This is a genomic window from Actinoplanes sp. NPDC049599, assembly GCF_044465625.1.
Lineage (GTDB): Bacteria > Actinomycetota > Actinomycetes > Mycobacteriales > Micromonosporaceae > Actinoplanes.
Genome location: NZ_JBITLX010000005.1, coordinates 113,179 through 168,875, shown reverse-complemented (window position 1 = coordinate 168,875; position 55,697 = coordinate 113,179). Strand labels below are relative to the sequence as shown.

The following is a 55,697-nucleotide window of genomic DNA, read 5'->3' as shown; positions in this document are numbered from 1 at the left end:
CGGCCTGACGCGCAAGCCCGGGAGGCGACGCCTCCCGGGCTTGTCGCTGCCCGGAGCCGGCGGGTCAGCGCCGGTCGGGACCGAGCCGGCGCAGCACGCCGGCGACCCGGTCCCGCTCCCCGCGGGACCGGCCGAGGTCCAGCGCCGCGGGCCGGCCGCAGCGCCGGTACCGCGGGATCGCCTGACCCGGGATCATCCGAAGGTGACGTCGGCGCACCAGTAGTAGACCTGGTCGGCGTGGCCGGCCTCCCAGACCGTGTAGACGACGTGCCGGCCGGTCAGCCCCGGCGCGCTCACCGGGATCTTCACCGACACCCCGCCCAGCACCGGGTCGGTGGTGGTCTCGCCGGCCCCGGGCGCGATCGGCCCGGTGTCCTTGAGCAGCGTCAGGTCGCTCCAGGCCAGGCGCTGGGTCAGCGGGTTCCAGCCCTGCCGGCTCACGTACACCCGGTAGTACTTGGCGCCGTGCCGGGCCTGGTCATGAGCCACCACGGTGAACGCGGCGGGGTTGGGAATCCGGGTCGCGACCCAGTTGCCCGGGGTGTCCAGCGCCGAGTAGCGGGTGCCGCCGGTGTTGCCGGCGCTGCACAGCGTCCCGTTCGGGACGGCCGCCTGGTGGTTGCCCTGGACGTTCTCCCGGTAGAGACCGTTCCAGTTCCACATCGCGGTGGTGTCGGCCTGCCAGGCCTGCCAGCACATCGGGTCGACGGTGGCCATCGTGGGGTTCTGGAAGTCGCTGCCCCACCGCTTCCAGCAGCCGTAGTTGCGGGACGCCGGGTCGATCGTCGAACCGTGGGCGGACGCGGCGCCGGTGAGCGCGGTCGTGAGCAGCAGCACGGCGGTCACCGCGACGGTGAGCACGCGCGCCGGGGTCTTGCGGATCGGGGATGACATGGTGCCTCCAGCACTCGATTTCCGGATCGAGATGCCCGGGCGCAGCCCGCGGGGAACGGGGCGGCGCCGAGGGACCGGGCGCCGCACGAAAGACGCGCGCAAGCATGAACGGACGGTTGTCCGGGATTTCGCCCTCTCCCGGACCGGCCACTGGCTCCGCTGGTGGTCCCGCACCGACCCTGGCAGATTTCATTGATGTCTGTCAATGGCCTGGAGTTCCTGTCGTACCGGTGGTCTAGCTTTCAGGCTCCACTGTCGAGCGAAGGAGCTTGCGTGCGCGCGTTCGTGCTGCCGGATGAGGACACCTGGGCTGTGCCCGAGCACTGGCGCGGGGAGGTGCACCCGCGCCGGGGCGGCTGTCCCGGCCCCGCACCGGTCGTGCCGCCCGGTGCCGCCGACCGGCTGCGCACCTGGCTGAGCTCGGATCAGGCCGCGAAGAACCTGCGCCGGGCGACCGCCGAGCGCAGCGTGATCTTCGATCCGGCGCTGCGGGCGGCGGGCGACCGCTACCTGGCCGCGTGGCGGGAGTCCGGCGATCCCGCGGGCGGCGCGAGCGAGCTCGGGGCCGCGGTGGGCACCCTCCTCACCCGCCAGCACCTGCACGACGCGGCGGCGGCCTCCGTCGAGGCGTGGCTGTCCCGGTTCGGCCTCGAGTTCGCGGTGCGGGTCGTCGGCGAGCTGATCGGCGTCGTCGCGGCCGGCTCGCTCTGGTCGGTCGACCCGGCCGCCACCGGCGAGACCTACGAGAGCCTCTGGCGGGGCGACGACCTCAAGACCCTCTGGCGCGTGTCCCGGGCCCTGCGGGCGCACCTGGCGGTGGCCACCGACGCCGACTACGCCCGCGCCGGCGAGTTGCTCGGCGGCTACCGCACCTCGCCGGTCGGCCGGATGATCACGTCGTACCTGGCGCCGACGCGGGTGGCCTGGGTCGACGAGGACTGCGCCGCGGCCGCGGCCTGGTGCGCCGCCGGCCCGGACGACGTCGGTCGGGAGCTCCGGCGGAGCCTGAGCGGCATCCTGCTGCTGGCGGCGAGCTCGGTCCGCCACCTCGAGCTGCTTCGCGGCGTCATCCGGGCTACCCTGCTGGGCTACCGCACGCCGGCGAACGTGGCCACTGTGCTCGACGGGGTCGGGCCGGCCGCCGTGCCGGTCCTGATCGAGCCGTTCTATCGCGAGCTGTTGTGGCTGGACGACACGGAGGCCACCTTCACTTACTCCAGGCGGGTGGGGCCGGAGGGTCTGCGGCTGCTCGCGGCGACGCCGACCGACGAGGCCTTCCGGCTGCTCTGCCGGGACACCGTCGGCGCGCCCCGGATCCGCCTGGCCGCTCTGCTGAAATCCGGGATCCTCACCCGCTATCCGGTACGCGCGCTGCGCATCCTCGCCGAGCTGGCAGCGGCGGAACCAGCGTCGTTCAAGGCCGAGTACGGCCAGGCCCTCCTGACCAACCCGCACGAGCTCGCGGTGTACCGGGACCTGCTGGGCACCCAGGTGCTGGCCGATCCGCGCCTGGTCCCGGCCGCGGCCGCGGTGCTGCCGGCCCCGGTGCTGGCCCGCGCGCGGGAGATCGTGGCCGGCGGCGGCGCGGGGATCGGCGCGGGCCTGGCCGGCCTGCTGGACGAGCACTTCAGCGCGCCGTACCGCCGGGTGCTGGAGAGCGCCGAGGACGAGAAACGGGCGATCGCGGCGCTGGCCGCGGTGCCCACCGACGAGGCGTTCGGCCACCTGGTCGACCGCGTCGAGCGCAAGTACGTCCGGCCCGCCGTGCTGACCGCCGCCAAGCGTGACCCGCGGCGTGCCCTGCGGGTCCTGATCGCCAGGACGGCCGAGGCGGAGGGCACGGAGGTCCTGACGGAGCTGCTGCGCAATCACGTGCTGGCTTACCCGGAGGCGGTCGCCGCGGTGCTGCCGGCCCTGGACGCGCCGGAGCGGGCCCGGGTGCAGGCCATCCTCGGCAGCGTGGCAGCGCCGGCGGCAGCCGTCGCACCTGAGGTGACGCCGCCGGTGCTCGCCGGGCCGCCGCGCAGCCCGAGCGGCCGGCCGATGCGGGTGCCCGACCTGCCGGAGTGGCTGGTCCTGCCGACCCTGCCGGTGATCGGCGCGCGAGCGGGCGGCCCGGCACTGCCCCCGGAGGCGGTGCGGCAGTTGTGCGCGCTGCTGGCGGTCTCGAAGATCGGAGCACCCCACCCGGGCCTCGCCGAGGTGCGGGCCCACTGCGAGCCGCCCGGCCTGGCGGTGTTCGCCTGGGCGGTCTTCGAGCAGTGGCAGGCCGCGCAGTACCCGCCGGCGAGCAACCTCGCGATGGTGGCGCTGGCCCTGCTGGGTGACGACACCACCGTGCCTGCGCTGACCGCGCTCTTCCCGTCCTGGGCCAAGGGCAGCAGCGGGCGGGTGCGCACCGGGATGGACGTGCTGGCCGCGATCGGCTCCGACGTCGCCCTGACGCACCTGCACCGGTTGTCGCGCAAGGCCGGGAGCAAGGGCTTCCGCGCCCAGGCCCAGGAGCGCCTTGATCGGGTGGGCGCGGCCCGCGGGCTGAGCCCCGACCAGCTGGCCGATCAGATCGTGCCGGACCTCGGCCTGGACGCCGACGGCCGCACTACCGTCGACTATGGGCCCCGGCGGTTCACCGTCGGCTTCGACGAGCAGTTCGCCCCGGTCATCACCGACGGGCACGGCACCCGGCTGGCCCGGCTGCCCCGGCCGGCCGCCGCGGACGACCAGGCGCTGGCCCCGGCCGCCCACCGGCGTTTCACGGAGCTGAAGAAGGACGTACAGGCCGTCGCCGGGGAACGGATCCGGGCGCTGGAGGAGGCGATGGTCGAGGGCCGCCGCTGGAGCGGAGACGAATTCCAGCGCCTGCTCGTCCGGCATCCGCTGGTGGGGCAGCTGGTCCGGCGGCTGCTGTGGGCGACCTTCGACGACCGCGGCGAGGTCGCGACCCTGTTCCGGGTGGCCGAGGACCGCACGTTCGCCGACCTCGACGACAAGACTCTGACCCTCGACGGCACCGCGACGGTCGGGGTCGCGCACCCGTGGCACTTCGCGGCCGACCGCAGCACCTGGGCGACGGTCTTCGCCGACTACGAGATCATCCAGCCGTTCCGGCAGCTGAGCCGCGAACTGCTCACCCCGACCGGCACCGACCCGGCGCCCCTGGTGGGCGCGGCGGCCGACAGCAAACGGCTGTTCGCCCTGACGGCCCGCGGCTGGCGCTTCAACCAGAGCCACGACGCGATCCTGCGCGCCTGGCCCGGCGACCGCACGGTGGAGGTCGAGTTCACGCCCGGCTACCACTGGCAGGACCCGGACCAACACGCCAAACACCTGACCCGCATCCAGGTATGGACGACCAGCCTGTCCCCGGACGGCTCAGCCGGATCCACCGGCTCGGCTGGTTCCACCGGTCCCCGCCCGGCGGGCCCGGCCACCTTCGCCGACCTCCACCCGATCGCCGCCTCGGAAACCCTCCGCGACCTGCACTTCCTCATGGGCTGAGGCCGCCGGGCCGCCGCCGGGCCGCCGGCCACGACCAACGCATCGGTGCGGCGGGCCGGCGCCGCCCCGGTCGCCGGTTCGGTGGTCGACGTCGTACCCCTGCTCCTTGATGGCCGGCGCCGGCGGCCGCGGTCACCGCGGCGGGTCGCTCAGGGCAACCGGCGGCGGCCGGCGAAGCCAAGGTCCGCGCGGTGGTACCAGGTCAGCTCCGCCTCGCCCTCGAGCCAGCACAGCAGCACCGGCACCCCGTCGAGGTCGGCGGGCCAGTCCACCAGCAGCGGCGCGATGCCCTTGAGCTCGGCGCCGGTCTCCTGCACCTCGGTCATCATCTCGTTCAGCCGGGCCTCCGCGGCCTTCCACTCCGGCAGCCCGCCCAGCGTGGTCGGCTCGCCGCCGTCGGACAGCGCGGCGGACAGCTCGACCACGTCCGCCCGCACCACGACGAACTCGTCGAGCAGCGACCGCAGCCCGGTCAGCTCCCGGCGTGCCCGCTCGATCGTGAACAACCCCATGCCGGCAAGTCTGCCACCAGCGGGCCTTTCCGCTCGCATCCCCGTCGCCCTGTGTGAGGGTGGGGGCGTGGTGGACCGTTCCCCCTATCGACGAGCGGGCTCCGGCGTGCCAAAGTGAGCGCCCATGGAGATCGTGAGAGATTCACACGTTTCCCGATCCGGCCGGCGATGACCGCTACGGAACCGACCGGCGGCGCCCGGGCCCGGTGGATCGGCGCGGGCTACGCGGCCCAGGGCCTCGGCTACGCCGCGGTGGTCACCGCGCTGCCGATGTTCAAGGAGCGCCAGGGCCTCGACGACGCCCTGGTCTCGGTGATCCTGCTGCTCGTGGTGGTGGCCGCGGCCGGCGGCTCGCTGCTCGCGGATCTGGCCGCCGCCCGCTGGGGCTCCCGCTTCGCGCTCGCCGGCGGCCTCGCCGCGGTCGGCCTCGGCCTCGGCCTGACCACGTTCCACACCCCGACGGCCGTGTTCGTCGCGGTCCTCATCGGGTACGGCGTGGGCCTCGGCACCGTCGACGCGTCGCTCAGCATGCAGGGTGTGCTGGTCCAGGCCCGGCTGGGCCGCAGCGTGATGAACCGGCTCTTCGCGGCCTACACCGCCGCCGCCATCGCCGCCGCGCTGCTGATGTCCGCGTTCGTCGCGGGCGGCGCCGGGGCCAGCGTGGCGGTCGGAGCCGCCGGGGCGTTCGCCCTGGTCATCGCGGCGGCCGGCTGGCGCGGGTACGAGCCGGCCCGCACCGTGATGCCGGACCTGACCGGCCACCACCACCCCCGGGTCGGCACCCGCCGGGTGGTGCTGGTCTGCGGCACGCTGATCTTCACCGCGTTCCTCGCCGACTCGGCGGTCAGCACCTGGAGCACGGTCTATCTGCACGACTCCCTGTCCGCCGCCGACTCGGTCGCGCCGCTGGGCTACGCCGCGTACCAGTTCGCGGTGCTCGTCTCCCGGCTGACCGGCGACCACGTGGTGCCCCGGGTCGGCCGGCCGGCGGCCGCGACCGCGTCCCTGCTGGTCTGCGCGGTGGGCTGCGGGCTGGCCGCCGCGGTGCCGTCGATCGCGGCGGCCGTGGTGGGCTTCGCCCTCACCGGCCTCGGCGTGGGTGTGCTGGTGCCGCTCGCGTTCAGCGCCGCCGGGCACGCCGCGCCCGGCAACAGCGACGAGGTGATCGCCCGGGTCAACCTGTTCAACTACGGCGGCGCGCTGCTGGGCGCGGTGCTGCTCGGGTTGCTCTCCGAGCCGGTCGGGCTGCGGCTGGCGTTCCTGCTCCCGGTGGTGGGGCTGCTGCTCACCCTGCCGGTGGTGCGGCAGCTGCGGCGGCTCACCGCCCCGGCGCCGGCGCCCGTCTGAGCAGGTCCCACCCGGACGCGCTGTTCAGCCGGGCGCTCGGGCCACGGTCTCAGCCGGGCGCTCGCGGCCACCGCCTCCTCCGTTCTCACCCCGACGCGCTGTTCAGCCGGGCGCTCGCGGCCACGGTCTCCTCTGTCTCCGCCCGCCGCCGCTCCTCGTAGGCGGCGAACGCCGCCGCGGGATCGGCGTGCGCCCGCAGCGCCTCCGCCAGCGCGACCGCGTCCTCGAGGGCCATCGACGCGCCCTGGGCGGCCGCCGGCGACGCGGCGTGCGCGGCGTCGCCGACCAGCACCATCCGGTCGTTGTGCCAGTGCGGCGTCGTCGGGATGTCGTAGGACTCCCCGCCCACCACCGCGGCGGCGTCGGTCGCCTCGATGATCAGCGCGGCGGGCGTGGCGTCGTCGCGGACCGCGTCGAGGGCGAACTCACGCCACTGGGCGGCGGTCGTCGCTCCGGCGCCCCGCTCGCCGCCGATGCGGGCGAACCACCAGGTCCGGCCGTCGCCGGGGGCGGTGTAGCCGAAGAACGCCCGGCCCCCGGACACCATGTGGTACGTGTCGGGGGCGCCGCCGGCCGGGTCGCCGTCGGCGTAGCCGTACACGACGTGCCGGCCGGTGTAGCGCGGGGTCGGCGCCTGCGGGTCGATCAGGCGGCGGGTCGGCGAGTGGATGCCGTCGGCGCCGACCAGGACGTCCCCGGCGGCCCGGCTGCCGTCGGCGAACCGGACCTCCACTCCCCGGCCGGCCGCGGCGTCGACCAGCCGGCTGCCGTGCCGCACCGGGATGCCCCGGGCGACCGCGAGGTCCTGCAGGACCCGGTAGAGCGTGGCCCGGCGCAGCGTCCGCGCGGGCCCGGGGATCGGCCGGTTGCCCAGGTGCCGGCCCGCGGCGTCGGACAGGGCCACCGCCGCGGCCGGGTACGAGGCGTCCACAACGGACTCCGCGGCGCCGATCGCGGCCAGGGCCGCCATGCCGTTCGCCATCACGGTCAGGAAGGCCCCGGCGTCGTCGCCGCCGGACGGATGTGCCTCGTACACCTGCGCCGGGATGCCCAGCTGGTGCAGGGCGAGCGCGGTGGCGGTGCCGGCGACGCCGCCGCCGGCGATGAGTACCTTGGTCATGGCAGTTCGGTATCCTTCGACGACGTCATCGGCGACGCGGGAGCAGGGTCGAGGTTGAGCGAGCGCAGACTGCGGAAACGGTGCCGGGCGTTGCTGCGCGAGCTGGACGTGCGCCCGCCGCTCGACGTCCGGGAGCTGTGCGCCCGGCTGGCCCGGCAGCGCGGCCGGCCGATCCGCCTGGTGGCCCATCCGATCAAGGTGCCGGGCCCGTTCGGGCTCTGGTTCATGACGGATTCCATGGATGTCATCTTCTACCAGCGGGAGACCACGCGCCCGCACCAGGATCACATCATCCTGCACGAGATCGGCCACCTGATCGCCGATCATCCCAGCGACGAGGGCGACGAGCTGGCCTGGGACGCGCTCGCGCCGGGCGAGCCGCCCGGCGGCCCGACCCGGGCGCTGCGCCGCACCTGTTACGACTCGCGCTACGAGCGCGAGGCCGAGCTGATCGCCACGTTCATCCTGGAGTGGGCCAGCGTGCTCAACCCGCTGCACCCGTCCGCCCGCCGGTCCGGCGCCGCCCACGTCGACCGGCTCGACGCGGCGCTGTCGCACCACCAGGGCTGGTTGTAGCGATGGCCCCGGTGCTGCTGGCCGTGCTCGTGGTGGCACTGTGGATCGGCGTGCTCGACAAGGTCGTCCAGGTCTGGCGGGCCCCGGAGGATCTGCCGCTGCGGGCGCTGGCCGCCTGCGTGGTCAGCGCGACGGTCACCTTCACGGTCAACCTGCCGCCGCTGCGCCCGCTGCTCGACCTGGCCGGGGCCGGCGCCCGCAGCCTCGTGATCAACGTCGGCACCATGGCAGCTGCCTACTTCCTGCTGGTGTTCTTCACCTACTCGATGCGCGGCCCGTCCGCCCGCCGCACGGTCCGCCGGCAGGCCGTCCCGCTCGCCGCCGCCGTCCTGGTCGCGCTGACGGCCTGGGCCCTCGCCCCGGCCGCGGTCCGCGCCGACCCGGCCGACACCGCCAACGGCGCCCATCCGCACGCCACCGTGTTCGTGGTGGCCGTGCTCGGCTACATGGCGTACGCCCACGCGCAGTCGTTGCGCTGGTCGATCGCGTACGTCCGGGCCGCCAGCACCGCCCGGCTGCGCCGCGGCCTGATCATCGTCAGCGTGGCGGTCTGTGCGTTCCTGATCGCCGACGCCACCAAGTCGCTGCTGGCGGTGCTCCAGGCGGTGGCCGAGCCGGCCGCGGGGCTGGTCCGGGTGGCGAACCTGGGCTACCTGACCGGGGTCGGCGTCGGCACGCTCGCGTTCGTGGTCGGGATCAGCTACGCCGCGGTGACCGGCATGGTCGTCGCGCTGCCGGTCTGGCGCGCGCACCGCCGGCACTACCGCCGGCTCGAGCCACTCTGGACGGCGATGCACCAGGCGTTCCCGCAGCTCGCGCTGGGCCGGGTGCCGGCCACCTCGTGGCGTGCGCGGCTCGGCGCCGGCAGCACCCACTACCGCTTCTACCGGCGGGTGGTGGAGATCCGGGACGGCCTCGTGCTGCTGGGGCCGTACTACGACGCCGCGGCCGCTCCCGCCGGACCGGAATCGGCGGAGGCGCACTGGGCCCGGGTGATCCGGGAGGCGCTGCGTGCGAAGGCGGCCGACAGCCCGGTCGTGGAGGCCGATCCGGTGCTGGTGCCCGGCGGTGACGACCTGGAGAGCGACGCCCGCCTGCTCACCGGGATCTCGCGCGAGCTGGCCCGGCGATGAGGACGCGGGCCCGGTCTCGGCCACCCCGTGATCGGCCGGAACGGGCCCGCGCTGTCCGCCGGCATCGGGCAACCGGGACTTTGCGACACTATATTTAACGACTGACACCGGTCAAGGCGCAAAGGACGCGGTGCTGTTAACCACACATGACAGGCGTAGGAGCCTCGACGAATGCCCGACAGTCCCCCCGCCACGGTCGCGACCCGGCTGAACGAGTTGTTCGCCACCGTGACCTGGACCGACGACCGGGGCCGCGCCCGGGAGTATTCGACCCCGCAGGTGGCTCGGGCGATCAGCGACGACCCGGGGCACGACACCACGGTGTCCCGGGTCTATCTGGCCACCCTGCGCTCGGGCGCCAACGCCAACCCCACCGTGGCCGTGCTGAAGGCGATCGCGAAGTTCTTCGACGAGCGCCGGCCCGCCGGCACCCCGCCGGTCACCGCCGCGTTCCTGCTGGGCGAGGGCGAGCGCGCGGGCGACGACCCGGAGGCCCGGGAGCTGCGGGACAAGCTCGCCGACCGGCAGGTCCGCATGATCGCCATGCGGGCCGGTGACATGACCCCGGCGGTACGCCGGCAGGTGCTCGAGATGCTCGACATCCTGGACCGGACGACCGGCGCGGGCACCCCGGCCGGCCCGGAGACCGAGGACGGGCCGCCCGCCGGTTAGACAGCGCCGGTCGTTGTCGTTTACATTCCTGGGGAGTGCCGTTGCGAGTTCTTCCCCCGTGGAATTCGCAACGGCACCGCCTTTTCCCCCGGCGCTCCTCAGTAGCCGATGCGGAAGGTCGCGTCCTGCTTGGCGGTGGCCGCCGACGCGCTGGTGATCGGGTCGATCCGCAGCACGGAGTTGGCGTGCCGCAGGTAGCGGTCCGGGAAGTTGTGCGACCGGAACGACGTCCAGCCCGCGTCGGCGAAGCCGGCCACCCGGTGGAAGGTGGCGTCGGCCGCGAAGACGCCGGTGCCGTCGTTGGCGTTGAGCACCATCGCGTAGTTCGAGTGCCGCAGGTAACGGTCCGGATAGTTCACCGAGCGGAACGAGACCCCGGCCGCGTCCGCCAGCCCGGGCACCAGCGTCCAGAGCTGATCCTGGTACGGGTCGAACGGGTACGTGTCGATCCGCCCGACGTTGCCCGCGTGCCGCACGTACCGGTCGGGGTAGTTGTAGGACTTGATCCGGTTCCAGGCGGGCGTGCCCCAGGCGCCGGTGAGGCCGGACAGCTCGGCGGCGGTGATCGCCGTGATGCCGAGGTGCTTGGAGTTCAGCGGCTGGGTGTACGCCCGGTCGCTGAGCAGGCTCCACGAGCCGCCCGCGACGTCGCCGGTCTGCCAGCAGAAGAACCGGCCGTTCGGGCTCCAGGTGTCGCCCCACATGTACCAGACGTTCGCGCTGTTCGACTTCACGATCTGCGGCGCCTCGACACCCCGGCCGGGGCCGATCGAGCCGGTGTAGACGCTGAAGCTGCCCGGGTTGAACGTGGCCGACCGGGCGCCCAGCAGCGTGCTGTTGGTGTTGTTCTTGTAGTACATGTAGTTGACCCCGCCGACCGTGACGAAGTTGCCGTCGATGGCGTCGTAGCCGGGGTCGAAGAAGACCTGCGGCGCGCTCGCGGTGACGAAGTCCGTGGTGTAGCTGACCATCAGCACGTTGTGGCCGTTGACCACCGCCGAGAAGACCACCGCGTACTGGCCCCGGGCGGGGTCCCAGACCGCCTCGGGCGCCCACGCGTGGGTGGCCAGCGAGTGCACCTTGAGCAGCCGGTAGTTGCGGAACGTGCGCAGGTCGGCGGAGTCCCAGACGTGCAGGTACTGGCTCTGGTACGACCAGTTGGTGCCGTTCAGGTCGGTGGCCAGCACGGTGAACGTACCGTCCTGCTTGCGCAGGATGAACGGGTCGCGCAGGCCGCCGCTGCCGGCGGTGGGCGTGGCCACCGGCCGGTTCTGGTTCAGCGGGGTCCAGGTCAGCCCGTCGGCGCTGACCGCCAGGTGCAGGTTGTAGCTGGCCGCCGCCATCGTCGGCGACTCGGTGAAGTAGGCCATCGCGTAGCCGGAGTAGGTGGCGGCGTGCGCGGCGCCGGGCCGGAGCAGGGCGCCCGCGGCGGTGGCGCCGAGGGCGGCGCCCGTCGCGGACAGCAGGGTACGACGTTTCACGGGGGGCCTCGTTCTCGTCGGGTGAGCGCGATTGTGAACGGTAACAGTGACGTTGCTGAATGATTGCGAGCGCGTTGCCGGGTTGTCAAGACGCGCCCGGGCGGCTTGCCGCCGTGTGGTACCCGTATGGGGACATCCGGCAGGCTGACCGGCCGGTACAACGGGGGAAAAGATCCGATGGAATCCAGGAACGCCGGCGTGCCCGGCGAGCTGACGCCGCTGTTGCTCGGCGAGTCACAGTGGACCGACGCGATGGTCGAACGGTCCGGCATCGAGGTGCGGGACGTGCCGTTCGTCAGCGTCGGCGGCGGCATCGGCTCGTTCGTCACTGTCGACTATCTGCGCATCGCCGGGGTGCCGACCGACCGGATCGCCGTGCTGTCCAACATCGATCACCCGTGGCAGACGTACCAGTACCTGACCCGGGTCTCGCAGATCCCGGTGCCCGAGCGGATCCGGTCCGACTCCTCGTCGCGGCCGGACAACATCTGGGGCTTCCCGTCGTACGCGCTGGCCGAGGCGTGGCGGGACCGCACGGTGCGGCCGCTGGTGCACGTGCTCGGCGAGCCGATCTTCGCCGACTACTGGACCCCGCGCGCCGGGCTGGTCTTCGCCGGGCTGGAGCGCGAGGCGGCCCGGATCGCGTACCCGGAGATGCTGGTCAAGGGCGTGGTCCGGATGGTGCGGCGGCGGGCCGGCGGCGGCTACTTCACCGTGCTCACCCCGCCGGCCGGCAGCACCGCGACCAGGCGGGTCGCCTACCGGTCGCGGTTCGTGCACCTCGCGGTCGGCTACCCCGGCCTGAAGTTCCTGCCGGACCTGCAGGCCTTCCGCGAGACCCACCGCGACTTCCACCACGTGGTCAACGCCTACGAGCCGCACGAGCACGTGTACGAGTACCTCAAGACCACCCCCGGCACGGTCATGGTCCGCGGCGGCGGCATCGTCGCGTCCCGGGTGCTCCAGCGGCTGATGGACGACCGCGAGCGCTACGGCCTGCAGACCGAGATCGAGCACGTGTTCCGCACCTACGTGACCGGCGCGCACGGCCCGCACCCGTGGTCCCGGCGCCGCGGCGGCCACGGCTTCGCGTACCAGGGCTTCAACTATCCGAAGTCGGTCTGGGGCGGGCAGCTCAAGGCCCGGATGCGCCGGCTCGACGGCGCCGAGCGGGCCGCCGAGTACCGCCGGATGGGCGGCACCAACACCCCGAAGCGGCGCAAGTGGCAGCAGCAGATGCGGGCCGGCCGCGAGGCGGGCTGGTACCGCGCGTTCCAGGGCACCGTCCAGGAGGTCCGGCCCGGCCCCGAGACCCGGCTGACCAGCATCGTCGACCGGGCCGACGGCACCCACAAGATCGCGTCCGACTTCATCATCGACTGCACCGGCCTGGAGGCCGACATCGCCGAGCACCGGGTGCTGGACGACCTGCTGCGGCACGGCGGGGCCGGGCGCAACCCGCTGGGCCGGCTGGACGTCGAGCGCACCTTCGAGGTCATCGGCACGGCCAGCGGCGACGGCGCGGTCTACGCCTCGGGCACCGCGACGCTCGGCGGCTACTTCCCCGGCGTCGACACGTTCCTCGGGCTTCAGGTGGCGGCCCAGGAGATCACCGACGACCTGGCCCGGCGCGGCTGGTGCCCCCGGCTCGGCCCGGTCCGGTCGACCGCCCAGTGGCTCCGGTGGGCCCTCGGCCGCCCGGTGGAAGGGAGCGCGGCATGGTCCCGATCCTGATCGGCCGGATCCAGACCCGGTTGTTCCTGCTCGCGCTGGTCGGCTCGGCGGTGACCCTGGCGCTGATCCCACTGCTGCCCGGGACGGCGGCGCTGACCGAGCGGTACCGCGCGGCGTTCGTCGTGCTGGCCGCGGTGGCCGTCCTCGGCATCGGCTGGGAGCTGCTGTACCACCTGCTCATGCAGTTCCGCTGGGAGAAGGACTGGCCGTCGCTGTTCGGGCTGCTCACCGGCGTACCGGAAGGTCTGCTGCTGTGGGCCCTGCTGCGGGCCGGCGCGGTGCCGGCGGCCGGCGCCGCACCGCCGGGGTGGGTCTTCGCCGTCCACTTCGGAGCCGTCTGGCTGGCGGTCTGGCTGGTCGCCAACGGGCCGATGCGGGTGCCGTTCCTGCGCTGGCGCTTCCGCGGCGGGAGGCTGGTGTGAGCGTACGAGTGCAGCCCTTGCCCGGCCCCGGCCTGGTCGTGCGGGCCGGCGAGCTGATCGCCGTGTGCGCGGAGGCCGGCGCGGAGACCGACGCGCTGGTCGCGCTGGTGCGCCGGGTCGCCGCCGACGGCGGCGACGGCGCGGCCCTGATCGCCCGGCTGGCCGGACAGCTCGGTGCCGACGGCCCGGCCTGCGCGGCCGCCGCGCTCGGCGACACCCCCGCGATCCTGGTACGCGGTGCCGCGGACGTCACGGCCGACGGCGGGCCCGGCCGGGTCCACCTGCACGGACCGGCGCTGACCTACCGCACCATCGAGGGTCCGCTGTGGACGGTGCAGGTGAGCCTGCCGGGCAGCGGACCGCCCGACCCCCGCACCACCCTCGACGCGGGCGTGGTCGGCGGCGCGGGACTGCTCGCCCAGCTCCCCCGGCCGGCACCGGCACCGGCGCCACCACCGCCCCGCCGGCCCGACCGGTCGGCGCCGTTCGAGGCGGTCATCGTGCTGCCCGGCCACGCCCCGGAGCCGGACCCGGAGCCCGTCCCCGAGACGGCCACCCACGCCCTCATCGAGGGGGTGTACTGCCGCGACGGCCACTTCAACGACCCGGACCAGCGGTACTGCCAGATCTGCGGCATCTCGATGGCCCAGCTGACCCAGGTGACCCGGCTCGGACCGCGGCCACCGCTGGGTGTGCTGCTGCTCGACGACGGCAGCACGCTGCGCCTGGACGCCGACTACGTGGTGGGCCGCGAGCCCGAGGTCGACCGGGACGTCGCCGCGCACCGGGCCCGCTCGCTGCGGATCTCCGGCCCGGCCAGCGGCGTGTCCCGCCGGCACGTCCGGATCCGGCTGAACGGCTGGCGCGTCGAGCTGGAGGACCTGCACTCGGCGAACGGCACCGTCGTGCACCGCCCCGGCGCGGCCGAGCCGGACCAGCTCAGCCCCGGCGTGCCCGTCGTGGTGCCGCCGGGCGCCCGCATCGACGTGGGGCGGCGCTGGTTCCGCTACGAGTCCCACCGCGATCCGCAGACATGAGGGGACCGGACCAGGTGCAGGGCATCGCCGACTACGACTTCATCCGCTCGCTGGGCTCCGGCAACCACGGGCACTTCTTCCTGGCCCGGTGCCCACGCCGGCTGCCGCTGGACCTCGAGCACGTCGCCGTCAAGGTGCTGCACGCCGAGTCGAGCGAGGTGGCCTTCCGGCGGGCCACCCGGGAACTGGCGGCGTTCGCGGCGGTCCGCTCGCCGTACCTGGTCACCCCGATCGACGCCGGCCGGCAGGACGGCGCCTTCTACTACTCGATGGAGTACCTGCCGGGCGGCTCCCTGGCCGACCCGGCAGCACCGGTCTCCCGGGCCGAGGCGATCCGGGCGGTGGCCGCGGCCGCCCGGGCGGCCGCGGCGATGCACGCCGCCGGGATCGCGCACCGCGACATCAAGCCGGGCAACGTGCTGCTGCACCCCGGCGGGGGCAGACTCTCCGACCTGGGCCTGTCCCAGGTGTTCACCGAGGGGGTCACGGTCACCGGGATGGGCGGCCTGGACGCGATCGAGTACGTGGACCCGGCGCTGCTGCTGGGCGGTCCGCCGGGGCCGGCCAGTGACGTGTGGTCCCTCGGCGTGCTGCTGCACCGGGTGGTCAGCGGGGTCGGTGTCCACGGGGACCTGCCGGGCTCCGACGGGCTGCTGGCGCTGCGGCGGGTGCTGTCCGCCGCACCCCGGATCAGCGACACTCTGCCCGGACCGGTCGCCGCGCTGGTGCGGGAGTGCCTCGGGCCGGCGGAGCAGCGGCCCGGCGCGGCCGCGGTGGGTGACCGGCTCGACGCGCTGCCGGCGTCCGGTGACGGCCGGCCGCCATCCGACGCGGACCGGCCCGGCGCGGCCGCGGTGGGTGACCGGCTTGGCGGGCTGCCGGCGTCCGGTGACGGCCGGCCGCCATCCGACGGGGACCGGCTCGGTGCGGCCGCGGTGGGTGACCGGCTTGGCGGGCTGCCGGATGCTGACGGGGGGCGGTCGTGACGTCTCATGCCGTGGGGCAGCTCCTGCTCGGTCTGGCGGTGATCATCGTGCTGGCCCGCGTCCTCGGGGCACTGGCCCGCAAGGTCGGCCAGCCGCCGGTGGTCGGTGAGATCATCGCCGGGATCCTGATCGGCCCGAGCATCTTCGGCACCCTGGTCAGCGACCGGTTCTTCCCGGCCGACATCCGACCCGCGCTGGCCGGGCTCGCCAACGTCGGCCTGGTGCTGTTCATGTTCATCGTCGGCTACGAGCTGGACCAGAGCCTGGTCCGCGGGCGGCAGCGGATCGCGGTCAGCGTGTCGATCGGCTCCGTGCTGGCGCCGCTCGGCCTGGGCTTCGCGCTCGCGCTGTGGCTGGCCGGCCGGCACGGCGTCACCGACGTGCTGCCGTTCGCGCTGTTCATCGGCGCGGCGATGGCCGTCACCGCGTTCCCGGTGCTGGCCCGCATCGTGGCGGACCGCGGCCTGATCCGGACCGAGGTGGGCGGTCTCGCGCTGGCCAGCGCCGCGGTCGACGACGTGATCGCCTGGTCCCTGCTCGCGGTGGTCGTCGCGGTCGGCACGGCCGACGGCGGCCTGCCCTGGCAGGTGCTCGGCGTCGTCCCGTTCCTGATCGTGATGTTCCGCTGGGTCCGCCCGGCGCTGCGCCGGCTGGCGGCGGCCCGGGAACGGGCCGGGCGGCTGACCCCCGACGTGCTCGCCGTGATCCTGATCGGCCTGCTGGTCTCCTGCTACCTCACCGAGATCATGGGCCTGCACGCGATCTTCGGCGCGTTCGTGTTCGGCGCGGTGATGCCACGGGCCGGCGGCGAGGCGCTGCGCCACGAGATCCTGGAACGCCTGGAGCAGGTCAGCGTGCTCCTGCTGCTGCCGGTGTTCTTCGTGGTCGCCGGGCTCCAGGTCGACCTGTCCACGGTCGACGGCGGCGCGCTGCTGGAACTGGGCCTGATCCTGCTGGTCGCCATCGCCGGCAAGTTCCTCGGCGCGTATGCCGGGGCGCGGCTGAACCGGGTCGGACCCCGGCAGGCCGGCGCGCTGGCGACGCTGATGAACACCCGGGGCCTGACCGAGATCGTGATCCTGTCGGTCGGCCTGCAGCTGGCCATCATCGACCGGCAGATCTTCTCGATGATGGTGGTGATGGCACTGGTCACCACGGTGATGGCGGGGCCGCTGCTGGCCCTGATCTATCCGGGCCGGGTGGTGGCCCGCGACGTCGCCCGAGCCGAGCGGGCCGCGCTCGGTGAGGCGGAGGGGTTCAAGGTGCTGGTGCTGGTCCCCGGGCCGACCCCGACGCCGGCACCCGGGGCGGCGCCCTTGGCGCCGGGTTCGGCGCCCGGGTCGTTCGGTTCGGCGCCCGGAGCGCTGGGGTCGGCGCCCGGGGCGCTGGGGTCGGCGCCCGGGGCGGGTGCGGTTGTGGAGCTTGCCGTGGCGCTGATCGGGGCGCGGCGGCCTGCGACGCTCGTGTTGGCGCGGCTGGTGCCGTATCCGGCGGCGGCGTTGGAGATCGGCAGCGGGTTGACCGGCGGGCTGCTGGAGATGAACCGGACGATGGGCGAGCTGACCGACCTGGCGGCGCGGGTCGGCGGCGGGGTGGACGTGCCGGTGCTGGCCCGCTTCACCGGGGACCCGGGTGCGGAGCTGGCCGGACTTGTCCGTTCCGGCCGGCCGGACCTGGTTGTCGGCTCCGGCGAGGTGCCGCACGACGGCCGGTCACCGGTCACTGTGGTCACGCTCACGGGACCACCGCCGGCGGCCGTTCGTGAGATCATCGCCCGGTTCACCGGTGACACGCACGCGGATGCTGTGCTCCGGACGGCGGCGCAGCTGGCGTCGGCGTACGGGGTTGAGCTCGTGGTCGACGCAGGTGGTCGGGTTTCCCGCAGCGTCGCGGGGACCGTCCGTGAGCTGCGACGACAGGGGTTGACGGTGAATCTTGTGGCCTCGACGGCAGGCGGCGGTCCCCAGGTCTCGGTGGGTGACCGCGGCGGTCCCGGCCCGGTGGGTTCCGGAAGCGCGCTGGTGGTGGCCGCGGAGGCGGCGCAGGGCGCGCACATCGTGGTCCGCACCGGCAGCGACGGGGCACCGGCGCAGTGGATGACCGGGCTCCGGGGCCCGGTGGACGACCGATCGGAAGAGGAAGCGACGCAGGTGACGACATGACCGAGGCCGGCGGCACCACGGGCGCCCGGCCACTGCGGCCGACCGACCCGCGGCGGATGGGCCGTTACGAGCTGGTCGGGCGGCTCGGTGAGGGCGGCATGGGCACGGTCTACCTGGCCACCACGCCGGAGGGCCGCCGGGTCGCCGTCAAGATCATCAAGACCGATCTGGTCGGTGACCCGCAGTTCCGGCAGCGGTTCCGCACCGAGGTCGCCCGGGCCCAGGACGTGCCGCCGTTCTGCACCGCCGAGGTGCTCGACGCCGACCCCGACCACGAGCAGCCGTACCTGGTGGTGGAGTACGTGGCCGGGCCGAGCCTCGCCTCGGTCGTCGCCGAGCACGGGCCGCTGACCTCGTCCAATCTGCACGGGCTGGCCATCGGCGTGGCGACCGCGCTCACCGCGATCCACGGCGCCGGGGTCATCCACCGGGACCTCAAGCCCAGCAACGTGCTGCTCGCCCCGGGCAGCCCGAAGGTCATCGACTTCGGGATCGCGCGGGCGGTCGAGGGTGCGGTCAGCCACACCCGTACCGATCAGATGGTCGGCACCGTGACCTACATGGCGCCGGAGCGCTTCGACTCCAGCAACGGCCGGATCCTGAGTCCCGCCGCCGACATCTTCGCCTGGGGCGCCGTGATCGCGTACGCGGGAACCGGCCGCACCCCGTTCGCGGCGGACCTGCCGCACATGGTCGCGGTGCGGATCCTGACCATGCCGCCGGACCTGGCGGGTCTCACCGGCCCGCTCCGCGACCTCGTGGAGCAGGCGCTGGCCAAGGACCCGGCGGACCGGCCCACCGCCCGTGAGCTGCTGGACCGGCTCCTCACCACGGGCCCGCACCGCACCGGCAGCGCCTCGGCCGTCCTGGACCGGCAACCCGCGCTCCGCGAGGCGGTCGCCGACGCCCGGGCCGCCGACGACGAGCACGCCCGCGAACGGACGGCCGCGACCGCCCTGCCGTCAGCCGGCGGCACCACGACCCGCTTCCACCTGCAGGGCCGGGCCACACCGACCACCCGGGGCATCCCTGGCGGCGGCCCTGGCACTCCGGGCATTACCAGCAACTCGGATATAAGTGGCGCAACTAGCACTCAAGGCATCCCAGGCGCATCGGGCGTCTCGCACACCTCGGGTATTCCGGGCGCCCCGGGCATTGCTGGCGTCTCACAGACATCGGGCATTCCGGTTGCATCTGGCATTCCAGGCCTCGCGCGCACTTCGGGTATCCCGGGCGCCCCTGGCACTCAGGGCGCCTCGGGCATCCCGGGCGCCTCGGGTATCCCGGGCGCCTCGGGTATCCCGGCCGCCGTGCCGGCCCCGAGCCCTCGCCGGGGCCTGGGCCGGGTGGCCAGCGTGATCCTGGCCGCCGTCGCGGTGATCGCCGTGTCGGTGCTCGCCGGGGTCGTCTACGGCCTGGCCGCCGAGAAGCGGGGCGGCACGGCCGGCCCCGGCCCATCGGCGGCACCGTCGGCGCAGCCCGTGGTCTCCGGCGCGGCAACGGTCATCGCGGATCCCCTCACCTCGGAACGGGACTGGCGGGTCGTGGTGGACCCGGCGAACAAGGCGGCCTGCGAGTTCGACGGGGCGCTGGTGGTGAAGAAGGAGTCGGCCGGCCCGTACCGCTGCCCGGGTCCGCGGCGGCTGCTCACGGACTTCACGGTGACCGTCACGACCAGGCTGCTGACGGCCGACGGCTGCGCGGCGATCTGGCTGCGCTTCGACAAGCTGGGTGCCACCTCGTCGCGGGAGGCGGGGTACGTCCTCGCGGTCTGCGCCGACCGGTACGTGCTGATGACACACGGGCTGGAAGGGACGAGCGACATGGCCGAGCTGGCGTCGTTCCCGTACGAGGAGGACGTGGCGCTGGACGAACCGATCGCCGTGGGTGTCACGGCGGACGGGCCACGGCTGACGTTCACCCGGGACGGCAAGGATGCCGGCAGCTGGAAGGACTCGCGGTTCACCAGCGGGCGGGTGGTCTTCGGCGTGCTGAACATGGCGGCGGAGCGGTCGACGGTCAGGGTGTCCTACAACGATGTCGAGATCCGCGCCTGAGCGGTCCCGCCCCGCGCCGGTCAGCCGAGCCAGGCGACCACGAGGATCAGCGTCACCGCCGCCGCGGCCGTGGACAGCACAATGGCGTCCCGGGCGAACGCCTCGCCGCGGCCGTAGCGGCTGGCGAACACGAAGATGTTCTGCGCCGTCGGCAGCGCCGCGGTGACGACCGCGGCCAGCAACGCGGGCCCGGTCAGCCCGAGCAGGCCGTGGCCGATCAGGTACGCCGACAGCGGATGGACCACCGCCTTCAGCACCACCGCCAGCGCCCGCTCCCGCGCGTCCGGCCCACCCCGCAACGGCCGGCTGCCCCGCAGCGACATCCCGAGCGCCAGCAGCGTCAGCGGCACGGCAGCCGCGCCCAGCAGCGCGAACGGCTGCAGGACGGGTTTCGGCGGCTCCCAGCCGCTGACCGCCACCGCGATGCCGGCGGCGGACGCGATCATCAGCGGGTTCCGGGCGGGCAACGCCGCCAGCCGGCGCAGCGACGGCCGCCCCTCGCCGGTCGCCACGTCCAGCACGGCCAGCGCGGTCGGTGCGGCCAGCATCACCTGGAAGATGAGGACGGGCGCGATGAACGCGACGTCGCCGAGGACGTAGGCGGCGATGGGAATCCCCAGGTTGCCGGCGTTGACGTAGCCGGCGGCGAGCGCGCCCACCGTCAGCTCGGCGACGCCGCGGCGCCACAGCAGCCGGGCGATGGTGACGTAGAGAGCGGCGACGAGCAGCGTGCTGAGCACGAAGGCGGCGAGGGCGCCGGTGAAGATCCCGCTGGGTTCGGCGGTCGCCAGCGTCGAGAAGAGCAGCGCCGGCGCGGTCACGAAGAACGCGAGCCGGGTCAGCGTCTCCAGCCCGGCGTTGTCGAGCAGCCCGAACCGGCCGATCAGGTAGCCGACCAGGACAAGCACCCACACCACGGCGAACCCGGTGATGATCTCTCCCACCCGCCCAGCATCCCCTTGCCGGCGGACCGGCCCGGAGCCGCCCGCCCGGGACGAGGGACGGATCACCGGTCCGGCCGGCACCGCAGCCACCGATGCCTGGAGCGGCGCCTCGGGCAAGCCCCGCGGCGCCGGACCCTGGGTGTCGTCAGTCGCCGATCAGCACGCCCACCGCCTCCGCCGTCTCCGGGTGCGCCGCGAGCAGCACGCCCACCGCCTCCGCCGTCTCCGGGTGCGCCGCGAGCAGCTCGGCCGCGGCGTCCGCACCGTCTCCGCCGGCCGCGCCGGGCGGGGACCACTCCCCCGCGCAGCCGAGCAGGGCCGCCATCGCGTCGGTCGTGTCGGGATGCGCCGCCAGCAGCGCTCCGGCCGCTCCCGGTGCCGGCCGGATCCCGGGCGCTGCGGGCGGCGGGGTGCGGGCGTGCCAGGGTGGCGTCCAGGAGCTGAGCGCGGCCAGGGTGCCCGGGAAGGTGCGGCCCGCCTCGCGGGTGAGGATCGGCACCAGCTCCGCGGCGTGCGTCCGCAGGGTCGTGATCAGCGTCGGCAGCCAGGGCAGGAGCACCGGGTCCGGCAGCTGGGCGAACGCCTTCGACAGGGTTTCCACGACGAACGGCGCCAGCCGCGGCACCGGCTCCAGCGCCTGCACGAACCCGCTCACGTACTGCGGGAAGGCCGGGACGACAAGCGGGTTGGCGAGCAGCTCGTCGACGCGGGCCCGGAGCTCGGCCAGGGGTAGCGCGCCCAGGTGGTGGCGGGCCGCCCAGAGCAGGGCGATCTTCACCGGGGCTTCCGGGTGTGACTGGCGCACCGCCAGGTCCAGCTGGGTGCGGTCGCAGCCGAGCGACAGGGCCAGGCTCTCCATCCCGAACAGGAAGCCCAGCATCGCGCCGACCTGGCGGACGCCGGTCTCCTCCTCGACGAACGCGGTGGGCAGCAGCGTGCAGTAGTGCGCGTATCCGCCGGTGACGAAGCGTTCGCACCAGCCGGGCAGGACCGGGGTGGCGGCCCGGTAGTGGGCCAGCAGGCGGCGGATGCGGCGCAGCACCTCGGGCGCCTCGTCGACGCTGCGCTCGGCCGCCAGCAGTTCGACAGCGCGGGCGCCCAGCTCGTCGGTGAGCCGGGGGCTGCGCAGCAACAGCAGCGAATGCTCGACGGCCTTGAGCGCGGTCGCGGCGGTGGCCTTCGGCTCCCAAGCGGCGCGGCGGAGACGCTGCTCGAGGACCTGTTCGACCGTGACGCCCTCGTAGCCCAGCTCGATGATGGTGCGCTGGTGCCGGCCGAGGTCGAGGTCCCAGCTCTCCTGGATGTGCGTCTCGCCGAGCCGGCGGGAGCCCATGATCGGGCGGACGGCGTGGTCGGGCAGCAGGTAGCGGAGCATCCAGAGCAGCTGCGAGCAGGCGGCCAGCTCGGGCCGGGCGGCGAGGTCGAGCAGCGCCCGCTGGATGGTGCGCTGCTCGAGGTTGAGGCCGAGCGGGGCGAGCCGGTCGTGGACGTCGCGGGCGAGCGGGGGCATCGCCGCGTAGCCGACCTGGCCGATCCGGTCGCCGCCGAGCAGGATCTCGCAGAGCCGGCGGACGTCGCGGCGGCCCGGCACGGCCTCCTTCTCGATGCAGGTGACGGCGGCGTCCTGGAAGTCGTACGGCGTCGGCCGCGCCCGTCCCCGCATCCCGGCCAGCAGGATGGACGTCTCGAAGACGGCGATGGCGTCGGCGGTGCTGGCCAGGTAGCCGTTGCGGCGGGCGAGCCGGACGATGTCGACGCACCAGCCGCGCAGCTCCTCCTCGTCGAGCCCGTCCAGGGCCGCCGGCGCCGACAGGTACGCGGTGAGCTGGTCGGTGACGCCCGCGCCGGCGGCGGCGGGCGGCGGCAGGGCCTTCGTCGCCCGTTTCCGCCCACCCTGCTGCCCCGCCAGCCGGAACGGGCTCAGCCGGCTGCGGCCGAGCGCCTTCTCCCAGGTGGCGGCCGCGATGGAGACCGAGCCGGGCGCCAGGGCGAACTGCGCCTCGATCGCGGAGTGGCTGGACGGGATGAGCCCGTAGAGCCACTCGGTGCCGGTGCGGGGCGTGATCACGAAATCCGGCGCGGACGGGTCGGAGCCGGCCTCGGGCACCCGGGAGGCGGCATGGAAGGCGCCGCAGACGTAGAGGCAGTCGGCCGGGTCGGCGCCGGTGCGGGCGAGGTGCTCACGGATCCGGGTCCACATGTGGCGCTCGCGGTCCTCGTCGCTTGCGTACTCGCGGGTGTCGTGCGGGGCGAGCCGCCGGAAGAGGCTGCCGATCAGCACCATCACCTGCCGGTAGGTGTCGTGGTCGGCGCCGGCGAGGGGCTGCTCCACGTACTGGTCCCACCACTCGGACCAGTGCCGGACCCGGCCGTGGTGCAGGAGATGCTCCTCCAGCTCGGCGAAGCGGGGCCGCAGGTCGCCGATCTCCACCCCGATCGCGTCGCCGTGCAGGTCGGCGTCGGTGTCACCGGCCGTCGCCGGCTCCGGCCGGGCCGCTCCGGTGGCCGGCTGCCACTGGAAGACGTGATCGCTGGAGCGGTCGACGAGGACCAGCTCCACCCCGGGCGTCTCCAGCGCGTACGCGATCGCCTGGTATTCCGCCGAGGCCTCGGTGATCGGGGCGATGAGGCTGAGCGGCGCCGACTCCGGCGGGAACCCCTCCAGCTCGGCGGCGAAGGCCTGCAACGCCACCGGCAGCCGGCAGTTGCGCAGCTCGGTCAGCAACGGCGCGAGGTCCTCGCACAGCTCCAGGTAGATGACCCTCGGCTGCTTCTCGCGGAGCCGCCGCACCATGGCGAGCGCGGAGGACGGCGAGTGGTGGCAGACCGGGAAGATCTCCAGGGGCTCGCGCAGGGCGTGGTCGACGTCGTCGACGATGCCGGCGAGGATCTCCGGCAGCGCGGCGGGCCCACCGGTGAGGGCCTCGGCGGCGTCGAGCAGCTGCGCGCGCAGCGCGGCGAAGGGGCCGCTCACGACAGGGTGGCGATCGCCTGACGACCGCCCTCCAGGAAGCCGGCCCACTCGCCGCCGTGTTCCTTGCTGCGCGGCTCGACGATGCCGTGCCAGTACTTGTTGAGGATGGCCAGGTCCTCGGGGCTGCGCCGGGCGAGCGAGCCGACCAGCGAGCCGGCCAGCGTCTCGGCGCTGAGCGCGCTGGCGCCGAAGAAGGTGCTGTGCAGGATGGCGTCCTCGAGCACGCCGATCTGCTCGGCGGTGGAGAGCGCCGACTCCAGCCGTTCGTCGTCGCTGGTCGCGGACGCCGCGGCGGCCCGCAGGTCGGCGAAGCTCTGCAGCAGCACGTCGAGCAGGGTCGGCGGCACCTCGAGCTCGATGTTGTGCCGGCGCAGCAGCTCGGCGGTGCGGAACCGGACGATCTCCGCCTCGCTCTTCTTGTTGGTCATCACCGGGATGCGGACGAAGTTGAAGCGCCTCTTGAGCGCCGAGGACAGGTCGTTGACGCCGCGGTCGCGGCTGTTGGCGGTGGCGATGACGGAGAAGCCGGGCCGGGCGAAGACGATGTTGTCCTCGTCCAGCTCGGGGATGGAGACGTACTTCTCGGACAGGATCGAGATCAGCGCGTCCTGCACGTCGCTGGTGGAGCGGGTCAGCTCCTCGAACCGGCCGATGACGCCGCCCTCCATCGCGGTCATGATCGGCGACGGGATCATCGAGGCGCGGGACTGGCCCTTGGCGATGACCATCGAGACGTTCCACGAGTATTTGATGTGGTCCTCGGTGGTGCCGGCGGTGCCCTGCACGACCAGTGTGGAGTTGCGGCTGATCGCGGCGGCGAGCAGCTCGGCCAGCCAGCTCTTGCCGGTGCCGGGGTCGCCGATCAGCAGCAGCCCGCGGTCGGAGGCCAGGGTGACGACGGCTCGTTCGACGAAGCTGCGGTCGCCGAACCACTTCTGCGGGATCTCCCGGTCGAGGCCGTCGGCACGCTGCGAGCCGAGGATGAACAGGCGCACCATCTTCGGGCTGAGCCGCCAGGAGAAGGGTTTCGGCCCGTCGTCGACCGACTCCAGCCAGTCCAGCTCGGCGGCGTACTTGACCTCGGCGGGGGCGCGCAGCATCTCAGTCATCGGAAGTCTCCTCGGGGTTGTCAGGCGATGAAGTTCTTGAGCTCGGTGACGAGCTTGCGGATGTGCCCGGAGATCACCGGGGTGCCCAGGTCCTTGAGGCGCTGACGGAACCAGGGGTTCACGCTCTGCGCACCGGAGCTGGTGACCGAGCCGACCGGGATGAAGCGCACGCCGGAGCGGTGCACGGCCTCGATCCCGTCGAACAGCGGCTGGGACCGGTCGAACTCGTAGAAGTCGGAGATCCAGACCAGCACCGTGTTCCGCGGGTCGGCGATCTTCGGCTGGGCCAGGGCCATCGCGACCGGGCCGTCGTTGCCGCCGCCGAGGTTGGTCCGCAGCAGCACCTCGAACGGGTCGTGCACCCACGGGGTCAGATCCAGCGCCCGGGTGTCGTACGCGATCAGGTGCACGTCCACCTTGGGCAACCCGGCGAAGATCGAGGCGAGGATGGTGCAGTTGACCATCGAGTCGACCATCGACCCGGACTGGTCCACCACCACGATCAGCCGGGCCGGGGTGACCCGTTTCGCGGTCTGCTTGTAGTAGAGCCGGTCGACGTAGAGGCGCTCGTCCGCCGGGCTCCAGTTCGGCAGGTTCTTCCAGATGGTGCGGTCCAGGTCGAGGTTCCGGAACACCCGCTTCGGCGGGACGGACCGGTCGATCGTGCCGCTGCCGGCCTGCGCCACCTGGGTGCGCAGCACCTCGGCGACCTCGTCGACGAAGCGCCGGATCAGCGCCTTGGCGTTGGCCAGGGCGACACCGTCCAGGTTGCTCTTGTCGCGCAGCAGCTGCTCGATCAGCGACATGCTCGGGGTGAGCTGCCGGGCGAGCCGGGGGTCCGCCAGCACCTCGCGCAGGTGCATCCGCTTGACCAGGTCGGCCTCCAGGCCGGCCAGGACCGGCCCGAGCCCCGGCTGCCCGCCACCGGATGCGGCATCCGGGGCGGCGCCGCCGCCGGCGCGGCCGCGCAACCGGCCCGGCTCGCTGCCGACGGCGCGCTCGAACCAGCCGGCGTCCGCCTGCCACCGGGCGAGCTGCCCGGCGCTGACCCCGCCGGAGCCGGTGGCGAAGACGTTGAGCAGCAGCTTGGACGCCAGGGCCGCGCGGCGCACCTCGGCGGTGCGGTCGTCGTCCGCGGTGGTCATGAGCCCGTCGAACTCCGCGGCGAGCTGCGGGAACCGCTGCACCACGGTGTCCACCGAGACCGCCGGGTCGAGCAGGGTGGCCGGCAGGCCGAGGTCGTCGACGATCGCCACGCTCGCGGACTCCAGGGCCGGCTGCTCCTCCGGGTCGAAGAGCCGGGCCAGGAGCCGCCAGTAGAGCACCTGCCTGCTGTTCTCCGCCGCGCTCATTTCCGCAACAGCCTTCCCGCGCGTTCGCGCAGCACGTCGACCGCGGTGCCGGCGGCCGCCTCCGCCTTGGCGGCCCGGGCCTCGGTGGGGCCGAGCGCCCAGTCGCCGGTGTGCACGGCGACCGGCTTCTTGCGCACCACGGCCTGCACGGCGAGCGGTTGCACCGCCCACCGGCCGGCGTCCCAGCGCAGCAGCCCGAGGCAGGCGGTCGAGGCGGCGACCAGGGCCGGGGTGAGCGGGCCGGCCGCGGGCAGCCGATCCAGGTCGACCGCGACGGTGCTGCCGCCGAGGTCGAACGACGCCGCCCCGGCCGGGCAGCCCTCCAGCAGCACCGGCTCGGCGAGCGCCGCCGGGTGCCGGTCGAGCGGCGGTGCGGCCGCCGCGGTGGCGGCGCCGAGCCGGACCCGGGCGGTCGCGAACGGATCGGCCGGCTCACCGGCCGTGGCGCGCGACTCCTCCCAGATCAGGTCGCCGCCCGGGGTGAGCGCCATGCCCGACACCTCGACCGCGCGACGCTCGGCGAGGGCGGTGCGCAGGATCGGGAAGGCGGCGAGCATCCGCCAGGCGGACGGCCCGCTGATCGTGTCGACCTTCGCCGCGGCCACGCTGGTGCGGACCAGGCGTACGCCGCCGCCGGGTGTCTCCAGCAGCGCGTGCGCCTGGGCCCGGAACACCGTCGGATGCTCGTGCAGGTCGACCCCGAGGATCAGCAACCGGCCCCGGGCCGGCGCCGCCGGGTATGCGGGGCAGCCGTCCTGGGAGAGCAGCAGGGCCCGGCTCCACAGGTCGGCCCAGCGGCGCACCGGGATCCGTTCCAGCGTGGCGACCGGCGCGGCGGCCCGCAGCTCGGCGGCGAACCCGTCGAGCAGCACCGCGAGCCGGCGGGCGGCCGGGGCGGCGACCAGCGCCTGCACGGTCGGGGCGGCGCCGGCGGCCACCTCGTGGTCGACACCGCGCCAGCCGGCCAGCGCCAGCTCGCGCAGCCAGGAGCGGGCGCCGGCCAGCAGGTGGCCCGGGTCGGCGGGGACGGCCGCGGCGGACCACGGCTCCCGGGCCCGGCCGAGCGCGCCGTCCACCTCCGCGAGCAGCGCGTCGTGCGCGGCGCCCAGGAGAGCGGCCCGCGCGCCGGCCAGCGCCGCCAGGTGCTCGTCGGTGACCGTACCGGCGACGATCTTGCCGATCGCCTCCGCGACCCGATCGCCGAGCGGGGTCGCGGAGCAGGCCGCGGCCAGAGCTTCGAGGGCGGCGGCCCGCACCTCGTCGAGGCGGGCGAGGCCGTGCACGAGGGCGTCGTCCAGGCCGTCGACCAGCGCGAGCGCCTCGGCGAGGCCGGCCGGACGGGAGCGCAGCACATCGCCGAGCATCAGCGCACCGCCCCGGCGGCCGGGAACCACTGGAGCTCGGGCAGCGGGTCGGCGCTCGGTGGCAGCTCCAGGTAGGCGAGGTGGCGCAGGAAGCTGCTGAACACCTCCGCGGCCCGGTTCGGCGCGGACGTCGGGTGCAGGCCGGCGCGGACGTCGGCAGTCCCCTCCGGCACGTCCACCTTGAGGTAGCGGGTCACCCGGCCGAGGCCGTACTGGGCCACCGCGGCGTCGATCAGCGCGCCGATGTGGTTGCACGGGTGGGTGCCGCCGAGGCCACCGCACGGCCGGTTGTTGTTGGTGTTGCAGCTCAGCCCGTGGTCACCCGCGGTGACCGACGAGACGTAGACCCGCGAGGGGTCCGAGCCGCTCGACACCACACCCTGCAACCGTCCCTCGGCGAGCTCCACGAACGGCACCTTCGCCAGTTTCCGTGGCTGCACCGGCGCGATGACGGGCGCTGCGCTGCGCCGCTCGTAGGCGACGCCATCCTCTGTCACAACCCAGTCCTCCCTCACGATCAAGCGCCGTAGTTCTATCGGACGGGTACGACAAAACCGCGAGGGGTTCCGGGTTGCCGGCGCCGCCGGGAGGGGGCAGCCCGGGCCATCGGTGCTGGTCCACATTGTCAGTGGCCGCCGCTGGTGGCGTGGTGGTCACGGGGGACGTCGCCACGAAGGGGTCACACAGCGTGCCCGCGTCAGGGGCACTGCCGTTCGCCGCCCGGTGCCGGCGCGCGCACGCGCTGCACCTCGCGGGGGTGGGCGGCTCGCCCGTCCCGCGGTGCGGTCCTGGGGTCGAGAGCGGACGACGGGATTCGAACCCGCGACCCTCACCTTGGCAAGGTGATGCGCTACCAGCTGCGCTACGTCCGCCTGCCGCCCCGGCGTGCTGCCCGGCGACGGAGGGAACACTAGCAAATCCCCTCCCGGCCCGGACAGCCGGATAAGTGCCCATTTCGTGTGACCGCCCGGCAGGTCCGGCGAACCGCCCACCGCCCCGCCCTACCGTCGGGCCATGACGATCCCCCGTGCCTGTCTGGCCGCCGGTGGCAGGCCGCCGACCCGGTGCACCGGATCGGCACGCTGGTCATCCACGCCGCCGGTCCGGGCAGCTCCGGGTGGAGCTGGGTGCGGACCTTCGCGCCCTCGGTGCTCCCGGAGATCCGCGACCGGTTCGACATCGTCGGCCTCGATCACCGCGGTGTGCAGCGGAGCCAGCCGTTGAGCGGGCCGGCGTACCAGCGGCAGCGGGCGGCGGTGCGCACCCGCCCGGCGCCGGGCGCCTTCCGCACCGCGGCGCGGCTCGCCCGGCACAGCCGCTACACCGGGTCGTACCGGGCGCGCGGCTCCGCGCCGATCCCCGGCTGACCTACCGCTGCCGCAGCCGGCGCCGCAGCCGCCGGAGCAGCCCGTCGCGGTCGGCCCGGCCGGCGAGGGACTCGGCGTGCCCGAGCAGGCCGACGATCGTCTCGAGCGCCACCGCCAGCACCTGAGCGTCGTTGAGCTCGTCCGGGCCGGCCGCCGGGCGCACCCCGGCCGGCCGGAGCTCGGCGAGGTCACCCACGACCTGGCAGGGATACTCGTCGAGCTCCTTGATCTGCTGCTCGGCCAGGTCCAGCACCCAGCCGGCCCGGTCCGGGCCGACGGTGAACCGCGCCTGGTCCGGGCGCCGTTTGAGCACCGCGTTGACCAGGTGCCGCTGGACCACCTGCTGGTACGGCCGCCGGTGTGGGTACCGGTCCCCGAGCGCCTGGTTGACCCGGCGGAGCAGCTCGGTCTCGGCAGCGCCCAGCGAGGCGTTGGCGGTGGGCGCCGCGCGCACGCAGAGGCCGTCCGGGATGCCCAGGACGCCGGCGAAGCGCTGCCAGAGGGTGTCGGGCGGGGCGCCGGGTGCGGGCACCGTCACCAGGTGCCGCCGCTCCGGTGGCACCTCATCGCCCCAGCGGCGGAGCATCCGGTTCGCGGTGTGCAGCTCCCAGAAGGTCTCGAACTCGCCGCGTTCGACCGCGCGCAGGAACGTCTCGAAGCGCCACACCCGGCGCTCCCGGATGCTCTGCTGCCACATCGACGGGAAGGTCCGCCAGAGGTCCCGCGCCACCACGATGACGTGCACCTCGGCGGGTCGCAGGCTGTGCACCGCGCGGGCCACCTGCGCGCCGGTGGCCCCGCCGAGCGCCTCGTTGCTGATGATCACGTCACCGGGCCAGCGCGCCGCCTCCGCCGCCAGCCGGTCCCAGGTCCAGGTGGCACCTGGGTCCCGCCAGGGCACGGCGCGCAGGTCGGTCATCGCCTGGTCGTGGGCCGCCGCGGTGCCCGGCAGCAGCAGCCCGGCGCGGCGCAGCGCGTCCCGGTTGCTCCAGAGCACGTCCTGCACGTAGGTGCTGCCGGTCTTCGGCGCACCGACGTGCAGGAAGACGCGTCCGGCCATGGCGCACAGGGTGGCACACCGGCGGCAGAATGCGACGCCGGGATCAACGCGTCCATCTACCGCACGGGTGCCGTTCGCGGGCCGGTCATCTCGCGGCCGGTCCCCGCTCACCCGGGCCCGGCAAAAGCCGCCCCCCGCGCGGTTGCGGAGGGCGGCAGCGGCCACGCCTCACTTCTTCTGCGTCTCCGTGGTCGAGGGGTGCAGCTCGGTGGTCGTCTCGGTGACGAACCGGCCGGTGCTCGCGCTGCGATGGACCTCCTGGTCCCCGCCGCTCTTGTCGCCCCCGACGTGCTCGGTGGTCGTGTGCTTCGGGTCGCGCTCGGCGGTGCTCTCCTGGACGAACCGGCCACTGCGGGCGCTGCGGTTGACCTCGTGCTCGGTGCCTGCCACCGGAAACCTCCTGGGGGTGTCGTCAATGTCCTGTTCCTGACCTGCCCACCGAGGGAGACCCCGAAACAAACCGTCAGCCGTCGGTATCGAGGATCCGGCGGACGCCGGCGAACATCCGGAAGATCTCGATGCGCCCGTCGAGGAAACCCATCCGGTAGTCGGCGCCGGTGACCGGATGCCGGGCCCGGTCGGCGTCCCGGGTGCCGGCCAGCGCGTCGATCCGGCCGGCGCCGTAGGCCCGCAGCGCGTCGTCCATGAATCCTCCGCGTCCGTGAAAAGCCCAGCTCAGCACGCACGGATACCGCGCGGCACCGGCCTTACACCCGACCTGCGCCCGGCCGATCCGGCAGCCGGTGCACCGACGGTGAGCACCCCTTCGACCAGCGGTGACATCGGCCCGGCGGCGCCGCAACCGGAAGGCACCCCGGCGGGCCGGGCACGATGCTCCGCCGGCCGGATCCGCGGCCGATACAGGACTCGTGAAGCGTCTACCCGTCGGTGCCGTCCCCGTGCTCGCCACGGTGCTGGCGCTGCCCACGTCGCTGGCGCCGGGGTCGGTGCTCGCGCAGGTGACCTACCCGGTCGCCTTCGCCGGCCTGGTGGTGCTGGCGTGGCTGGGACTGCGCCGGCGCACCGGCCGGGCCCGGGTCGCGCACGGCCTGATGGCCGGCGCGCTCACCGTCTGGCTCTGCGGCGACCTGCTGTACGCGCTGCTGGTCTGGCACTTCGGTGAGCTGGGCGACGTATCCGCCGCCGACGTCCTGTGGGTGCTGGGCTATCCCCTGCTGGCCGCCGGGCTGGTGCTGATGGTCCGGCTCCGGGCGCCCGGCCGGCTGCGCGAGGCCGCCCTGGACGTGCTGGCCATGGCCACCGTGGTCGCGGCGCTGTTCTGGCAGTTCATGGTGGCGCCCGAGGTGTCCGGCTCCACGATGTCGTGGGCCGTGCTGTTCACCGCGTTCTATCCGTTCGGCGACGTGCTGCTGTTCGCGGCCGGCGCCCTGGTGGTGCTCACGCCGGGCGAGCGGGCCGGGCCGACCCGGTACCTGGTGGCCGCCCTGACGGTCACCTTCGTCGGCGACGTGACCATCTCGGCGGCCTCCCTGGTGCTCCCGGACTTCGACACCGGTCACCTGGACGGCCTGCTGCTGCTGGCCAACGGCCTGTTCGCCGCCGCACTCTGGCACCCGGCCGAGAAGGGCCTGGCCAGCGCGCCCAAGCCGGACGCGGAGCGGCTGCACCCGGCCCGGGTGGTCTTCCTCGGCGTCTCGCTGCTGGCGCTGCCCGCGCTCAGCGACGTGCGGATCAACAACGCGATGATCCACCGGACCACCATGCTGGCCGCCATGATGCTGCTCACCGCCATCGTGCTCGTCCGGTTCACCCTGGTGGTGCGCGAGCAGGAGCTGGCGCGCGCCGCGCTGGCCCACCGGGCCACCCACGACCAGCTCACCGGCCTGATCAACCGGCAGGAGCTGCACGCCCGGCTGGCCGCCGCGCTGCTCCTGCGCGCCGGCGGCGGCCCGGTGGTGCACTTCCTCGACCTGAACGGCTTCAAGCCGGTCAACGACCGGTACGGCCACGCCGCCGGCGACTTCGTGCTCAGCGAGGTGGCCCGGCGGCTGCGCGCCACGGTCCGGGAGACCGACACCGTCGCCCGGCTCGGCGGTGACGAGTTCGTGGTGCTCTCCGGCACCCCCGACGACGCCGCCGCGATCACCGACCGGCTCCGCACCGCCGTCACCGCACCGCTGCACTACCAGGGGCACGACCTGCGGATCGGCGTCAGCGTCGGGCACGCCTCGGCCGCCGGGCTCGACGACCCCACCTCGGACGCGCTGCTGGCCGCCGCCGACGCGGACATGTACCGGGAGAAGGCCGCGGCGCCGGCGGAGGTCACGAGCCCGGTGTGAGGCGGACGATCTCGCCGGCGCGGCGGGCCCGCTCGGCCGCCCACACCACCCGGTGGGACGCCAGGCTCCGGGCCGCATCCGACGGGATCAGCGCCGGGTCGCCGGTCGCGACCGCCGCCAGGAACGCCGCCACCAGGGCCTCGTCGCCGCCGCCGTGACCGTCGGCCGCGCCGGAGTCCAGCGTCGTCTCCGCACCGGTACGGAAGTCGACATGCCGCAGCCGCCGGCCGTCCCCGTCGAGGTAGCCGTGGGTGCCCATCAGCCGGGTGTGCCGGTGCTCCATCGGGGTGAACGCGCTCATCGTGAACGAGCACGTCGCCCCGCCGGTGAACTCCATCAGCACCACCTGGTGGTCCACCACGTCGTTGTCCGCGGCGTACACGCAGCGGCCGTACGGGCCGGTGCGCAGCGCGTGCAGCACGGCCTGTTCGGTGGCCTCCTCGGTGACCGCGCCGAGCGGCCAGAAGTGCTGCGCCGGGTCGGCGAGCGCACCGAGATACAGCCGCTTCGCCGAGTACGGGCAGGCGCTCTCGAGCGGGCAGTCCAGGCAGCGGTCCGCGGCGCCGTCCGGGCGTTGCGAGGCCCGGAAGTGGGTGCGGCTGCCGAACGAGCTGACCCGCTCGGGCACGCCGCCGAACAGGTGCACCAGCCAGTCGATGTCGTGGCACGACTTGGTCAGCAGCATCGGCCCGGAGTCGTCCTCGCGGCGCCAGTTGCCCCGCACGAACGCGTGCGCGTGGTGCCACCAGCCGACCGGCTCCAGGTGCTCGACGCTGACCAGCCGGCCGATCCGGCCCTCGTCCAGCAGCCCCTTCACCAGTCTCGTGTACGGCGTGTACCGCAGCACGTGGCACACCGCGAGGATGACCCCGGCACGGACCGCCGCGGCGGCGATCTCGGCCGCCTCGGCCTCGGTCGGCGCCATCGGCTTCTCCAGCAGCAGGTGGTAGCCGAGCCCGGCCAGGGCCACGGCCGGCGCGCGGTGCAGGCGGTCCTGGGTCGCGACGACGGCGGCGTCGGCGAGCCGGCCCGCGGCGGCCAGGCCGGCCCAGTCCGCGTACACCCGGGCGGCGGGGATGCCGAACTCGGCGGCGGCGCCGGCCCGGCGGTGCGGGTCGGGCTCGGCGACGGCGACCACCCGGCCCTGCCCGGAGGCGACCGCGTGCCGGGCGTACGTCCGGCCACGCAGCCCCGCACCGACCAGCGCGAGGGTGACCATCTAGCGCGCCGCGGTGCTGGTCGCGGCGAGCAGCCGCAGCGCGTCGGCGACCGTGCCGGCCATCGCGGTCCGGGCCGGCGCCAGGTATCGGCGCGGATCCACCAGGGCCGCGTCGCCGCCCAGGGACTCGCGGACCGCGCCGGTGAACGCGCTGTTCAGGGCCGTGCCGATGTTCACCTTCACCATTCCACCACGGACCGCCGCGACCAGCTCGTCGTCCGGCACGCCGGAGGAGCCGTGCAGCACCAGCGGCACCGGCACGGCCGCCCGGAGCCGGGCGATCAGCTCGTGGTCGAGGCGGGCGGTCCGGCTGCTCATCGCGTGCGAGGAACCGACCGCGACGGCGAGCGCGTCGACCCCGGTGGCGGCCACGTAGGCCGCGGCCTCGGCCGGGTCGGTCCGGACCCCGGGCGCGTGGGCGCCGTCCTTGCCACCGACCTCGCCCAGCTCGCTCTCCACCCACAACCCCCGGGCGTGGCCCCGGCGCACCGCGGCCGCCGTGGCGGCGACGTTGGCCGCGTAGGACAGTTCCGACGCGTCGTACATGGCGGAGCCGAAGCCGTGGTCCGCGGCCTGGTCGAACAGCTCGTCGCTGCGCACGTGGTCCAGGTGCAGGCCGACCGGCACCGCGGCGGCCTCGGCGATGGCCCGGGCGGCCGCCGCGATCGGGGCGAGCCGGCCGTGATGGAAGCGGACGGCGTTCTCGCTGATCTGCAGGATCACCGGCAGCCCGGCCTGCTCGGCGCCGGTCACGATGGCCTCGGCGTGCTCGACGGTGATGACGTTGAAGGCGCCCGCGCCGCCGCCGGCGGACCGGGCCCGCGCGACGATCTCGCCGGTGGGTGTGTACACAGGGGATCCTCTCTCAGGCCGCGCTGACCCGGACGGCGGGCAGCAGGCGGTGGTAGGTGTCGCGGTCGACGGCGCCGGCGCCGGGCGCGGCGACGGCCGCCGCCGACAGGGCGACGGCGTCGGCGAGCAGCGCCGGCCAGGGGGTCCGGTCCCGCAGGCCGCGGGAGAGCGCCGCGACGCAGGCGTCGCCCGCTCCGGTGGGATTACCGGCGAGCCGCTCCGGTGGTACGCCGTGCCAGGCGCCCTCGCCGGTCAGCGCGAGCACACCCCGCGGCCCCCGGGAGACGACCACCGCGCGGGCCCCGTGATCCAGGACCACGGTCGCGTCGGCCATCTCCTGCCCCGCCGAGGCGGCGGGCACCGGGGCCGGGGCGCGGGCCGGCGCCAGCAGGGCGCCCAGTTCGGCGGCGTTGGGCTTGGCCAGGTCGGGGCCGGCGGCCAGCCCGTGACGCAGCGCCGCGCCGCTGGTGTCCAGCACCGTGCGGACCCCGGCGGCCGCGGCGAGCCGGATCAGGTGGGCGTACCCGTCGACCGGGACGCCCGGCGGGAGCGACCCGCTGAGCGCCACCACCGACGCCTGGCCCAGCAGCTCGCGGAAGCGGGCGACGAACTCCGCCCACTCCCCCGCCGTGACCCGCGGGCCCGGCTCCCAGAACCCGGTGGCGTCGTCCCGATCGGCCACCGCGACCGTCCGCCGGGTCTCGTCCGCGATCGCCACGAACGCGGCCGGCACCCCCTCGGCGGCCAGCAGCGCGGCCACCCGGTGCCCGGTGGCGCCGCCCAGCAGGCCGGTGGCCAGCACCGGCTCGCCGAGCGCGTGCAGCACCGCCGCCACGTTGAGGCCCTTGCCGCCGGGCCGCTCGGCGACGGCCGCGACCCGGTGGGTGCCGTGCGGCACCAGCGCGTCGACCCGGTACGTGAGGTCGAGCGCCGGATTCAGCGTGACCGTGAGGATCATCGCGTCAGCAGGCGCTGTAGACGTACGTGCCGCTGCCCGGGGCGGTGACGTCGAGATCCCGGCGGACCACCGAGACCCGGGCGCCGACCGCCTTGCACGCCTTCTTGTACGCGCTGCTGGTGTACTCGATGACGATCAGGTTGTCGCCGTAGACGTCGGTGAAGTCACCGCACTCGCCGTAACGCCCGCACTCCTCGGCGATCGCGAAGTCGAGCCCGGCCGCCTTGCCCTGGCCCTCCAGCGACGTGGTGTTCTTCTGGGCGATGGCGAGCCCGGCGGCGTGCGCGTGCGGAGCCAGCAGCCGCAGGTACGCCACCGCCTGGTCCCGGGTCAGCAGGGTGTCGAAGCGGTCGTAGGTGTCGATGTTGTCGGGCTCGATCGCCTGGTATCCCCGCGCCGCACAGCCGTCGATCCAGCCGTTGACGATCGCGGCCAGCGCGGTGCGCTTGGCGGGCGTGCGGATGTCCAGGACGATCTCGTCCCAGGCGCCGTCGATGACGTACGCGCCGGCGGCGTCGCGCAGCAGCAGGTCGTCGTGGTTCTGCTGCCACCACGCCACCTCCTGCGGCTGCACCTGGAACGCGTTGACGTAGCAGATGTTGTAGAGCCCCGCGGCCGGCGCGGCCTCCCGGTCCCGGCTGACCACCCGGACGCCGGCGGGTGGGGTGTAGGCGCCGCCGATCTGGTAGTCGAACGGCGCGTTGACCGGTGGCGGCGTGACGGCCGCGGCCCGGCCGGTGAGGGTGGTGGTGGCCGCGTCCGCCTGGAGGGTGAACCCCACGGCGAGGGCGAGGGCGGCGGTGCCGGCGACGAGACAGTGCCGAACGGTACGGGTGATCACGACTGAGACTCCCGGGGATGCTCAGGGATCTGCCCCGCCTCGGGTGCGGTGAACCACCCTGGCGAAGGAGGTGCCGGGCTGGCTACCGGCTGGGCTCGATCGTTGTCAGCGATTCAACTGATCGAACGCACAGGTGTCAACTGTCGTTTGTGCGCGTATGGTGCTCCCGGTACCTGTCACAGGGGAACAAAAGGGCAAGTGGACAACATGGAGTGTTCACTTGTACACCGGCTGAGGAGTTGACTCGTGGACGTACTCGTGGTGGGCGACGCCAACCCGGACCTGGTGCTGCGCGGCGATGTGCGCCCGCGCTTCGGCCAGGCCGAGCAGTTGCTGACCGGGGCGGACCTGGTGCTCGGCGGCTCCGCGGCGATCACCGCGGCCGGCTGCGCCCGGCTGGGCCTGGACACCGCCCTGCTCACCGCCGTCGGCGACGACGTGTTCGGCGACATCACCCGCGAGCGGCTCACCGAGCGCGGCGTCGCGCTGATCCTGCCCCGGGCGGCCACCGGCCTGCCGACCGGGCTCAGCGTGATCCTCACCCCGGACGGCGACGACCGGGCGATCCTCACCCTGCCGGGCACGATCCCGGCGCTGCTGCCGGAGGACATCACCGACGAGCACCTGGCCGGCACCCGCCACCTGCACGTGGCGTCGCTCTACCTGCAGCCGCGGCTGGCCGCCGGGCTGGCCGGGGTGTTCGAGCGGGCCCGCGCCCTCGGGGTGGGCACGTCGCTGGACACCAACTGGGACCCCACCGAGAAGTGGGAGTCCATCACCGACATCCTGGCGCACACCGACGTGTTCCTGCCCAACGCCGCCGAGCTGCGCGCGGTGACCGGCGAGCAGCAGGTCGACAAGGCCGCGGCGCAGCTGGTGGCGGCCGGCACGACCGTGGTGATGAAGAACGGCGCGGCGGGCGCCCGCGCCTGGTGGCCGGGCGACGAGAGCGCGGCGCCGGGCCTCGCCGTCGAGGTCGTCGACACGACCGGCGCCGGTGACAGCTTCAACGCCGGGTTCCTGGCCGCCCGGCTGGGCGGCCTGAAGATCGGCGAGGCCATCCGCTGGGCCGCGGTGGCCGGCTCCCTGAGCACCCGGGCAGCCGGCGGCACCGCCGCCCAGCCCACCCGCGACGAGATCAGCCCGACGCAACCCTGACCGGCACGCCCGGCCCGACCACCCACCTCGCTGAATCGCCCCCGGGCGATTCAGCCCTTCAGGCCACTGAAGGTCATGGTGGCGATGAAGCGCTTCTGCGCCACCAGGAACGCGATGATGAGGGGCATCGTGGTGATCACGTTGCCCGCCATCAGTTGGGCCCACTCGGTGCGCCGGGTGCCCTGGAAGCTGGCCAGCCCGACCTGCAGGGTGAACCGGGTGTCGTCGCTGATCGCCACCAGCGGCCAGAGCAGGTCGTTCCAGCTGGACAGCAGCGTGAAGATCGCCAGGGTGGCCAGCGCCGGGCGGGCCAGCGGCAGCACCACGCTGACGAACGTGCGCAGCGTGCTGCACCCGTCCAGCCGGGCGGCCTCCTCCAGCTCGACCGGCAGCGACAGGAAGAACTGGCGCATGAGGAAGATCCCGAACGCCGACGCCAGCCACGGCACGAACGCCGCCGCGAGCGTGTCCACGATGCCGGCCCGGGCGAACATCAGGTACGTCGGGATCATCAGCAGCTGCATCGGGATCATCACGGTGGCGACGACGGCCAGGAACGCCACGCCCCGGCCGGCGAACTTGAGCCGGGCGAAGCCGTAGCCCGCCAGCGAGCACAGGATCAGGTGCGCGACCACCGCGATCGTGGACACCAGCACGGTGTTGGCGAACCAGCGCACGATGTGCGACTCGCTCAGCAGCGTCCGGTAGCCCTCGAGGTGCAGGCTGCTCGGCAGGAACCGGGGCGGGAACTGGTTGATCTCCTGCGCGGTCATGAACGAGGTCAGCACCATCTGCACCAGCGGCAGCACGAAGACCAGCGCCAGCGGCATGAGCAGCAGGTGCCAGGGGCTGAACGGCAGGCGGCGTAGCACTAGAAGGCCCCCGATCCGGAGCGGCGGTTGTAGCCGATGACCGCCACGGTCAGCAGCATCGTCACGGCGAAGAGCAGGTAGGCGACGGCGGCGCCGTAGCCCAGCCGCTGGGTCTGGAAGGCCAGCTCGTAGATGTAGTAGACGACGGTCTGGGTGCTGTTCAGCGGCCCGCCGCGGGTGGTGGTGTAGATCAGGTCGAACAGCTGCATCGCCGTGATGGTCTGCCAGATCGCCGTGAACACGGTGACCGGGCGCAGCTCCGGCAGCGTGATGTGCCGGAAGACGCGCCACTTGCTCGCGCCGTCCACGGTGGCCGCCTCGACGAGCTCCTTGGGGATGTCCTGCAGGGCGGCCAGGTAGATGACCGCGCAGAAGCCGACCTCACCCCAGAGCGCGATCAGGCAGATGACGATCAGCGCCTGGCCCGGGCTCTCCAGGAACTGCTGGGCGGGCAGGCCGAGCCGGCGCAGCGTCTCGTTCGCCGCGCCGAACTGCGGGTTGAACACGAAGCTGGCCAGGATGCCGGTGGCCGCGGCCGAGGCCACGTACGGCACGAAGATGCAGGTGCGGTAGAAGCCGATGAACCGGATCTTCTGGTTCAGCGCGACCGCGATCAGCATGCCGAGCAGGATCGAGCCCGGCACGAACAGGGCGGTGAGCACCAGCGTGTGCTGCGCCGCGGCGATCGCGTCCGGGTCGCCGACGATCCGCTGGTAGTTGCGCCAGCCGACGTCGGTGGCCGGCGCGATCCCGTTCCACTTGGTGCGCGAGATGAAGAACGCCCAGACCGCCGGGAAGATCGACAGCCCGACCACCAGCAGCGTGGCCGGCCCGGCGAAGGCCCACCCGGTCAGCGAGCGGCGGGCCGCCCGGCCGCGCGGCGAGCGCGGCCGGGACACCTCCGGCGAGGCCGTACGGGGCGTTGCCGCGAACGTCAGCGCCATCACTCCTCCAGCGCGTCGGCCGACTTGCGGGCGGCCTCGTCGAGGGCCTCCTTCGGGGTGGCCGCGCCCTGCAGCACCTTGGCGATCCCGTCGCCGACGGCGCGGGACATCACCTCGTAGCCGGCCACGGTGGGCCGGGCCTGCTTGGCGTTGGCCAGGTTGTCGAAGAACTTCTGCCCGCCCGGGTACTCCTTGACGTAGGCGGCGAACTCGGGCGTGCTCTGCTCGCTCGACCGCAACGGCAGGTTACCGACCGCGAGGTTCCACTTGGCGTCGATCTGCGCGCTGGTCAGCCATTTGATGAAGTCGCGGGAGGCGCCGGCCCGGTTGGCGTCGTCGTGGTCGAAGAGCACCCACAGGTCGGGACCGGAGACGGTCTGGTGGTCGCCGTTCACGCCGGGCAGCGCGGCCACCCCGTAGTCGAGCTTGGCCTCCTTGATCTCCAGCAGCGCCCACGGGCCGGAGAGCATCATCGCGATGCGCCCGCTGTTGAACAGCCGGGCGTACTTCTCGTCGGTCTGGTCGAGGTACATCGACTTGTCGTCGACGGCCATCACCCGCAACGTCTCCAGGGCCTTGACGCCGGCGTCGGAGTTGAACGCCGGTTTGGTGCCGTCCAGGATCTTGCCGCCGTTCTGCCAGAGCAGCGGCCACAGGTGCCAGGTGGTGTCCTCGCTGCCGGAGACCGAGTACGCCGTGCCGTAGGTGTTCGTCGCCGGGTCGGTCAGCCTCTTCGCCGCCTCGCGGAACTGCTCCCAGGACCAGTCGTCGGCGGGCGGGGCGAGCCCGGCGGCGGCGAAGAGCTTCTTGTTGTAGATCAGCGCCAGGTTGTCGACCAGCGCCGGGATGCCGATCACCTTGCCGTCGGAGGTGGCCACCGTACGGGCCGCCGCCGGCATCTCGGTCCACCCGAACGACGGGTCGGCGACGAAGCCGGTGAGGTCCTGGGTCTTCCCGCTGGCGGCGAGGTCGCCGGCCCAGTTGCCGAACGCGTACGAGATGTCGGGGTAGCTGCCGCCGGTGAAGCCGGCGGAGAGCTTGGTCAGCAGGTCGTCCGTGGTGGGCGCGCCCGCCGAGGTCTTGATCGTGACGTTGGGGTGGGCGGCGTGGTACTCCGCGGCCAGGCCCTCGGCAACCTTCTCGGCCTCCGAGGTCTGCCCGGTCCACCAGGTGAGGGTCACGGCGGCCGCGGGGTCGTAGCCCTGCGCCGCGTCGCCGTCGTCGGCCTCGCCGCCCGTGCAGGCCGCGGTCAGCAGCAGTGCCGCGCTCGCGGCGGCCAGCAGCCGGGTGGCCGGGCCGCGCCGAATGGAGGTCATCGGAGTACCTACTTTCGTCAAACCGCGTCGGTGAGGACGACGGATCTGGTGAGCAGCCGGGGGCGGTCGGGGTCGAGGCCGCGGTGCGCGGCCAGGGCCAGGGCGAAACGCTGGGCGAGGACCAGCTGGGCGAGCGGGTCACGGTCGTCGCGGTAGGTGGTGGCTCCCGCCGCCCGGGCGACCTCGTCGAGCCCGAGCGGCACCGCGCCGAACGAGAGGACGAGGCTGCGTGCGCCGGCGACGGCGACCGGCCCGTGCCGGAAGTCCATCGCCGGGTACGACTCCGAGTGGGCCTGCGCGGCCTCCCGGACCTTGAGGGCCGCCTCGTGCGCCAGCCCGACGGTCCAGCCGGTGCCGAGGAAGACCAGGTGGTCGATGGCGGCCGGGTCGGCCGGCAGCGGCGCCACGAGCGCGGCCCGGCCGTCGTCGGCCAGGTGGCTCAGGTCCTCGCCGAACGCGGCGCGGGCCAGCGCCAGCACCGTGGTCGGGAAGCGGGTCTGCACCACGCTGCGCTCGTCGGCGAAGTCGAGCAGCAGCCGGGTCTCGGCGAGCGTGTCGACCGGCTCACCGGCGACGGCGGTGACCGCCACCCGGTGGGTGCCCGCGGGCACCTGCCGCAGCGCGTCGAGCACCTCGGTGGAGGTGCCCGAGCGGGTGATCGCGACGACCCGGTCGTAGCGGCGCCGCGGGACGTACTCGGAGGCGCAGACCGCGTCGGTCTCGCCGAGGCCGGCGCCCTCCCGCAGCTCGGCGATGCTCTGGGCGACGAACCACGAGGTGCCGCAGCCCAGGACCAGCACCCGCTCCCCCGGCACGGCGAGCTCGTGGCGGGCCTGGGCGGTCAGGGCGAGGCCCCGCTCCCAGGTGGCGGGCTGGCTGGCGATTTCCTCCGACGTGTCGTTCATGGTCGAGGATTATGCTCGTTTGTTTTCGCTTCACAAGGTTTCACGTCCAAACGAGCATTCCACGATGCACGTCTCTGTCTCGCTACCGCAGCGCCTCGGGAATCAGGTCGCCGTGCGCGGCGGTCAGTTCGTCGCACAATGCCCAGATCTGGTCCAGCGGTAGGGTGGCCGCGGTGTTCGGATCGACCATCGCCGCCTGCCGCACCATCCGCTTGTCACCGGTGATCGCCGCCTGCACGGTCAGCTGGCCGACGTTCACAAAACCGCGGTTCAGCGCGGCGCACTGCGGGGGCAGCGCGCCGACCCGTTCCGGGCGTACGCCCAGCGCGTCGACCACGCACGGCACCTCGACGGCGTAGTCCTCGGGCAGGTTGCTGATCAGCCCCCGGTTGGCGACGTTGCCGTGGATCCGGCGCAGCGTCCCGGTGACCATGCTGTGGATGACCTGCGGGGCGTACTCGGTGGCGTCGCGGCTGACGTCCAGCGGCTCGCCGGCCAGCACCGAGGCGCGCACGGCGTGGTACTCGGCCACGTTGTCGGCGCTGATCCGCAGGTAGTCGCCGACCGGGATGCGCAGTCGCGCGATCTCGGCGTCGTCGTGCAGGTACCAGGGCAGGTACTCCGAGGAGTGCTCGCTGGTCTCGGTCGGGAAGTACCCGAGCCGGGCGTACATGTCCATCCGGACCCGGCGGCGCAACTGCGGGTCGCGGGCCAGCAGCTCGTCCAGCCGCGGGTAGAGGCTCTCGCCGCGGTGCTCGAAGCGCAGCAGCCACGCCTGGTGGTTCACTCCCGCCCCGGTGTAGTCCACTTCCCCGTACGGCACGCCGAGCAGCTCGCTCAGGTCGCGCACGGTCCAGTAGACCGAGTGGCACAGCCCGACGGCCTTGAGATCCGGCGCCACCGCCGCGAGGTAGCCGATGTTCATCGCCATCGGGTTGGTGTAGTTGAGCAGCCAGGCCTGCGGGCACAGCTCGCGCATGTCCCGGGCGATGCCGTCGAGCACCGGGAACGTGCGCAGCGCGCGGAAGATGCCGCCCACGCCGAGGGTGTCGCCGATGGTCTGGCGCAGCCCGTACCTCGCCGGGATCTCGAAGTCGCGGACGGTGGCCGCGTGCATGCCGACCTGGATGGCGTTGATGACGAAGTCGGCGCCGTCGAGCACCGCCCGCCGGTCCAGGCTGGTGGTGATGACCGGCTTCGCGCCGAGTTGTTCGGCTGTCCGGCGGGCGATCGCCTCGGCCGTCTCCAGGCGCTCGGCGTCGATGTCGTGCAGGGCGAGGGTGACCTCGCGCAGCTCGTCGAAGGAAAGGATGTCGGCGAGCAGCTCACGGGTGAACACGACGCTGCCCGCGCCGAGAAAGGCGATCACTGTCATGGCGGGATTGTTGGCGGTTCCGTCCCGAACGCGCAAGGAAATCTGGCCTTTCGCTTGGAAACGAACTACAGTGACTGCGCGTTTGATCATTCGTTCTGATGAGGGTCCATGCCACAGAGTTCGCTGCGCCGGGCCGACCGGGTCTCGGCCATCCTGGACCGGGTGGCCAGCCACGGCTCGGTCGACGCCGGGCACCTGGCCGACGAGTTCCGGGTCTCGCCCGCCACGATCCGCCGCGACCTGCAGGTGCTGGAGGACCAGCGGCTGCTGTCGCGCACCCACGGCGGCGCGGTCGCGGTCGACGTCGCGTACGAGCTGCCGGTCCGCTACCGGGTGGGCCAGCACCGCGAGGAGAAGGCCCTGGTCGCGCAGAAAGTCGCGGCGCTGCTGCCCAAGGGCCCGCTGACCCTGGGCCTGACCGGCGGCACGACGACCCACCTGCTGGCCCGCCTGCTGGCCGAGCGGGTGGACCTGACCGTGGTGACCAACGCGCTGAACATCGCCGCCGAGCTGGCCCTGCGCCCCCGGCTCAAGCTGATCATGACGGGCGGGGTGTCGCGCACCCAGTCCTACGAGCTGGTCGGGCCGATCGCGGACCAGGCGCTCGCCGGGCTGAACATGGCGGTGGCGGTGGTCGGGGTGGACGGGATCAGCGCCCGCGGCGGCCTGACCACCCACGACGAGATCGAGGCGAACACCAACGCGGTGATGATCCGGCGCGCGGACCGGGTGATCGTGGTGGCCGACGGCTCGAAGGTGGGCAAGGTCTGCCTGGCCGGCATCTGCGCGATCACCGACGTCGCGACCCTGGTCACCGACGCCAGCGCGGACCCGGCCGGCATCGAGGCGATCCGCCGCGCCGGCACCGAGGTGATCGTCGCCGGCCCGCCGGCCTGAGCCGGCTCAGGGTCGGCTCAGGGTCGGCTCAGCCGGCGCAGCGCCGCGGTGAACGCGGGGCCGTCGTCGCCGAGCCGGGCGAAGAAGGCCGCGTCGCACGCCTCCACCGCGACCACCGCCCGGTTGGCGAGCTCGCGGCCGGCCGGGGTGACGGCCAGCGCGCGGGCCCGCCGGTCGGTGGGGTGCTCCGGGCGGTGCACCAGCTCGCGGCCCTCCAGCGCGCGCAGGACCTGCGAGGTCATCATCGGATCGGTGGCGGCGAGATCCGCCAGCGCCTTCTGGGTGACCGGGCCGGACGACCCGAGATAGGTCAGCGTCGCCAGCAGGACGAACTGCACGTGGGTGAGGCCGAACGGCTTCAGCGCGGTCCGCTGCGCGGCCTGCCACCGGTTGCCGACCTGCCACAGCAGCAGGCCCGGACTGTCGTCCGCACTGTCATGCCGGGTCGCGAGGCTCACGACGGTGTCACCGGGGAGGCGCCGAGCATGGCCGTCCCGATCGCCGCGAAGTCGTGCGCGCTGAGCGGGACGAGCCCGCGACGCAGCTGCTGGCCCCAGCCCGGGGCCGCGGTGAGGTCGAGCGGCAACGACCGGACCGGCGTCTCGACGGCCTCGGGGCGGTAGCGCACCCGGCGGCGCCACGGGCGGAAGTCGCCCTCGGCGGCCTGCCAGATCTCGTCGTCGGGCAGCTCCCCGATGGCCGTGAAGGCCTGCAGGGCCTCGCTGCCGCGCAGGCTGGTGCGCGGCGAGTAGTAGATCAGCCAGTCGCCGGCCCCGAGCCGGGCCAGCCCGGCACGCTTGCCGTGGCCGAGCTGCGCGATGCCCAGCCCGGCGCCGCGGCGGACGTGGTCGCGGCAGACCACCCCGAGCCAGTACTTCATGCCGGCACCCCCGCCGCGCGAGCCGCCGCCTCCAGGCGGGTGAGGTCGGCCGGCAGCCCGTCGGCGATGCCCTTGCCGAGCACCCGGCGCCAGAAGAACGCCAGCGGGCCGGCGAGGGTCACCCGCACCCGCACCTCGGTCAGCCCGTCGGCCGCGGTGCGCACCAGGTGTTCGAAGGTGAGCATGGCGCCCAGCAGCAGAGAGACGTCGGTGAACTCGCGGCCGGGGACGAGCGAGGTGATGACGAACTTCGTCGTGGGGCCGCCCTTGGGCTTGAGCGCGCCGGTGGCGCCCGTCTCGAACGGCCCGTCGAGGCGGACCCACTCGGTGTCGGTGTTCCAGCTCGGCCAGGTGGCCATGTCGGCCCAGCGCGCGAAGAAGGCGGCGGCGGGAACGTCGGTGGTGATCAGTGCGGTGGCGATCGTCGTCATGCAATTAGTATGCGCGCTTAGTATCTCGTGGTCAAGTCGGCCGCGGCGCCCCGTCCGGCCGCCCGGCTCGCCGCGAGGAATTGAAGGGCGTCTCTAGACGGCGGCACGGCCGGGACGTATGGTGCAGGCGATTGTGGGAGCGCTCCCACCGACGTTCCCCGGAGATGACCAGCAGGAGGATCCGATGCGCCAGCTCGTGCGCGCTCTCATCATCGGCGGTGTGCTGTTCTCGGCGGCCGCCTGCGGCACCGCGACCAACCCCGCCCCGGGCGGGCCGGGCGTGGGCATCGGCTCCGCCGTCGCGCCGGCGCCGGGCGCGGTGGCCAGCGATTCCTCGATCAAGTCCTCGTGCGAGGCGATCGGCAAGGTGTACAGCAAGAACATGGCGCCGGTCGCCGAGGCGCTCAGCAAGCTGACCGAGGGCGCCGACAAGAAGACCAGGCAGCAGGCGCAGCAGGCCCTGAAGGCGTTCGCGACCGACCTGCGCGGGGCCACCCAGCAGAGCGCCGACCCGCAGCTGCGCACCGACGGCAAGAAGACCGCCGACCAGCTCACGGCCAAGGCAGCCGACGCGGACCTGTTCAGTAAGATCAAGACGACTGAGGACGTGAACACGGTGCTCGGCTCCACGTTGAAGCAATGGCTGTCCCCCATCGAGCAACACTGCTCCTGACCGGGCACGAGCCGGGCCGGGAGCACCGTCGCGTTCGCCAAGCGGCTGCGGAAACGAGGCGACATGCGGTGGTTCCGGCTCGGCAAACGGCAGGTGGAGCACGATCCGGCACGGCAGCAGGCGCTGCGCCGGCAGGTCCGGCAGGAGTTCGGCCGGCACGTGCCGGTGCGGTTCCCCGAGCAGGCGGAGGCGGTCGGCCGGCTGCTGGACGACGACGACGGCCTGACCGTCGCGGCGGAGATCCTGCGGGAGTTCGCCGACGCCGCGCACGCCGAGCTCCGCGCGCAGGCCGCCGAGCTGCACCGGCGTACCGGTCACGGGCTCGTGGTGGACCGCCGGAACTACCGGCCGCTGTGGCAGGAGGCCGGGCAGTACCTGCGCTGGTCGCTCTTCGAGCTGCCCGCCGGGCTGCACCCGTACGTGCAGGTCGCCGCGGCCGTCACGGTCGTCGGTGACCGGGCCCGGCGGTCGGTCCGGGTGACCGATCCGGAGCCGCTGCTCGGGTACGTGTTCGAGGTGCTCGACCTGACCCTGGCCGGCTGGGAGTACGGCCGCGTCCAGGTGGACGTGGACGCCGCCGCCCTGGCCGCGCGGCTGATCCTGACCGCCCGGGAGCTGCGCGCGGCCATGCCGGAGCCGCCTCCGCTGCCGCCACCGGTCCGGGAGCTGATGCGCCGCAACAACACCGTCGAGGTGTCCGACCCCAGCGGCAGCCGGATCGTCGGCGCCTACAACCCCGGTATGGAGATGCGACAGTCCCTTCTGGTCTGAGTCCTTCCTGGGTAACGTCATTGCCGGCGTGTTACCGGGAGGGGCCATGCACATGCATCTGCGTCGTGCTGTCGCTGTTCTGCTGTCCACGATGCTCACCGGCGGCCTGGCCACGGCCCCCGCCGCGGCCGCGCCACCCGGGCGGGTCGACGGCGGCCTGCCCGGCCGGCATTCGCTGCGGGCGCCGGTCACCGACGAGAACTTCTACTTCGTCATGGCCGACCGGTTCGACAACGGCGAGGTCGGCAACGACCGCGGCGGGCTCGGCGACGACCCGCTGGTCTCCGGCTTCGACCCCACCCGCAAGGGCTTCTACAACGGCGGCGACCTCGACGGGCTGCTGCGCCGCATCGACTACGTCCAGGGCCTGGGCACCGACTCGATCTGGCTGACGCCCAGCTTCAAGAACAAGGCCGTGCAGCTCGAGGACGGCCCGTCGGCCGGCTACCACGGCTACTGGATCACCGACTTCACCCAGATCGACCCGCACCTGGGCAGCAACGCCGACCTGCGGGCGCTGGTCGACGCCGCGCACGCCCGGGGCATGAAGGTCTACTTCGACATCATCACCAACCACACCGCGGACGTCATCGGCTACCGGGAGGGCGCCCGGCAGCCGTACGTGTCCAAGGACGTCGAGCCGTACCGGACCGCGGCCGGGCGGCCCTTCGACGACCGGGACTACGCCGGCCGGCCGGGTTTCCCGCCGCTGAGCGCCGAGGTGTCGTTCCCGTACTCGCCGGTGCTGGACCCGGCCGAGCGTGACCTGAAGGTCCCGGCCTGGCTCAACGACGTCACGCTCTACCACAACCGCGGCGACACGACCTTCGTCGGCGAGAACTCGCTGTACGGCGACTTCTTCGGCCTCGACGACCTGTTCACCGAGCACCCGCGGGTGGTGCGCGGGATGACGGACATCTACAAGAAGTGGATCGCCGACTTCGGCATCGACGGCTTCCGGATCGACACCATGAAGCACGTCAACGACGAGTTCTGGCAGAGCTTCGGTCCCGAGGTGCTGCGCTACGCCCGGCAGCAGGGCAAGTCCGAGTTCTTCATGTTCGGCGAGGTCTTCGACACCACCAAGTCCTTCACCTCGCACTTCACCACCCGCGACGACATGCAGGCGGTGCTCGACTTCCCGTTCCAGCAGGCGGCCCGCGACTTCGCCTCGCGCGGGCAGCCGGCCGGCCGGCTCGGCGAGTTCTTCGCCGACGACGACTGGTACACCGACGCCGACTCCAACGTCTACCAGCTGCCGACCTTCCTCGGTAACCACGACATGGGCCGGATCGGCGCGTTCGTGCAGGCCGACAACCCGGGTGCCGGCGACGCCGAATGGCTGGCCCGGGACCGGCTCGCGCACGAGCTGATGTACCTGTCCCGGGGCAACCCGGTGATCTACTACGGCGACGAGCAGGGCTTCACCGGCCCCGGCGGCGACCAGGACGCCCGGCAGACGATGTTCGCCAGCCGGGTGCCCGAGTACCTCGACGACGACCTGCTCGGCACCACGGCGACGCACGCGCAGGACAACTTCGTCACCGGCCACCCGCTCTACCGCAGCATCGCCGACCTGGCCGCGCTCACCCGCCGGCATCCGGCCCTGCGCGACGGCGCCCACCAGCACCGGTACGCCGACGCGGACGCCGGCGTCTACGCCTTCTCCCGCGTCGACCGGGGCCGGCAGCGCGAGTACGTGGTCGCCCTCAACAACAGCGAGCAGGCCCGCACGGCCGCCGTCCCGACATACCTGTCCGGCGGCCGCTTCGACCGCGTGTACGGCACCGGCCCGGCCCGGGTGACCTCGGCCGCCGACCGCCGCCTCACCCTGACCGTGCCCCCGCTGTCCACGGTGGTGTACGCCGCCGCGGACCGGATCCCCGCCGCGCAGGCCGCCCCCGCGGTGTCGCTGGCCGAGCCGGCGCCGGCCGCCGGTGCCCGCGGCCGGATGCAGGTGTCCGCGACCGTCGCCGGCTCCTCCTTCGCCGAGGTCACCTTCTACGCCCGGGCGGGCAACGGCCGCTGGAGCCCGATCGGCACCGACGACACCGCGCCGTACCGGGTGTTCCACGACGTTGCTGGCCTGCGCACCGGGACGCCGGTGCAGTACCGCGCGGTGGTCCTCGACAACGCCGGGCACACCGCCACCAGCCGGAGCCGGCAGACCCGCGTGCCGGCGCCGGCGCTCACCATCGAGGCGCCCGCCGAGGGCAGCAACGTCCGCGGCACCGTCGAGGTCCGCGCGGTCGCCGACCCCGAGCGCGCCACCCACGTGGTCCGCTTCGAGCGCAGCGTCGCCGGCGGCGCGTGGACCACGATCGGCCGGGACGACTCGTCACCGGCGTACACGGTCTTCGACGACCTGGCGCCGCTCGGCCTGGCCGCCGGCACCGAGATCCGCTACCGGGCGATCCTGACCGAACCCGGCGGCACCCGGGTGACCAGCGCGACCCGCACGGTCCGCTACGCCGGGCCGCCGCTGGCGGTGGCCACCGTGCGCTACCACCGCCCGGCCGGCGACTACCCCGGCTGGGGCCTGCACCTGTGGGGTGACGGCATCGACCCGGCGGTGCTGGCCCAGGTGGCCTGGGATCGGCCCTGGCCGGCGGCGCGCATCGTGGACGGCTGGGCCGAGTACGACATCCCGCTCACCGACGACACCAAGCCGGTCAACTTCATCATGCACCTGCCCAGCGGCGACGCCGTGCCGGCCACCCGCGAACCGGGCGGCGACCGGTCGTTCGTGCCGATCAACAGCCCACGGATCTGGCTCCTGCAGGGTGACCCGGCCGTGTACACCAGCCCGCCACCGGCAACGTAGCCGGCCGAAGCCTTCCCGGCCGGGGCCCGGCACTGCGAGAATGCCGGGATGGACGACACCGAGCGCGGCCCGCAGGACGAACCGACCACCGCCGCCGGGATGGACCGGCGCCGCTTCTTCGGCCGCACCCTGCTGGCGGTCGGCGCCACCGCCGGCCTGCTGACCCTCACCGGCTGCCCCGGCGGCGAGCAGGACGACGACGATGACGACGACGGAGACGACGACTAGAGGCCGCCTTCGGGATCATGGTTCACGCCGTTGTCGGAGGCGGCTGATACCGCGTTCGGCGACGTTGCGCTGCCGGTGAGCGGCCTGGTCGAACGCCGGTGGGCGTCCCGGCGCCGCCGCGCCCGCGGGGTTGGGCTTGTTGTCGGCCGGCACGCGCCCGGCACGCTCCGGCGCCGCTCCGGTGTCGCTCAGACCTGGCCGACGTCCGCCGGTTCGTCCGCGTGAGCAGGCCGGGCGGCGACCGACGCGGTCACCGCCATGCCCTGCTTGAGGGTCGCCGCCACCAGGCAGCCGCGTTCCGCGACCTCAACGAGGTGTTCGAGGTCCGCGGGCGGGCACGAGCCGCAGGCCACCTCGATGTGGATCGAGCCGAACCGGCGTGGGTGCGCGGCGAACACGCCGGTGACGCGGCAGGTCGCGTCCTCGACCGGGATGGATCTGGCCTGGGCGGCGGCGTGCAGAGTGCTCATGAAGCAGCCGCCGACCGAGGCGAGCAGCGTCTCACCGCCCATCGGGCCCGCGTCCGATCCCCCGTGCGAGGCCGGGCGGTCCATCACCACGGTGTGATCGCGAATGCTCGCGACGGATGCCGTCTGCCCGCGCTGAGCGAGAGCCACCGTCATTTGATCCATGCTCGCCGTCCTTCTTGTGAAGATCATGGTCGATGTCCTGCGCCGGTCTGCCGAGCCCGCCGATCGTCCGCAACCCGCCGGCACCCCGACTGTAACCGCACTCCACGGGGACGCCGCCGGCTTCAGCACTGCTGAAGTAGCGCCCTTTCGCGTCTCGCCGCCAATATCAACGCATCCCTAGGATGATGCCTGCGTCGTGTCAGGAGGATGCAATTGATCCACATTGGTTGGTCGATGCTTCCTGCCGATAACCACAACGGAGGCAGGTATGGGTCGTCCTCGGGTTCTCATCGTCGGTGCCGGACTGGCCGGCACGGCAACGGCCATCCGGCTGCTGCAGTTCGCGCGCCGGCCCTTGGAGATCGTCTTGCTTGAGCGCCGGGACGACTACCGGTATGCGGGCGTGGCGTACCACCGTGACGGCAACCCCTGGGACCACGTGTTCAACATCCAGGCCGGCCGGATGTCGGCGTTCCGCGAGGATGTCAACGACTTCGTCCGCTGGGCCAACCACGAGGCCGACCGCAGCGGCTGGCGGGCGCCGTGGACGGACTTCACGTTCGACGAGCACGGGCCGGCGCCCCGCCGGATCTACCACGACTACCTGACCGACCGCATCACCGAGGCGCGAGCGGAGGCGTACCCCGGCGTTGATCTCGTCGAGGCCGACGGCGAGGCGGTCGACCTGCACGTCCGTGCGGACCACGTCGAGGTGTCGATCCGGCAGCCGGGCAGCAACGGTGCGGCGCACCCGCGGACCCTGACAGCCGATCACGTGATCCTCGCGACCGGCATGGAGCTCAGGCAGCCGGCGTTCGCCGCCGACGTGCTGGACCATGACGCGTTCATCCGGCACCCGTACTCGACCGACGGCGTACAGCGGCTGCTGGCGACGCCGGCCGAGGCGAGGGTCGTGATCGTCGGAACGGTGCTGAGCGCGTACGACTCGGTGGCGCTGCTCCTGCGCCAGGGCCACACCGGCACCGTCCACCTGGTCTCCAGGTCCGGCGCCGTCCCCCGGACGTACCCGGACCTGCACGAGCACGGCGTGGTGCGGCTCCCTGCCCCGGCAACGTTGTTCGAGCCGTACCGGAACCGGGCGGACTTCCTGGCCCGCGTCCGGGCCGAGTGGGAGGCCGCCTGCCTCGCGGTCACCAGGGACCATCCCGGCATCGACCGGCGGATCGTCACGGAACGAGTCGCCAAGGCGTGGGAGCCCTACCTCCCCCGGGTCATCGACCGGATCCCGACCGACGAGCTGCGGCAGCTGCTCAACGAGTTCAGCACGCAGATCGCCTCGCTGCGGGTCGGCGCGGTGCCCTACACGACCTCGATCGTCGAGCATGCCATGTCGTCCGGCCCCGGCTCGGTCGAGCTTGTCGTCGGCCGGATCGAGGCGGTGAGACCGGCCGCGTCGGGCCGGCTCGACGTCGCCGTGGCGACCCGGACCGGCACCCGCGTCATCCCGGCCGATCTGGTGGTGTGCAACTTCGGCCGGGAGTTCGACTACACCCATGTCGGCTCTCCGCTGTGGACGAACCTGCTGGCCGACGACCTCGTCACCCCGCATCGGCGCACCGGCCGCGGCATCGAGATCAACGACCGGGGCACGCCGCTACGGCCCGACGGCGAGCCGATCGAGATGCTCTCCGCCATCGGGGTGATGCGCGAGGGCGACGAGATCGTGCGCAACGGCCGCACCGGCGCCTTCGCGTTCAACCTCGCCGCGATCAAGAACCATTCCATTGTGGTCGCGGCACACATCGTCGAACGGCTCGAGCTGGGCTGCGACGGCGCGGCACGCCACGCCGCAGCGGAGCTGCACCGCACGCTCAGCGCCGACGAGGCGACCCGTGCCGAATTCGAGCAGGCCGTCGCCCTGGCGGTCAGGCTGCTGGCCGCGCGGTCCCGGGCCGAGCGCGCCGGCCTCGATGCGCAGCTGGCCGGCCACCTGCGCGCGGACCATCGCTTCACCGGCGGCACCGACGAAGGCGGCCGGCTGATCCGCGCCGCGGTCAACCAGGCGGCGGTCCGCAAGCTCACGGACGTCTCGGTGACGCCGCGCCAGCTGCGCCGGCTGCTGGGCATCAGCAACGATGAAGAGGCGGACCACCCATGACCGACCGACAGATCCGTGGCGTCCTGCTCATCCGCGGATCCGCATCCGTGGTGGACGGGCCGTGCAATCGCACCGAACGACCCGTAGCAGGTTCGATCCTCATCGCGCAGACACTGCATCCGCGGCTGTACGACGCGCTCATGGCCGCCCGCGCGGTCGTCTGCAGCTCCGGCGGGAGCACCGGCCACATGCAGTCCATCTGTCGCGCCAAGGGCATCCCCGTCCTGCTCGTCGGCCCGGCCGACCTTGACCGTCTCGTCGGTGTGGTGACGGTCGACCTGGACCAGGAATCGGTCACCGTCGGTGCCGCCGGCGGCGGGGGCGCGGCGACCACCGGCGCCACCGGTCCACTGCCGGACGGGGTCGGCTCGGCCTGTGCCGTGATCGCCGATCCCCGGGACATCGGCGGCCTCAACTCGATCGGTCCGCGGGCCGCGGACATCGAGTCGTTCTTCGTCCGTGAGGAGTTCCTGTGCTTCTCCGCGGGCCTGAGCCCGATCGACGCCCTGCGCGGCGGGGCCGCGGTCCATGCGTACGGGCGCGCGATCGCCGAGCAGCTGCGGGTCTGCGTCGACGCGCTCCGGCCGGGTCAGCGGCTGATCCTGCGCATGCTCGACCTGCGTTCGAACGATGCCGTCCACATCACCGACGAAGCCACCGTGCCGAGTGAGCCCAACCCGGACATGGGCCTGCACGGCACCCGATGGCTGCTCCGCTCGGCCGCCTACCCCCAGGCGCTGCACGTCATGCTGGACACCCTGCGCGAACGGCTCGGCGACGAGGCCGACCGCGTCCACCTCTCGGCGCCGTTCCTGACCGACGCCGAGGAATTCGCGAAGCTGCGACCCCACCTCGGCCTGTCGCCGGAGACGCCGCTGTCGGCGTTCATCGAGACGCCGGCCGCGGTCCACGCCACGTCGGACATCTGCGCCGCGGGCGCCGACGAGCTGTTCGTCGGCACCAAGGACCTCGTGCAGTTCTACCTCGCCGCGGACCGCAGCAACCACCTGGTAGCCGAGTCCTACCGCACCCGGCACCCGGCCGTCCTCGACGGGCTGCGGCGGGTCATCGAGGACGCGCGCGACGCCGGCACCCCGGTCCGGGTCTTCGCGCTCGGCGCCGACCTCCGGTACTACCTCGATCGGCTACCGGCGCCGACCGGGTACATGATGTGCGTCTCGGAGCTCCAGCACGTCCTCCGGTCCCCGGCGGACCATCAGTTGATCCCGCGCTGACAGCGCAAGGAGGAAGATGTGCATCCGGCAGCGGTGTGCCACCGTACGGCATGGCTTACATCGACCTCGGCGTGGACGAGCATGCGTTTCCCGGTATCACGGGTCCGATGCGCTTCCGTCCGGAGACCGCCCAGCCGCTCAACATGCTCGCCGAAGTGCTGCTCCGCGCGCCGCACTCGCTGCCGCCGGGCGAGCGTGAGCTGATCGCGGCCTACGTGTCCGGGCTCAACGAGTGCACCTTCTGCTGCTCGTCGCATGCGGCGTTCGCCGCCGTCCAGCTCGACGCCGGCATGACGCTGGTGGACAAGGTGCGCGCGGACCTCGACTCCGCGCCGGTGTCGCCGAAGCTGCGCGCGCTGCTGCGCATCGCCGGCGCGGTCCAGCAGAGCGGCCGGGCGGTGACCGCCGAGCTGGTCGACGCCGCCCGTGCGGAAGGCGCCGACGACGTCGAGATCCACGACACCGTGCTGATCGCCGCGGCCTTCTGCATGTTCAACCGCTACGTCGACGGGCTGGGCACGTTCGCGCCGCAACGACCGGAGGACTACCTGCCGATGGCGAAGCGCATCGTGGAGCACGGTTACGGCGTCTGACCGGGCCAGGTCATGCCGGAGGACCAGCGGGGTCAGCGTTTGCGGGCGACCCCGCAGTAGCCGTCGACGGCCGGGCGATCGTCGTCCTCGGGTCGCCACTCCGGCAGCGGCACCACGCCGGGTTCGACGAGCTCCAGGCCCCGGAAGAAGCTCCGGAAGTCGTCCACCTCGCGCAGGTGGTACGGCACCGCGCCGCTCTCGTTGTACTGCCGGTGTGACTCGATCACCCGCTCGCTGGTGGCGGTGCCGTCCGACATGGCCAGGTAGCTGCCCGCGGGCAGACGCGCGACCAGGGCGTCCACGATCGACCGGACGACGGCCGTGTCCTCGACGTGGCCCATGACACCGAGCATCATCAGCGCGATCGGCCGGTTGAGGTCGAGCGTCCTGCCGGCCTCGCCGATCACGGCGTCGACGTCGCTCAGGTCCGCGTCGAGGTAGCGGGTGACGCCCTCGGGGGTGCTGGTGAGCAGCGCCCGGGCGTGCGTCAGCACCAGCGGATCGTTGTCGACGTAGACGATCCGGGCGTCCGGCGCGACCCGCTGGGCGACCTGGTGGGTGTTGTCGGCCGTCGGCAGGCCCGTACCGATGTCCAGGAACTGCCGGATGCCGGCCGGACCGGCGAGATAGGTCACCGCCCGCCGCAGGAACGCCCGGGACTGCCGCGCCGCCTCGACGATCTCGGGGAACACCGCCCGCACCTGGTCACCGACCGCACGGTCGACGGCGAAGTTGTCCTTGCCGCCGAGCCAGTAGTTCCACACCCGAGCGGAGTGCGGGACGGCAGTGTTGAGCTTCGCAGCCAGGTCGTCGGTCACGGTGCAGCATTATCGCGGGACGACCGGATCAGCACAAGGCCGGCGGTGTCGACTTTGGTCGGGGAGGCAGCGACTTCGGGCCGTAGCAGCGTCAGGTGCGCCGGCCGCACGCTCTTATCCAGGACGGGGAGGCGGGCACATGGAGCACACGGACACCACCGGCCGACGGGCCCGGCTCGGCTGGCGCGTCGCGATCGTCTTCGCGGCCGCCACGCTGATCTGGCGACTTGTCGACCGGGTCGGCGATGTCCTCTTCGGGCCGGGTTACGAGCGCGGCAGGCACGTCTTCTCGGCGGTGGCGGTGACCGCTCTCGTCGTACCGATGATCGTGCTCGCGTATCGCCGCCTCGACCGGCTTCCCTGGGCCGGGCTGCGGCGGGCCGCGCCGGGGACCGCGCTGCGTCTCCTGCTGCTGGGCGCGGCCGGATATCTCGTCCCGGCCGGGGTCGCCGTCGCGGCGCTCGCCGCGCCGGGGCGGCTGGAGATCGGCCTGCGCGCACCGGCTGCCGGGGCGGTGCTGTCGGCGCTCGCCCTGGTGCTGCTGGTCTTCCTGTACGAGGCGCTGCCCGAGGAACTGATCTTCCGGGGCTACCTCTACCGCAACCTCGCCACCGCGCTGCCGCGGTGGGGGGCCGTGCTCGGCCAGGCCGCGCTGTTCGCCCTCTTCGGACTCGCGGTCGGTGCCGCCACCACCGCCGACCGGGTGGTGCTGTTCCTGGGGTTCGCCGTGGTGCAGGGGGCCGTCCGCGCGGTCACCGACACGCTCTGGGTGCCGATCGGTTTCCACCTCGCGTTCCAGACCGCCGAGCAGCTCGTCGGTCCCTCCTGGGACGTCTTCACCGTCGGTGATCTCGCTCTGGTCCAGCAGGTCGCGCTCGGGCTCGTCCCGCTGGTGCTCGGGGTGCCGGTGATCCTGCTGCTCCGGCGCAGCCTCGGACGCCGGCTACGCGCGGTCATCACGCCGCGGTAGGCCCCGTTCGATATGTATCGATGAGCATCACTATGTAGCTACGGTTGTCCGGGCAACCGCCCGCCGTCACCCCCTACGGCACAGA

The 55,697-nt window shown here is 73.4% G+C and carries 51 protein-coding genes and 1 tRNA gene; 23 read left to right on the top strand and 29 right to left on the bottom strand.

The genetic code is table 11. The features are described 5' to 3' along the window. Nucleotides 1–64 precede the first annotated feature (64 nt). The gene (locus tag ACIBQZ_RS11805) at nt 65–196 is read right to left on the bottom strand and encodes a hypothetical protein (protein WP_396088546.1); all 132 of its coding nucleotides are present in this window, start codon (nt 194–196) and stop codon (nt 65–67) included. Next, on the bottom strand, nt 193–894 hold the full coding sequence (locus ACIBQZ_RS11800; RefSeq protein ID WP_396088545.1) for a lytic polysaccharide monooxygenase: 702 nt from the start codon (nt 892–894) through the stop codon (nt 193–195). Before ACIBQZ_RS11800 ends, ACIBQZ_RS11805 begins: the two co-directional genes overlap by 4 nt. Nucleotides 895–1,167: 273 nt before the next feature. Here ACIBQZ_RS11800 and ACIBQZ_RS11795 point away from each other — a divergent pair, with 273 nt between their 5' ends. Next, nucleotides 1,168–4,392, top strand: a complete 3,225-nt coding sequence (locus tag ACIBQZ_RS11795) for a DUF4132 domain-containing protein (protein WP_396088544.1) — start codon at nt 1,168–1,170, stop codon at nt 4,390–4,392. Between the two features lie 149 nt (nt 4,393–4,541). Here the strand turns inward: ACIBQZ_RS11795 and ACIBQZ_RS11790 are convergent, their stop codons facing one another. After that, nucleotides 4,542–4,904, bottom strand: a complete 363-nt coding sequence (locus ACIBQZ_RS11790) for a DUF2203 domain-containing protein (protein ID WP_396088543.1) — start codon at nt 4,902–4,904, stop codon at nt 4,542–4,544. Nucleotides 4,905–5,072: 168 nt separating this feature from the next. Between ACIBQZ_RS11790 and ACIBQZ_RS11785 the strand changes: the two genes are divergently transcribed. Next, nucleotides 5,073–6,251 (top strand): MFS transporter, encoded by a 1,179-nt coding sequence (locus ACIBQZ_RS11785; RefSeq protein WP_396088542.1) that lies wholly within the window; start codon nt 5,073–5,075, stop codon nt 6,249–6,251. Between the two features lie 85 nt (nt 6,252–6,336). On the opposite strand, the gene ACIBQZ_RS11780 is transcribed toward ACIBQZ_RS11785, so the two are convergent. After that, the gene (locus tag ACIBQZ_RS11780) at nt 6,337–7,371 is read right to left on the bottom strand and encodes an FAD-dependent monooxygenase (RefSeq protein WP_396088541.1); all 1,035 of its coding nucleotides are present in this window, start codon (nt 7,369–7,371) and stop codon (nt 6,337–6,339) included. A 54-nt stretch (nt 7,372–7,425) separates the two neighbouring features. On the opposite strand from ACIBQZ_RS11780, the gene ACIBQZ_RS11775 reads away from it, so the two are divergent. From ACIBQZ_RS11775 to ACIBQZ_RS11765, 3 genes are all read left to right on the top strand, one after another. Continuing rightward, nucleotides 7,426–7,947: a hypothetical protein gene (locus ACIBQZ_RS11775; RefSeq protein ID WP_396088540.1), complete on the top strand. Its 522-nt coding sequence runs from the start codon at nt 7,426–7,428 to the stop codon at nt 7,945–7,947. 2 nt (nt 7,948–7,949) lie between these two features. Next, nucleotides 7,950–9,080, top strand: coding sequence for an MAB_1171c family putative transporter (locus ACIBQZ_RS11770; RefSeq protein ID WP_396088539.1), 1,131 nt, complete (start codon nt 7,950–7,952; stop codon nt 9,078–9,080). Nucleotides 9,081–9,251: 171 nt separating this feature from the next. After that, nucleotides 9,252–9,752, top strand: coding sequence for a hypothetical protein (locus ACIBQZ_RS11765; protein WP_396088538.1), 501 nt, complete (start codon nt 9,252–9,254; stop codon nt 9,750–9,752). A gap of 98 nt (nt 9,753–9,850) precedes the next feature. On the opposite strand, the gene ACIBQZ_RS11760 is transcribed toward ACIBQZ_RS11765, so the two are convergent. Next, the gene (locus ACIBQZ_RS11760) at nt 9,851–11,233 is read right to left on the bottom strand and encodes a glycoside hydrolase family 43 protein (protein ID WP_396088537.1); all 1,383 of its coding nucleotides are present in this window, start codon (nt 11,231–11,233) and stop codon (nt 9,851–9,853) included. Between the two features lie 177 nt (nt 11,234–11,410). On the opposite strand from ACIBQZ_RS11760, the gene ACIBQZ_RS11755 reads away from it, so the two are divergent. From ACIBQZ_RS11755 to ACIBQZ_RS11730, 6 genes are read left to right on the top strand one after another with little or no spacing between them, the layout of a single operon-like run. Further along, nucleotides 11,411–12,967: a hypothetical protein gene (locus ACIBQZ_RS11755; RefSeq protein WP_396088536.1), complete on the top strand. Its 1,557-nt coding sequence runs from the start codon at nt 11,411–11,413 to the stop codon at nt 12,965–12,967. Further along, on the top strand, nt 12,952–13,389 hold the full coding sequence (locus ACIBQZ_RS11750; RefSeq protein ID WP_396088535.1) for a hypothetical protein: 438 nt from the start codon (nt 12,952–12,954) through the stop codon (nt 13,387–13,389). Before ACIBQZ_RS11755 ends, ACIBQZ_RS11750 begins: the two co-directional genes overlap by 16 nt. Further along, a complete protein-coding gene (locus tag ACIBQZ_RS11745; protein WP_396088534.1) occupies nt 13,386–14,426 on the top strand; it encodes an FHA domain-containing protein in 1,041 nt (346 codons plus the stop codon). Before ACIBQZ_RS11750 ends, ACIBQZ_RS11745 begins: the two co-directional genes overlap by 4 nt. Beyond that, nucleotides 14,423–15,412: a protein kinase gene (locus tag ACIBQZ_RS11740; protein WP_396088533.1), complete on the top strand. Its 990-nt coding sequence runs from the start codon at nt 14,423–14,425 to the stop codon at nt 15,410–15,412. The genes ACIBQZ_RS11745 and ACIBQZ_RS11740 overlap by 4 nt, the downstream gene beginning before the upstream one ends. Further along, on the top strand, nt 15,409–17,574 hold the full coding sequence (locus ACIBQZ_RS11735; RefSeq protein ID WP_396088532.1) for a cation:proton antiporter: 2,166 nt from the start codon (nt 15,409–15,411) through the stop codon (nt 17,572–17,574). Before ACIBQZ_RS11740 ends, ACIBQZ_RS11735 begins: the two co-directional genes overlap by 4 nt. Then, complete coding sequence (locus ACIBQZ_RS11730; RefSeq protein WP_396088531.1) at nt 17,571–19,631, top strand: serine/threonine protein kinase; 2,061 nt, start codon at nt 17,571–17,573, stop codon at nt 19,629–19,631. The genes ACIBQZ_RS11735 and ACIBQZ_RS11730 overlap by 4 nt, the downstream gene beginning before the upstream one ends. Before the next feature lie 20 nt (nt 19,632–19,651). Here ACIBQZ_RS11730 and ACIBQZ_RS11725 read toward each other — a convergent pair whose 3' ends face one another. The 7 genes from ACIBQZ_RS11725 to ACIBQZ_RS11695 all read right to left on the bottom strand — a co-directional run bounded on the left by ACIBQZ_RS11725 (nt 19,652) and on the right by ACIBQZ_RS11695 (nt 28,246). Beyond that, nucleotides 19,652–20,575, bottom strand: a complete 924-nt coding sequence (locus tag ACIBQZ_RS11725) for an AEC family transporter (RefSeq protein ID WP_396088530.1) — start codon at nt 20,573–20,575, stop codon at nt 19,652–19,654. A gap of 145 nt (nt 20,576–20,720) precedes the next feature. Next, a complete protein-coding gene (locus ACIBQZ_RS11720; protein ID WP_396088529.1) occupies nt 20,721–23,549 on the bottom strand; it encodes a hypothetical protein in 2,829 nt (942 codons plus the stop codon). Further along, nucleotides 23,546–24,658: an AAA family ATPase gene (locus ACIBQZ_RS11715; RefSeq protein WP_396088528.1), complete on the bottom strand. Its 1,113-nt coding sequence runs from the start codon at nt 24,656–24,658 to the stop codon at nt 23,546–23,548. The genes ACIBQZ_RS11720 and ACIBQZ_RS11715 overlap by 4 nt, the downstream gene beginning before the upstream one ends. A 20-nt stretch (nt 24,659–24,678) precedes the next feature. Continuing rightward, complete coding sequence (locus ACIBQZ_RS11710; RefSeq protein WP_396088527.1) at nt 24,679–26,010, bottom strand: VWA domain-containing protein; 1,332 nt, start codon at nt 26,008–26,010, stop codon at nt 24,679–24,681. Further along, nucleotides 26,007–27,374: a hypothetical protein gene (locus ACIBQZ_RS11705; RefSeq protein ID WP_396088526.1), complete on the bottom strand. Its 1,368-nt coding sequence runs from the start codon at nt 27,372–27,374 to the stop codon at nt 26,007–26,009. Before ACIBQZ_RS11705 ends, ACIBQZ_RS11710 begins: the two co-directional genes overlap by 4 nt. Then, entirely contained in the window at nt 27,374–27,871 is a 498-nt protein-coding gene (locus ACIBQZ_RS11700) for a hypothetical protein (protein WP_396088525.1), read from the bottom strand. The genes ACIBQZ_RS11705 and ACIBQZ_RS11700 overlap by 1 nt, the downstream gene beginning before the upstream one ends. Before the next feature lie 302 nt (nt 27,872–28,173). After that, a tRNA-Gly gene (locus tag ACIBQZ_RS11695) sits at nt 28,174–28,246 on the bottom strand. Nucleotides 28,247–28,438: 192 nt separating this feature from the next. Here ACIBQZ_RS11695 and ACIBQZ_RS11690 point away from each other — a divergent pair. Continuing rightward, complete coding sequence (locus tag ACIBQZ_RS11690; RefSeq protein ID WP_396088524.1) at nt 28,439–28,741, top strand: hypothetical protein; 303 nt, start codon at nt 28,439–28,441, stop codon at nt 28,739–28,741. Between the two features lies 1 nt (nt 28,742). On the opposite strand, the gene ACIBQZ_RS11685 is transcribed toward ACIBQZ_RS11690, so the two are convergent. The 3 genes from ACIBQZ_RS11685 to ACIBQZ_RS11675 all read right to left on the bottom strand — a co-directional run bounded on the left by ACIBQZ_RS11685 (nt 28,743) and on the right by ACIBQZ_RS11675 (nt 30,447). Then, entirely contained in the window at nt 28,743–29,801 is a 1,059-nt protein-coding gene (locus ACIBQZ_RS11685) for a hypothetical protein (protein WP_396088523.1), read from the bottom strand. Between the two features lie 168 nt (nt 29,802–29,969). Then, nucleotides 29,970–30,191, bottom strand: a complete 222-nt coding sequence (locus tag ACIBQZ_RS11680) for a hypothetical protein (protein ID WP_396088522.1) — start codon at nt 30,189–30,191, stop codon at nt 29,970–29,972. A gap of 73 nt (nt 30,192–30,264) precedes the next feature. Continuing rightward, the gene (locus ACIBQZ_RS11675; RefSeq protein ID WP_396088521.1) at nt 30,265–30,447 is read right to left on the bottom strand and encodes a hypothetical protein; all 183 of its coding nucleotides are present in this window, start codon (nt 30,445–30,447) and stop codon (nt 30,265–30,267) included. A 223-nt stretch (nt 30,448–30,670) separates the two neighbouring features. On the opposite strand from ACIBQZ_RS11675, the gene ACIBQZ_RS11670 reads away from it, so the two are divergent. Further along, on the top strand, nt 30,671–32,101 hold the full coding sequence (locus ACIBQZ_RS11670; RefSeq protein ID WP_396088520.1) for a diguanylate cyclase: 1,431 nt from the start codon (nt 30,671–30,673) through the stop codon (nt 32,099–32,101). Here ACIBQZ_RS11670 and ACIBQZ_RS11665 read toward each other — a convergent pair. From ACIBQZ_RS11665 to ACIBQZ_RS11650, 4 genes are read right to left on the bottom strand one after another with little or no spacing between them, the layout of a single operon-like run. Beyond that, a complete protein-coding gene (locus tag ACIBQZ_RS11665) occupies nt 32,085–33,320 on the bottom strand; it encodes a Gfo/Idh/MocA family protein (protein ID WP_396088519.1) in 1,236 nt (411 codons plus the stop codon). The genes ACIBQZ_RS11670 and ACIBQZ_RS11665 overlap by 17 nt on opposite strands. Beyond that, the gene (locus ACIBQZ_RS11660) at nt 33,321–34,172 is read right to left on the bottom strand and encodes a ketose-bisphosphate aldolase (protein ID WP_396088518.1); all 852 of its coding nucleotides are present in this window, start codon (nt 34,170–34,172) and stop codon (nt 33,321–33,323) included. A 13-nt stretch (nt 34,173–34,185) separates the two neighbouring features. Continuing rightward, a complete protein-coding gene (locus tag ACIBQZ_RS11655) occupies nt 34,186–35,130 on the bottom strand; it encodes a 1-phosphofructokinase family hexose kinase (RefSeq protein WP_396088517.1) in 945 nt (314 codons plus the stop codon). A gap of 4 nt (nt 35,131–35,134) precedes the next feature. After that, the gene (locus ACIBQZ_RS11650; protein ID WP_396088516.1) at nt 35,135–35,971 is read right to left on the bottom strand and encodes an endo alpha-1,4 polygalactosaminidase; all 837 of its coding nucleotides are present in this window, start codon (nt 35,969–35,971) and stop codon (nt 35,135–35,137) included. Between the two features lie 246 nt (nt 35,972–36,217). Here ACIBQZ_RS11650 and ACIBQZ_RS11645 point away from each other — a divergent pair, with 246 nt between their 5' ends. Next, nucleotides 36,218–37,129 carry a carbohydrate kinase family protein gene (locus ACIBQZ_RS11645; protein ID WP_396088515.1) on the top strand — a complete coding sequence of 304 codons (912 nt, stop codon included), beginning with the start codon at nt 36,218–36,220 and terminating at the stop codon, nt 37,127–37,129. A 50-nt stretch (nt 37,130–37,179) separates the two neighbouring features. Here ACIBQZ_RS11645 and ACIBQZ_RS11640 read toward each other — a convergent pair whose 3' ends face one another. The 5 genes from ACIBQZ_RS11640 to ACIBQZ_RS11620 all read right to left on the bottom strand — a co-directional run bounded on the left by ACIBQZ_RS11640 (nt 37,180) and on the right by ACIBQZ_RS11620 (nt 42,541). Next, nucleotides 37,180–38,001: a carbohydrate ABC transporter permease gene (locus tag ACIBQZ_RS11640; RefSeq protein ID WP_396088514.1), complete on the bottom strand. Its 822-nt coding sequence runs from the start codon at nt 37,999–38,001 to the stop codon at nt 37,180–37,182. Next, nucleotides 38,001–38,945 (bottom strand): carbohydrate ABC transporter permease, encoded by a 945-nt coding sequence (locus ACIBQZ_RS11635; protein ID WP_396088513.1) that lies wholly within the window; start codon nt 38,943–38,945, stop codon nt 38,001–38,003. Before ACIBQZ_RS11635 ends, ACIBQZ_RS11640 begins: the two co-directional genes overlap by 1 nt. Continuing rightward, complete coding sequence (locus tag ACIBQZ_RS11630) at nt 38,945–40,261, bottom strand: ABC transporter substrate-binding protein (protein WP_396088512.1); 1,317 nt, start codon at nt 40,259–40,261, stop codon at nt 38,945–38,947. Before ACIBQZ_RS11630 ends, ACIBQZ_RS11635 begins: the two co-directional genes overlap by 1 nt. Before the next feature lie 17 nt (nt 40,262–40,278). Continuing rightward, nucleotides 40,279–41,166: an SIS domain-containing protein gene (locus ACIBQZ_RS11625; protein ID WP_396088511.1), complete on the bottom strand. Its 888-nt coding sequence runs from the start codon at nt 41,164–41,166 to the stop codon at nt 40,279–40,281. 82 nt (nt 41,167–41,248) lie between these two features. Continuing rightward, nucleotides 41,249–42,541 (bottom strand): alpha-glucosidase/alpha-galactosidase, encoded by a 1,293-nt coding sequence (locus ACIBQZ_RS11620; RefSeq protein ID WP_396088510.1) that lies wholly within the window; start codon nt 42,539–42,541, stop codon nt 41,249–41,251. Between the two features lie 108 nt (nt 42,542–42,649). On the opposite strand from ACIBQZ_RS11620, the gene ACIBQZ_RS11615 reads away from it, so the two are divergent. Further along, a complete protein-coding gene (locus ACIBQZ_RS11615; protein ID WP_396088509.1) occupies nt 42,650–43,438 on the top strand; it encodes a DeoR/GlpR family DNA-binding transcription regulator in 789 nt (262 codons plus the stop codon). Nucleotides 43,439–43,455: 17 nt separating this feature from the next. Here the strand turns inward: ACIBQZ_RS11615 and ACIBQZ_RS11610 are convergent, their stop codons facing one another. From ACIBQZ_RS11610 to ACIBQZ_RS11600, 3 genes are read right to left on the bottom strand one after another with little or no spacing between them, the layout of a single operon-like run. Further along, the gene (locus tag ACIBQZ_RS11610) at nt 43,456–43,896 is read right to left on the bottom strand and encodes a MarR family winged helix-turn-helix transcriptional regulator (RefSeq protein ID WP_396088508.1); all 441 of its coding nucleotides are present in this window, start codon (nt 43,894–43,896) and stop codon (nt 43,456–43,458) included. Next, complete coding sequence (locus ACIBQZ_RS11605) at nt 43,893–44,318, bottom strand: EVE domain-containing protein (RefSeq protein WP_396088507.1); 426 nt, start codon at nt 44,316–44,318, stop codon at nt 43,893–43,895. The genes ACIBQZ_RS11610 and ACIBQZ_RS11605 overlap by 4 nt, the downstream gene beginning before the upstream one ends. Further along, nucleotides 44,315–44,749, bottom strand: coding sequence for a hypothetical protein (locus ACIBQZ_RS11600; protein ID WP_396088506.1), 435 nt, complete (start codon nt 44,747–44,749; stop codon nt 44,315–44,317). The genes ACIBQZ_RS11605 and ACIBQZ_RS11600 overlap by 4 nt, the downstream gene beginning before the upstream one ends. A 184-nt stretch (nt 44,750–44,933) precedes the next feature. On the opposite strand from ACIBQZ_RS11600, the gene ACIBQZ_RS11595 reads away from it, so the two are divergent. The 4 genes from ACIBQZ_RS11595 to ACIBQZ_RS11580 all read left to right on the top strand — a co-directional run bounded on the left by ACIBQZ_RS11595 (nt 44,934) and on the right by ACIBQZ_RS11580 (nt 49,245). Next, the gene (locus ACIBQZ_RS11595; RefSeq protein ID WP_396088505.1) at nt 44,934–45,422 is read left to right on the top strand and encodes a hypothetical protein; all 489 of its coding nucleotides are present in this window, start codon (nt 44,934–44,936) and stop codon (nt 45,420–45,422) included. A 63-nt stretch (nt 45,423–45,485) separates the two neighbouring features. After that, nucleotides 45,486–46,193: a hypothetical protein gene (locus tag ACIBQZ_RS11590; RefSeq protein WP_396088504.1), complete on the top strand. Its 708-nt coding sequence runs from the start codon at nt 45,486–45,488 to the stop codon at nt 46,191–46,193. A gap of 46 nt (nt 46,194–46,239) precedes the next feature. Then, the gene (locus tag ACIBQZ_RS11585; protein ID WP_396088503.1) at nt 46,240–49,017 is read left to right on the top strand and encodes an alpha-amylase family glycosyl hydrolase; all 2,778 of its coding nucleotides are present in this window, start codon (nt 46,240–46,242) and stop codon (nt 49,015–49,017) included. A 48-nt stretch (nt 49,018–49,065) separates the two neighbouring features. Further along, the gene (locus tag ACIBQZ_RS11580) at nt 49,066–49,245 is read left to right on the top strand and encodes a hypothetical protein (protein ID WP_396088502.1); all 180 of its coding nucleotides are present in this window, start codon (nt 49,066–49,068) and stop codon (nt 49,243–49,245) included. 188 nt (nt 49,246–49,433) lie between these two features. Here ACIBQZ_RS11580 and ACIBQZ_RS11575 read toward each other — a convergent pair whose 3' ends face one another. Then, a complete protein-coding gene (locus ACIBQZ_RS11575; RefSeq protein WP_396088501.1) occupies nt 49,434–49,868 on the bottom strand; it encodes an OsmC family protein in 435 nt (144 codons plus the stop codon). 277 nt (nt 49,869–50,145) lie between these two features. Here ACIBQZ_RS11575 and ACIBQZ_RS11570 point away from each other — a divergent pair, with 277 nt between their 5' ends. The 3 genes from ACIBQZ_RS11570 to ACIBQZ_RS11560 are packed head-to-tail and all read left to right on the top strand — an operon-like array spanning nt 50,146 to nt 53,824. Beyond that, nucleotides 50,146–51,996, top strand: a complete 1,851-nt coding sequence (locus ACIBQZ_RS11570) for an FAD/NAD(P)-binding protein (RefSeq protein WP_396088500.1) — start codon at nt 50,146–50,148, stop codon at nt 51,994–51,996. After that, the gene (locus ACIBQZ_RS11565) at nt 51,993–53,231 is read left to right on the top strand and encodes a putative PEP-binding protein (protein WP_396088499.1); all 1,239 of its coding nucleotides are present in this window, start codon (nt 51,993–51,995) and stop codon (nt 53,229–53,231) included. Before ACIBQZ_RS11570 ends, ACIBQZ_RS11565 begins: the two co-directional genes overlap by 4 nt. A 50-nt stretch (nt 53,232–53,281) precedes the next feature. Continuing rightward, nucleotides 53,282–53,824: a carboxymuconolactone decarboxylase family protein gene (locus ACIBQZ_RS11560; RefSeq protein ID WP_396088498.1), complete on the top strand. Its 543-nt coding sequence runs from the start codon at nt 53,282–53,284 to the stop codon at nt 53,822–53,824. A 32-nt stretch (nt 53,825–53,856) separates the two neighbouring features. Here ACIBQZ_RS11560 and ACIBQZ_RS11555 read toward each other — a convergent pair whose 3' ends face one another. Continuing rightward, entirely contained in the window at nt 53,857–54,642 is a 786-nt protein-coding gene (locus ACIBQZ_RS11555; protein WP_396088497.1) for an SAM-dependent methyltransferase, read from the bottom strand. A gap of 139 nt (nt 54,643–54,781) precedes the next feature. On the opposite strand from ACIBQZ_RS11555, the gene ACIBQZ_RS11550 reads away from it, so the two are divergent. After that, nucleotides 54,782–55,612 carry a lysostaphin resistance A-like protein gene (locus tag ACIBQZ_RS11550; RefSeq protein WP_396088496.1) on the top strand — a complete coding sequence of 277 codons (831 nt, stop codon included), beginning with the start codon at nt 54,782–54,784 and terminating at the stop codon, nt 55,610–55,612. The last annotated feature ends 85 nt before the right edge of the window (nt 55,613–55,697 follow it).

Excerpts from the sequence above, each read along its gene's own strand:
- ACIBQZ_RS11765 (WP_396088538.1), top strand. The coding sequence starts at position 9,252 with ATGCCCGACAGTCCCCCCGCCACGGTCGCGACCCGGCTGAACGAGTTG.
- ACIBQZ_RS11560 (WP_396088498.1), top strand. The coding sequence starts at position 53,282 with ATGGCTTACATCGACCTCGGCGTGGACGAGCATGCGTTTCCCGGTATC.
- ACIBQZ_RS11750 (WP_396088535.1), top strand. The coding sequence starts at position 12,952 with ATGGTCCCGATCCTGATCGGCCGGATCCAGACCCGGTTGTTCCTGCTC.
- ACIBQZ_RS11595 (WP_396088505.1), top strand. The coding sequence starts at position 44,934 with ATGCGCCAGCTCGTGCGCGCTCTCATCATCGGCGGTGTGCTGTTCTCG.
- ACIBQZ_RS11790 (WP_396088543.1), bottom strand. The coding sequence starts at position 4,904 with ATGGGGTTGTTCACGATCGAGCGGGCACGCCGGGAGCTGACCGGGCTG.
- ACIBQZ_RS11600 (WP_396088506.1), bottom strand. The coding sequence starts at position 44,749 with ATGACGACGATCGCCACCGCACTGATCACCACCGACGTTCCCGCCGCC.
- ACIBQZ_RS11565 (WP_396088499.1), top strand. The coding sequence starts at position 51,993 with ATGACCGACCGACAGATCCGTGGCGTCCTGCTCATCCGCGGATCCGCA.
- ACIBQZ_RS11580 (WP_396088502.1), top strand. The coding sequence starts at position 49,066 with ATGGACGACACCGAGCGCGGCCCGCAGGACGAACCGACCACCGCCGCC.
- ACIBQZ_RS11575 (WP_396088501.1), bottom strand. The coding sequence starts at position 49,868 with ATGACGGTGGCTCTCGCTCAGCGCGGGCAGACGGCATCCGTCGCGAGC.
- ACIBQZ_RS11635 (WP_396088513.1), bottom strand. The coding sequence starts at position 38,945 with ATGGCGCTGACGTTCGCGGCAACGCCCCGTACGGCCTCGCCGGAGGTG.
- ACIBQZ_RS11805 (WP_396088546.1), bottom strand. The coding sequence starts at position 196 with ATGATCCCGGGTCAGGCGATCCCGCGGTACCGGCGCTGCGGCCGGCCC.
- ACIBQZ_RS11630 (WP_396088512.1), bottom strand. The coding sequence starts at position 40,261 with ATGACCTCCATTCGGCGCGGCCCGGCCACCCGGCTGCTGGCCGCCGCG.
- ACIBQZ_RS11585 (WP_396088503.1), top strand. The coding sequence starts at position 46,240 with ATGCACATGCATCTGCGTCGTGCTGTCGCTGTTCTGCTGTCCACGATG.
- ACIBQZ_RS11665 (WP_396088519.1), bottom strand. The coding sequence starts at position 33,320 with ATGGTCACCCTCGCGCTGGTCGGTGCGGGGCTGCGTGGCCGGACGTAC.
- ACIBQZ_RS11780 (WP_396088541.1), bottom strand. The coding sequence starts at position 7,371 with ATGACCAAGGTACTCATCGCCGGCGGCGGCGTCGCCGGCACCGCCACC.
- ACIBQZ_RS11755 (WP_396088536.1), top strand. The coding sequence starts at position 11,411 with ATGGAATCCAGGAACGCCGGCGTGCCCGGCGAGCTGACGCCGCTGTTG.
- ACIBQZ_RS11655 (WP_396088517.1), bottom strand. The coding sequence starts at position 35,130 with ATGATCCTCACGGTCACGCTGAATCCGGCGCTCGACCTCACGTACCGG.
- ACIBQZ_RS11620 (WP_396088510.1), bottom strand. The coding sequence starts at position 42,541 with ATGACAGTGATCGCCTTTCTCGGCGCGGGCAGCGTCGTGTTCACCCGT.
- ACIBQZ_RS11685 (WP_396088523.1), bottom strand. The coding sequence starts at position 29,801 with ATGGCCGGACGCGTCTTCCTGCACGTCGGTGCGCCGAAGACCGGCAGC.
- ACIBQZ_RS11800 (WP_396088545.1), bottom strand. The coding sequence starts at position 894 with ATGTCATCCCCGATCCGCAAGACCCCGGCGCGCGTGCTCACCGTCGCG.
- ACIBQZ_RS11675 (WP_396088521.1), bottom strand. The coding sequence starts at position 30,447 with ATGGACGACGCGCTGCGGGCCTACGGCGCCGGCCGGATCGACGCGCTG.
- ACIBQZ_RS11625 (WP_396088511.1), bottom strand. The coding sequence starts at position 41,166 with ATGAACGACACGTCGGAGGAAATCGCCAGCCAGCCCGCCACCTGGGAG.
- ACIBQZ_RS11590 (WP_396088504.1), top strand. The coding sequence starts at position 45,486 with ATGCGGTGGTTCCGGCTCGGCAAACGGCAGGTGGAGCACGATCCGGCA.
- ACIBQZ_RS11715 (WP_396088528.1), bottom strand. The coding sequence starts at position 24,658 with ATGACTGAGATGCTGCGCGCCCCCGCCGAGGTCAAGTACGCCGCCGAG.
- ACIBQZ_RS11705 (WP_396088526.1), bottom strand. The coding sequence starts at position 27,374 with ATGCTCGGCGATGTGCTGCGCTCCCGTCCGGCCGGCCTCGCCGAGGCG.
- ACIBQZ_RS11740 (WP_396088533.1), top strand. The coding sequence starts at position 14,423 with ATGAGGGGACCGGACCAGGTGCAGGGCATCGCCGACTACGACTTCATC.
- ACIBQZ_RS11570 (WP_396088500.1), top strand. The coding sequence starts at position 50,146 with ATGGGTCGTCCTCGGGTTCTCATCGTCGGTGCCGGACTGGCCGGCACG.
- ACIBQZ_RS11730 (WP_396088531.1), top strand. The coding sequence starts at position 17,571 with ATGACCGAGGCCGGCGGCACCACGGGCGCCCGGCCACTGCGGCCGACC.
- ACIBQZ_RS11615 (WP_396088509.1), top strand. The coding sequence starts at position 42,650 with ATGCCACAGAGTTCGCTGCGCCGGGCCGACCGGGTCTCGGCCATCCTG.
- ACIBQZ_RS11785 (WP_396088542.1), top strand. The coding sequence starts at position 5,073 with ATGACCGCTACGGAACCGACCGGCGGCGCCCGGGCCCGGTGGATCGGC.
- ACIBQZ_RS11605 (WP_396088507.1), bottom strand. The coding sequence starts at position 44,318 with ATGAAGTACTGGCTCGGGGTGGTCTGCCGCGACCACGTCCGCCGCGGC.
- ACIBQZ_RS11550 (WP_396088496.1), top strand. The coding sequence starts at position 54,782 with ATGGAGCACACGGACACCACCGGCCGACGGGCCCGGCTCGGCTGGCGC.
- ACIBQZ_RS11710 (WP_396088527.1), bottom strand. The coding sequence starts at position 26,010 with ATGAGCGCGGCGGAGAACAGCAGGCAGGTGCTCTACTGGCGGCTCCTG.
- ACIBQZ_RS11770 (WP_396088539.1), top strand. The coding sequence starts at position 7,950 with ATGGCCCCGGTGCTGCTGGCCGTGCTCGTGGTGGCACTGTGGATCGGC.